Origin of the sequence: Akkermansia massiliensis (assembly GCF_023516715.1) — a bacterium.
In the GTDB taxonomy this organism is placed as follows: domain Bacteria; phylum Verrucomicrobiota; class Verrucomicrobiia; order Verrucomicrobiales; family Akkermansiaceae; genus Akkermansia; species Akkermansia massiliensis.
This window is the reverse complement of sequence record NZ_JAMGSI010000001.1, coordinates 1,716,582-1,773,541: the sequence shown is the minus strand read 5'-3', so window position 1 is coordinate 1,773,541 and position 56,960 is coordinate 1,716,582. Positions and strand designations below refer to the sequence as shown.

Sequence of the window (56,960 nt, the reverse complement as noted above, 5' to 3'; positions counted from 1 at the left end):
GATCAAAGCTCAGATTGAAGCAGCCAAGAAGGCCCAGAGCAAGTAAGTAAAAGCTCCCTTTCCTTGATTCCCTGATTTTGGAAAACGGCCCCGCAGCGGTTCATGCCGCTGCGGGGCTTTTCTTTTTTTCGCCATGAGCTGCTCGCTTAAGCGGCTTCCGTTGAGAGGGTGCCCGTCAGTTCCCGCCGGGTGCAGCCTGCCTTGAAGGCGTCTGTTCCTCTTTTACACGCGGCTGCGGAGAAGGGAGCATCGCGCCGCGCCGCTCTTTCCGCCAAGCCCGGTTATGGAAGAGAAAGGAATCCTGTGGAGCATGCATGCCTGTTTTGCGGAATAAAAAAACCGGCCCCGGCATGATGCCGGGCCGGCTGGCTGTATGCTCTCTCCGTGGGAGAAAAAGGGCGTTATTGAAGCTTGATGACGGTGTCCAGGCTGTCCCAGGCCACGCCTGCGGGCAGCGTGATTTTGTATTGGGCTCCTTCCTTTTCAAGCTTGGCGGCTTTTCCGTTTCCACTGCCGTTCACGATGACGGTCGCTTTTGTGAATTTCTCGCCGATGTCCTTGATGAAGAGAGGTTCGGAGCCTTTCAGCTCTTTTCCTTGTTGAGCAATCAGCGGGCTGACATGCAGGTAGACGGTTTTTTTGCCGCGCCGGTCCGTCTTGTAGCAGCTGCCGCCCCAGGGCTGGTCCTTGTAGGGACCTCCGCGGGTGTTGTAAATGGCTTCCCGGTAGGGGGCGATCCACTTGCCCATGGCCAGGAAGGTTTCAGCCTGTTTCGGGTCGAACGTGCCCAGCGGCGTGGGTCCGATGTTGTAAAGCAGGTTGCCGTCCTTGACGGTGTTGTTGATCAGGAATTTGATGGAGGTTTCCACGGGCTTGGCCTTCGCCTTGGAGGTGTAGGACCAGTTGCCCGTCCAGCGGGTGCCGGGGATGTCCGCCACGGTCATGCAGCTTTCCCAGGGCGTTTTGTCGTTGAACGGCCCCAGCTTGCATTCCGGCGTCAGAAAATCTCCTTTCAGGTCGTCGGGCAGCGGACCTTTGTTGCCTCCGCGGGTGCCGTTCATGCGGTTGTTGACCAGAATGTCCGGCTGGTACTGCTTGATGCGGCGCATCATGGTGCGGGGATCCCACTGGTTGAGGGAGCTGTTGCCCAGGCTGTCGAACCACAGCACGTCCACCTGCCCGTAGCGGGTGAGCAGTTCACTGATCTGGCCGAAGTAGTATTCCAGGTAGCGGTAGTGCTGGTCGGTCAGGTAGTAGGGGTTGTACCAGTCCCGCCCGGAATAGTAGAAGCCCAGCCTGAGCCCTGCCGCATGGACCGCCGCCGCGAATTGCCCCACGATATCCTTGCCGTAGGGGGTATTGGCGATGGTGAAGGTGTCGTAGTCGGAGGGGAAGTTGGAGAAGCTGTCGTGGTGCTTGGTGGTCAGCACGGCATATTTCATGCCGCTTTTTTTGGCGACGGACATCCACTTCCGGGGATCGTATTGTTTGGGATTGAAGCGGCGGTGGGCGGAGTCATATTCAAAGTCCATGATGTTTTTATGGCCGCTTGCGCTGTCCTTGGGGCGCGTCGCATTGCGTTCCCAGCTGATTTCCCGTTCCAGCAGGGAAGAGGGGTTCCAGTGGACAAAGAGGCCGAATTTGGCGTCCCGGAACCATTTTAACTGTTCGTCACTGGCCTTGAAGTCGAAGAGCCTGTTGACGGCTTCATTGATCAGGTCGCGGTCCGCGACCGGGGAAAAGACGTTTTTTTCAGGGGAAAGAACCACCAGTCCTTCCGCCATGGGCTGCATGCGGAAGTTCGGGAGGGGAGCCTTTTCCTTGTCTCCCAGCCAGAGGTTGAGTTTCAGCGCCCTGGCCACGTTCCCTATTTCGTAGGCCTTCTGGCCGCCCGCTTCCTCCATGATTTCGTCCGGCAGCTCCTTCTTGAAAACGGCCTGCACAAAGGGGTGGTTTACATAGATTTTCCCGTTTTCCCGGAAGGGCCTGATGTCTTCCGGCAGGGCTATCCGTTCGTTGGCCGCCATCGCGTAGGGGGCACCGTGGAGTTTGTCCGTGTCCACGGTGAAATAAACGGCGTCCTTGAGCTTTTCAGACAGCTCCTTCTGGAGTGCGTCCACGTTTTCCTGATAGCTTTTGCCGGGGTCAAAACGATTGTTGATGCTTTCCGCCTGCTTTTCCGTAATGACCGGGCCTATCCACGGGCTGGCAATCGCATCCTTCGTGCCGCCGCCCACGATGATCCGGAAATATTTTCCGGCGTCCTTGTCCGTCAGGGTGTAGGATTCCGCGTCCTTGCCCTGCTGCACCAGCACGGGCTTTCCGGTCCGGGAATCCGCTTTTTCCCATTGGATGACAGGGCTGGCGGGTTCGTCCTCAGGAGTGCTGTAGCGGCTCTCCAGCGTGGTTCCGACCACTTCCTCCCCGTTAATGTAGGCTCTGAGCCACGGAGCTACGGGCTCTCCCCAGGCCGGAGTGAGGAGCATCCCCCCAAATGCGGTCAGAAGACAGAAGGCATGGTTTTTGAGTTTAAACATGGGGGAAAAATTAAGGGAGGAACAGTTGGGAAAACAGGATAAAAAAGACTGTTTCAGAAAAGACCAGTGGAGGCGGTTTCCGGGATTTCCTTCCGGTAGAATCCTGTGGGGGATGGGAAGGCGGCACGTCATGCATCTGAGGCGGGGGAGGACAGGCGGCGTATTTGCCCAGGCTTCCCGGCGCGCAAGCGTCTCTTTTAGACGGTTTTTGTGAAGATATCCTGCGGCGGCCGGTTTTTCCCTCGGGAAGTGTTTCGTGCCCGTTGTTGGTTTGGTTCAGGAGAGGAACCACCTCCCTGCCGGCAAAGGAATGTCCACAAGTACGGGCCGGCCGTGAACGGAGCGGCATGATGCCCGGCAGTAGCGGAGGGAGGGATTTCCGGGAAGATTCCGTGAGCCGCGGAGCGGCGGTTGTATTTCTTGAGGTGAAGCCTTGCGCGGGGGAAGGAAACCTGACAGAATCCCGCCATGCGCCTGTTCATGATGTTCTGTGTGATGCTGCTGCTCGCCGGATGCGATACGCGTACCAGCGTGGAACGGGCGCAGGAGGAAGGAGTGCTGATCGTGGGCAATAATGCGGAACCGCAGAGTTTTGATCCGCATATTGCCACCTCCGTTTCCGATTTCAAGATTATCAATGCCGTGATGGAAGGGCTGCTGCGCGGGGATTCCAGGGATGACGCCGTTTTTCATCCAGCCGTGGCGGAGTCCTGGACGCATAATCCGGAGGCGGACAAGTGGTGTTTTTCCCTGCGGAAGGACGCCGTGTGGAGCGACGGCGTTCCGGTGACGGCCCATGATTTCGTTTATGCCTACCACCGCCTGCTTCATCCGGAGTTTGGCGGAAGGTATGCGGACATGCTTTATCCGCTGAAGAATGCGGAGGCTTACAACCGGAACAGGCGCAGCCTGCTGCTGTGCGGCCCCGGTTCCCGGCTGGCCGGGGAAGCGGGGCTGGATGGAGAGGCTCTGGCACGGGTGGATTGGGAGAGGCTGGACGGCATGGGCGCCCGGGAGCTGGAGGCGCTGCGGAAGGATATTTCCCGGATGGAGTGGCCGGACGGAATGCCGGAGGAAGGCGCGCGGAGAATCGCGGCCCGGATGCTGGAGGATGTCCGGGCCGGAAGACCGGATTTGTGGGAGGAGGCCCGTGTGGGCGTGCGCGCCGCGGACGATCATACCCTGGAGCTGGAAATGCGTTCTCCGATGCCCCAGCTTCCCCTGCTGCTGCTTCATTGCACCTGGTTTCCGGTTCCCCGCCATGCGGTGGAAGCCCACGGCGGCATGCTGGACAGGACGGGGGGCTGGACGCGGCCCGGCAAGGCTGTGGGGAATGGTCCTTTTCTGATGGCGGAGCACCGTTTCAATGATTATGTGGAGGTGCGGCGCAATCCCCGCTACCGGAACGCCTCCTCCGTCCGGCTGAACGGGGTCCGTTTTCTACCCACCGTGAACGGCTTTACGGAAACCCGCATGTTTTTCAACGGCAAGCTCCATGTCACCAATAACGTTCCCCCGGAAATGACGGCGTACGCGCGGGAGCGCGGCGGCGGTGATTTCTGCCAGGATGATTATTACGTGACTATTTTTTACCGGCTAAATACGTCGCGCGCGCCGCTGGATGACGCCCGCGTCAGGCGTGCCCTTTCCCTGGCCGTGGACCGGGAGACCCTGGTGCGTGACGTGGTGTGCGGGGGCGGCCAGCCGTGCTTCGGCTTTACGCCGGACGGCGCAGGCTACAAGACGCCGCACGGGGTGGAGTTCAATCCGGAGAAGGCGCGCGCCCTGCTGGCGCAGGCGGGTTTCCCCGGCGGAAAGGGGTTTCCGCGGCTGGAGTTGATGACCACGTCCAGGGAGGTGCAGAAGACGATGGCGGAAGCCATCCAGGGCATGTGGAAGAGGCACCTGGGCGTTCACGTGGATATCCGTTCCTGTGAATGGACGGCCTACAAGTTCGCGCAGAATTCCATGCAGTATGATTTCAGTTCCTCCTCCTGGTCCGGGGATTATCTGGACCCGTCCAGTTTTCTGGATTTGTGGAGCTCCGCCTCCGGGAACAACAACACGGGCTGGTCCCGCCCGGAGTATGAGCGCCTGCTGGCGGAGAGCCGCGCCACGGGAGACCAGGAGAAGCGCATGGCCCTGCTGGCCCGTGCGGAAGCGCTGATGCTTTCGGAGTCTCCGGTGATTCCCCTGTACTGGGCCAGGCGGTCCTATTTGAAGAGTCCGGAGGTGCGGGGATGGCATCCCCTGCTGCTGGACAACCATTTGTTTGAAGACATCAGCCTGGGCGCGCCCAGGGAGCAGGGGAAGGAGGCCGCGCCTTGACCAGGATGATTTTGAAACGCCTGGGGCAGGGGCTTCTGGTCCTGCTGGTGCTGGAGACCGTGACGTTTTTCCTGATACGCCTGCTGCCGGGCCACCCCTTCATGGGGGAGAAGAAGCTGCCGGAGCACGTCCTCCAGCAGCTCCAGACCAGCTACGGGCTGGACCAGAGCTCCCTGGTCCAGTACGGGCGCTACTGGTGGAACATGCTGGTCCATGGCGACCTGGGGCCGTCCCTGGTGAAGGAGGGCATCAGCGTGGCGGACATGATCGGCCAGTCATTCCCGGTATCCCTCCAGCTTGGCGTCATAGGCATGGTGATTTCCATTCTGGTGGGCATTCCCGCCGGGATCGTGGCGGCCCTGTACAAGAACCGGTGGATGGACTGGTGGGTGATGCTGGTTTCCATGGCCGGCATCTGTATTCCCGCCTTCGTGGTGGCTCCGCTGCTGGGTGTGGCGCTGGGCATGCATGTGCCCGGCCTGAGCGTTGCCGGATGGGATTCTCCCGGCTGCGTGGTGCTGCCTGCGCTGACGCTGGGATTGGTGAATGCCGCGTACCTAGCGCGCCTGACGCGCGGAGGCATGCTTGAGGTGCTGGGACAGGATTTCATCAGGACGGCCCGCGCCAAGGGGGCGGGCCCCTTCCGCACGGTCTGGAAGCACGCCCTGCGCGGCGGCCTGATTCCGGCCCTTTCCTATCTGGGGCCGGCCTTTGCCGCCATGATTACCGGCTCCTTTGTAGTGGAGACCTGCTTCCAGGTTCCCGGCATGGGCCAGCATTTCGTGAACGCCACCACGGACCGGGATTATTTCCTGATCCAGGGGCTTGTCCTGTTTTACGGCATCCTGATCGTCGCGGCCAACCTGGCCGTGGACCTGGTGCAGATGGCCGTCAACCCCAGATTGAGGGCGGAGTCATGAAGAACAGGGAATGGAACAGCATGGAGGAGCAGGGCTCCTCCCTGTGGAGAGACGCCTTTCTGCGGCTTTCGCGCAACCGCGCGGCCATGTTTTCCCTGCTGGCGCTGGCGCTGATTGTGGCGGCCTGTTTTCTGGGTCCGCTGCTGCCGTGGCTGCCGCACCCGAATGTGCAGGACCTGTCCCGCATTGCGGAAAGTCCTTCCTGGCAGTACTGGTTCGGCACGGACCAGCTCGGGCGGGACCTGCTGGCGCGCGTGCTGTACGGGGGCCGCATTTCCCTGCTGGTGGGCGTGGTGGCCACGGGCGTTTCCCTGGTCATCGGCGTGACGTACGGGCTGGTTTCCGGTTATGCCGGGGGCAGGCTGGACGCCCTGATGATGCGCCTGGTGGACGTGCTTTTCGCCCTGCCGTTCATCGTGCTGGTGATTATTTTCTCCCTGTCCGTGGAGGAACCCGCCCAGCAGCTGACGCAGTGGGTTTCCGGCGTCACGGGCTGGTCCGTGGAGATGGTGAGTCCCATGACCGGATTGATTCCCCTCTTCATCGCCATCGGCGCGCTGGGCTGGCTGACGCTGGCGCGCATCGTCCGCACGCAGACGCTGGAGCTGAAGGGGCAGGAGTTCGTGGAGGCGGCCCGCTCCCTGGGCATCGGGCACATGAAGATTCTGTTCCGCCACATTGCGCCGAATTTGTTCGGGTCCGTCATCGTGTACACGACGCTGGCCGTTCCCGGCATCATGCTGCTGGAGGCTGTCCTGTCCTTCCTGGGCCTGGGCGTGAAGGCTCCCAATTCTTCCTGGGGCACGCTGATCAAGGAGGGGGCGGACCGCATGGAGGTGAGCCCGGAACTGCTCCTGTTCCCGGCGCTGCTGTTTTCCGCTACCCTGCTGGCGCTGAATTTCCTGGGGGACGGGCTGCGTGACGCCCTGGACCCCAAGTCTTCCAAGGATTGACGCTTTTGAATAAAAGACAATGAAGGTTGCTTTAACGATTTCCATGCTGGTGGTCTCCAACGTTTTTATGACGTGGGCGTGGTACGGGCATTTGAAGAAGGGTTCCGCGGCGGACGACAAGCCCCTGCTGCTGATTATCCTGATGAGCTGGGGCGTGGCGTTTTTCGAGTACTGCTTCATGATTCCCGCCAACCGCCTGGGCAATGCGGGAGGCCTTAACGTGGCCCAGCTCAAGATCATGCAGGAGGTGATCACCCTGTGCGTGTTCATCCCCTTCGCCCTGTTCTACATCGGGGAGAAATGGAAGTGGGACTACCTGTGGGCTTTTTTATGCGTGCTGGGGGCCGTTTTCTTTGTCAATAGGGAGCGTTTGCTCGGGTGACAGACTTTTTTCGTTCGCATTCCTCTTTCAGGGTGGTCTTACCATTTAGAAAGATGAATATGAAAATAATACCTATTCTTGCAGCAGCAGCCGTAGCCGTCCTGGCCGCAGGCTGCCACCATCGCCATAATAATAATGATTATTACCGCCCCGGTCCGTCGCACCATTATAACCATAATGATTATAACAACGGCTGGCATCACGGGCAGAACAGGCCGGGTCCCAAGCCCCGCCCGCATTACGTGACCGCCAATCAGGCTTCCTATCCCCGCCTGTACCAGCTCATGTAGTTTTTGCGGTTCCGCAGGAACGCCGCCGCTTGCGGAAAAGGGCAGCGTAAACCATGGAGCGGCGTTGGCGGGAAGGGCGTGTGAAGGGACGCAGTTTTGGCATGCCGTTCCCTGCGTGGCACGGATACCACCTCCGGGCCGCCCGCTTCCCGGTACCGGCACGGGCTCCGGAGGGCCCTTTGCCGGGCCTGATGCTTCGCGCACAGGATATAAGCTTGAAAAGGCGCGGTGCCCCCGGCACTCTATGCGCCAGATCAATGACTATAGATGAGCAATTAGACATATTGATGGGCGGTACCGCCGTCGTGATCAGCCGTGAAGAGTTGAAGGAGCGCCTCAAGCTGGGCCGTCCCCTGCGCGTGAAGCTGGGGGTGGACCCCACCGCGCCGGATATTCACCTGGGCCATACCGTGGCTATTGAAAAACTGCGCCAGTTCCAGGAACTGGGCCACCAGGCCATTTTGCTCATCGGGGATTTCACGGCCACCATCGGGGATCCCTCCGGCCGTTCCGTCACGCGGCCCCCTCTTTCCCGTGAACAGGTGCTGGAGAATGCGGAGACGTACACCAAGCAGGCGTTCAAGATTCTGGACCGGGACAGGACGGAGATCGTCTACAACGGGGACTGGTTCCGCAAGATGACGTATGAGGAAGTGCTGAAGCTCAATTCCCGCGTGACCATGCAGCAAATGCTGGCCCGGGAGGATTTCAAGGCCCGCGTGGAGGGCGGCAAGGAGGTGCGCCTGCACGAAATGCAGTACCCGATCATGCAGGGCTGGGATTCCGTAGAAATCCGGTCGGACGTGGAACTGGGCGGCACGGACCAGCTTTTCAACATCCTGGTAGGGCGCGACCTCCAGAAGGAGGAGGGCATGCTGCCCCAGATCGCCATGACGATGCCCCTGCTGGAAGGCCTGGACGGCGTGCGCAAGATGTCCAAGTCCTACGGGAATTACGTGGGCGTGGACGAAGCGCCGGAAATGATGTTCGGCAAGATGATGAGCGCCAGCGACGAGCTGATGGACCGCTATTACCAGGTGCTGCTGGGCGAGAAGCGGGACATGGGTCTGCACCCGATGGAAGCCAAGAAGCTGCTGGCCTGGAAGATTACGGCCCGCTATCACGACTCCGCCGCCGCGGACGCCGCCCGCGCGGACTGGGAAACCCGTTTCTCCAAGAGGGACCTGGCCGCCGCGGATTTGCCGGAAGTGGAAATCGCCTCCCTGCCTGCCGGCATGAATGCGCTGGCCCTGGTGGCCTTCCTTTTTGAGAACGTTTTCCAGGTGAAGAAGTCCAACGGCGTTTTGCGCAAGGAGCATTTCACGCCCGGCGCCATCCAGTTGAACGACGCCAAGGTGACGGACCCCGCCGCCGTGCCGGAGCTGGCCCCCGGCAGCGTTCTGCGCCTGAGCAAGAAGCACGCCGTGCGCTTCAAGTAGGGAGCCGGAAACGGCATTCACCTTTCTTCCTTCCTCCATGCTGGGATTCCTTTCCAAATTGGACCGCTTTACCGTCGGCCTCATCGTCAGCGTGAGCGCGGGGATTCTGATTCCCTGTTCCGGCGTGTGGGATACGGTGTTCAGCCGCTTGAGCGATGCGGCCATCATCCTGCTCTTTTTCCTGTACGGGGCCAAGCTTTCCCGCCGCTCCGTGTGGGAGGGGCTGATGCACTGGCGCCTCCAGGGCCTGGTGGCTGCAAGCACCTTCGTGATTTTCCCCCTGCTGGGCATTCTGAGCATGCCGCTGTGGAACAGCGTGCTGGGGCCGGATTTGTGCATGGGCATGCTGTACGTGTGCATGCTGCCTTCCACGGTGCAGTCCAGCATAGCGTTCACCTCCATGGCGGGCGGGAACGTGGCCGCGGCCATCTGCTCCGCCTCCGTTTCCAGTCTGCTGGGAGTGTTCCTCACGCCTCTGCTGGTGGGGCTGGTGTGGTCCCGCGGAGGGGAGGGAGGCGTGGATTTTTCCACCTTCCTGAACATCTGCTATATTATTCTGGTGCCCTTTGTGACCGGGCAGGTTGCCCAGCGCTGGATCGGCAAATGGGTGGTCACGCACCGGAACATTACTTCCTGGACGGACCACAGCACGATCTGGCTGGTGATTTACACGGCGTTCAGCCATGCGATGATTAACGGCGTGTGGAAGAACCTGCCCTGGCTCTCCCTGGTGGAGGTGCTTGTCTTCTGCGGCATTCTGCTGGCCGCGGCCCTGTGGCTGACGGCCTTCCTTTCCCGCAAGTTGCATTTCTCCCGGGAGGACCGCATCGCGATTATTTTCTGCGGCTCCAAGAAGAGCCTGGCCACCGGCATCCCGATGATGAACGTGATTTTTGCCGGAGCGCCCATCGGGCTGCTGGTGATTCCCATCATGGTTTTCCACCAGCTCCAGCTGATGGTCTGTTCCTTCCTGGCCCGGAAGTGGGCGAAGGACGTGGGAAAGGGAGACAAGCTGTAAGGCAGCCTCCGCTTGCCGGTCAATGCCCGGCCAGGCGCAGGACTCCGTCGCACTGCATGTCCCGGCCAGGAACGACTACATGGCTGCCGTAGGAGGGGATTTTGGCCGTGACGGGCTTGTTGCGGAATTTGGACATGAACCGCTGGAAGGGCTCCATGTCCTCCGGGATGATCTTCACTTCCGTATAGGCGGGGTTGGACGGCATGTCCGTGATTTCCACCCGGAAGGAGCCTACGCCGTTGCCGTCCGGCGTGTAGAATTCCAGGGATTCCTCCGGGGTGGAGGGGTGCATGAAGAACAGGAAGAGCATGATGCCCAGGGCCGCCAGGGTGACGACGGTCAGCGGAATGTTTTTTCTGAGGGGACTGATGTGCATGCCTGCTTTTCCTTTCTTCCATAAGATTATGGGTTTTACTGGGACGTGTCAACCCCTCCGGAGGAAAGCCATGACGCGGAGCCGCTCCATGTTCTTTTGGCGGAACGGGTTCCGGCGGAGCAAGGGTGGACGGAAAAAGGATTGCGTCCGCGGGACAATGTGGTAGCTTGTGCGGACAAAGGGAGCCCTATGACCGTGCCCGTAAAGATACTGTCCGTATTGACAGGACTGAGCCTGGCCGGAAGCGTTCAGGCGCGCATCTGGACGAATGACCGGGGCGCTACCGTCGTAGCCGTGCTGGTGGCCGTCCGTGATGCGGAGGTGGACCTGAAGCTTCAGGACGGCCGGATAGTAGCCGTTCCCAAGAACGTTTTTTCCGGCGCCGACCAGGCGTATATCCTGGAATGGGTGAAGTCCGGCGGCACGCTTCCGGATACGGATGTGGGGGCGGAGAACCCTCCGGCGCAGGGTGCGTCCGGCGGACGTTACGTTCCCCTGGAGCCGAATTGGGACGCTCCGTGGCCGGAAAGGGCGGCCGCGCCCGGCTATCTGCTGGTGAAGGCCGTGCAGGAGACGGATGAGCTGAGCGTGTATGAAACGGACCATTTCGTCATTGAGTCCCCCGGAAAATTGCCGGAAACGGAACGCATGGCCCTGGCGCGGCGTTTTGAAACCATTCTGTCCGCCCTGGCGGCCGTTCCCATGAATCTGGCGGTGGCCCGCCGCCCCTCCCGCAAGTATCTGGTGAGGGTATGTTTTCAGGAAGAGGATTTCAACAAGGCGCCGGGCCTGCGGAACGGGAGGCTCAAGTTTTCCCCCACCAGTTTTACGGCCCTGCTGCTGCGGGATAAAAAGGGAAAGCCGCTGAAGCTGGACGCGGTGGATCCGCGCTTTGCCGTCACCCACTGGGTGGCGCAGTCCATGGACCTGGAACACTGGCTGGTGGACGGTTTTTCCGCGTACATGGCTTTTCTTCCCATGGAGAAGGAGGCGATGGTATTCCGGAAGCTTCCGGGAAGGCTGGCTGCCATGCTTCCCCGCGCCGTGCGCACGGGCAGGGAGCCGCTGCCTGCCCTGGCGGACCTGCTGGCGCGGGATTCCGTTCATTCCGCCGCAGGCCATGGCCTCCCTTCAAAGGGGGACGCGTCCCGGTACTGGGCCGATCTGTTATGGACGGTGTACTGGTGCCATCTGGAAGGGGACGGCAAGGCGGAACGCCTCAGGCGTTACCTGGAAGCCTGGGATGCGGAGGACGTCAACGGGGCGCACGCCGTTCTGCTGGACGGGAAGGCTCCGGAAGAGGTGGAGCGGGAAATGGCCGCAGCCTGGAAAAAACTGGGCGTGAAGCTGAAGTTTTCACCGTCCGCCCCTTCCGCTGCGGACGGGAAAAAGGCGGCGGAGAAATGACGGAAGGAGGGGTGGAAAAGCCTCCGGTTTCCGGAAAATCCGGAGCGCACCGGGTCAGATGGTGCCGTTGAGCTTTCTGCCTATCCAGAACAGGGTGAGCAGGAAGAGAAGGGCCGCGAGCGTGTACGGGCTGCACCAGAGCAGGATGCGCGTTTCCATGGGCGGCGGCACGGGCAGCTCCTTGATTTCCTTGATGAGCTGCTGTATTTCTTCCGCCTTCACCATGCGTCCGCGCGTGATGGAGGTCATTTCCTCCATCAGGGCGGTATTGACGGGCTGGCCGGTTTTTTCCAGCGTCTCGCCCATGGTGATGACCGGGAGCGTGACGGATTTGTCCGGTTCCGCGGAGGATGAAGCGGTCAGCTTCCAGGTGCCGGGGCGGTTGATTTTGACGGAGGCGGTGAAAGAACCCCAGGTGTGGTCCATGTTGTCCATCTGCACGCGGCTGGCGGTGCCTTCCGGGGCGGTGATGTCCAGGAAGACTTCCCCGTTCTGGAGAGGCGCCCCCAGTTTGTCGGAGACCATGGCGTTGACGGTCAGCGTATCCCCCAGGCGGGGGCGTTCCGGGTTGGGAATCAGGCGGATTCTTTCCCCGGCGGCCATATTGCGCTGGTAACTCATCCAGCGGGCCACCTGGCTCCAGAAGCGGTAGTGGTATTTGTCCTCCACGCCGCGCCGCCAGCGCCAGGCGGAGTCCGTCCCCATGAAGAGGACTTTTCCGTTGCCGTAGGACTGGGTGACGATGAGGGGAATGCGGCCGTAGGCGTTTTTGTCCGCCGCATGCACGGCCAGGACGGTGGTTCCGGCCTTGGGCCGTTCCACCGGGGCGTACCAGTTGAAGCCCGGCAGGTTGCGCCACACTTCCTCGTTTTCACCCTCCGTATCCGCCAGCATGGTAAGGAGGGAGCCGCGCCCCTCCGGCGTCAGGATGAGGGGGGAGGGGGCTGGCTGGGTGGTTCCCTCCGGCTTGGCGGTGAGGAACGTGACGGGCATCAGGTCTCCCAGCTCGGATTTTAGGAGTTCCATCTGCTTGCCCTGGTAGCCGGGCAGGAAGACGATGCCGCTGGCCTGGTTTTTCACCATGCCCTTGAGCAGGGCGGCCTGTTCCTCCGTCAGCCCCTTGGGGCCCAGCCCCACGTCTCCGATGAAGATGACGTCATACTGGGCCAGGTCTTCCATCCTGTCCGGGAATTTGACCAGGTAGCCGGGGCCTTCCCCCATTTCCTCCAGCCCCGGGTGAAAGAGCAGGGTATGCACGTCCACGCCCGGGTCGCGGTACAGGGCGTTCCGGATGAAGCGGTACTCCCAGCGCGGCAGCGTGTCGATCACCAGCACCTTGATGGATTCCCTCCTGCCGGCGATGCTGAAGGAGGAGGCGTTGTTGTTGTGCATCCGTTCCTGGGGCTGGACGGGGAGCTTGAGCTCCAGCGTTTCCGCCCCTTCCTTTTCTATCTTCCACAGGACGGCGTCGGACACTTCCCCCTGGGCCGGAATGGTGACCGTGCGGGTGACGGTTTTTCCGGTGTCCCTGGAGGCCAGGGTGAGCGTGGTGCGCGTTTCCTTGCCCAGCGTGCTTTTAATGGTGAAGGGGATCTGCACCGTCTCCCCGATGATGCCGTAGGTGGGGGCTTTCACGTCCTGGAGGGCCAGGTCGGGCAGGGGGTACGGACTGCCGGCGGGAATGATGAAGAGGGGAATGCCCCTGGTGCGCATGCGCTGGGCCTGCGTCAGCACGGAGGAGGAGGCGTTGTGGCCGCCGTCCGTGAACATGATGACCGCCCGCAGGTTGTCCGAGGATTGCATGGCGTCCTCCAGCGGCTTGGCCAGGTCCGTGCAGGCCATGGCGTAATCCGGGGAATCCGGCGGAGGGGGGGAGCCGAAGGCGGCGGATTCCACCACGTGCGTGTCTTTCAGGGATTCCGTGCTGTTGCCCTTGATCAGCTCCTGCGCGTAGGCCGTGCGGGTAACGACGTGCTGGGGGGTGATTTCCACGTCCTGCGTTTCCATGGAGCCGGAGCGGTCCTCCAGGATGGAGACCTTGGGCTTCTCCTGCGGGGCTGAGGTGACGACCCATTCCGGCTGGAAGAGCAGGAAGCAGATGGCCCCCAGAATCACCAGGCGCAGGAGTTCCAGCTTGAACGTCAGCGGACGGCGGTTGCGTTTGCAGGCGGTGCGGCTCATCCAGACGCCGGCCGCCATGACCAGGACGGCCAGGAGGACGCTTAAAGCGGTAGGTTGAAGGCTCAGGCTCATGGGCGGATGGTGGGGGAGGGGCGTTTGGCCGTGTGCCTGGGCAGGCACAGGAAAGCTTCCAGCAACAGGCAGGCGAGGGAAATGATGAGAAAGAGTTTCCAGGCCTCCTGCACCAGGGAGGGCGTTTCCGCCGTGCTCTGCATGGAGCTGATGGAGGCCTCCGGCAGAAGGAGGCGGAGCTTTTCATCCGTAATCTGGTCCGGATTGTCTTCCGACCAGGGGCGGTTCACGGCATAGGTCTGCGCTCCCAGGCGGTACACGCCTGCCGTGTCCGCCGGAGAGCCGGAGGGGTGGCTGCCCTGGGCGTTGTCCATGCGCACGGGGATGTCCGTGGCGGATTGCGGCAGGGCCGGGTCATTCACCCGGAGGGAGATGGAAGTGGAGAAGCGTTCCGCCCCGCGGTCCGCCATGCGCTGGAGCAGGGGGAGCAGCAGGTGGCCGTCCGCCAGGTTGGACCAGGAATATCTGGGCAGAGTCCCCAGGAACAGGGCGGAACCCGTTCCGGCCCTGACCTGGGCCAGGGCGCAGGTGCCGTCATCCCAGGAGGCCAGGGTGCGGTATTTGCCCAGCAGGGGCTTCCGGCGCACGGCGCGGAGCCGGTTGGCGGGAATGGCCGCCTGGTCGGAACCGTCCCGGAGGAAGCCGCGCTGGCGGTCCCATGTTTCCAGGCGGTAGTACTCCTCGGGCGGGGCCGTTTCCATCGCTCCCCAGGAGACGCCCAGGAACGGATGCCGCGTGCCGTGGGCCGTATCGTCCGGCAGGAAGAGGACGATTCCCCCTTCTTCAATAAAGGCCAGTAGCTTTTCTTCCATTTCCGCGCGCGGCGGCGGTCCGTACCAGGCGACCATGGACTGGGAGGCCAGAGCGGCCTGCGCCGCCCGCGTGTTGCCGGGCATCGTGGCCTTCCTGTTGGGCAGACCGGGAGGGGCGGACATCAGGGAGAGGGTTTTCCCCACTTCTCCGGAAGGGCCGCAGATCAGGATGTTGGCGAGGGGTCGGGGGGCGAAGGTGAAGAAGGAAATGTCATCCCTGGTGAAGTCGTCATGAGGCAGGGAAACGAAGCCGAAGCCGGATTCCTTCCCCTGCGGCAGCGGAATTTCCTTCCTGATGGCGGTGCTTTCCCCGGCCAGTTGCAGCGTGGCGGAGGCGGCGGCATTATCCACGGAAAGGTGTACCGGCACGTCCTCCGGCTGGTTGGGGTTGAAACCCTGGCGCAGCACCTCCAGGTCCAGCACCAGCCTGCCGTTGCTCACCTGGGCCTGCCTGACCCTGATGCCGCGGTTGCTTTCCGGCCTGTCGCGGAGGGCCATGATGCGGATGGAGGGGGGAATGGCCAGAGCGGCCAGCCGCTGGCGCACGCCGGGCCAGAGGGGGGAATCCGGCCTCCAGGAGGAGGCCTGCATGTCTGAGGCAATCCAGATTTCCGTCTTTCCGGAACCGGACTCCTCCAGATACGGGATGGCTTTTTGCAGCAGGGCCGGAATGTCTGCGCCGCCGTCCGTGGTTTTGCTGACGGTCAGGTCCGCCAGGGCTTCCGGGGCGGGAATCTGGGTGACGGTTCCGGTGGCGGAATCAAGCAGGGACAGGCGGCAGTGGCCAAGCTGCGCAAAGGTGGATTCCACCAGCGGCGGGATGGCGTCCCGCAGGGAGTTGGTTTTGTCCGGCCGTGCGTCCATGGAGGCGGAACGGTCCAGAACCAGCAGGACTTCATTCAGTCCGGAACTCCCCCAGCCGAAGAAGCTGCTGAGCAGGGGCCGCGCAAAGGCCGTCACCAGCGCCGCCACGGCCAGGACGCGCAACGCCAGAATCAGGTAGTGCAGCAGTTTTTTCGTCCCGCGGGTTTCCCTGGCGGCGCGGAGCAGGAATTCCATGGCCGCCCAATGGACGGAGCGGTGCCGCCACCTGTTGACCAGGTGAATGATGATGGGAATGGAGGCTGCAAAGAGGGCCCATAGCAGCCAGGGAGAGGTGAAGGACATGGGAGGATAGGGGTAGTTGGGGATTCAGGCCTGGTTGTCAGGTAGAGGGCGGGTCGGGCAGCAGCTGGCGGAGGATATGCAGGGTCATTTCTCCGGTTTGCTTGAAGGATTTCTCACCCAGAATGCCTATGTTGTCCTTGGACGTGTGCCACCAGTTGCCGTCCTGAAAATCGTCGATGATGTTCAGCGTATCCATGCCGAGGTCCATGAAGGGGACGTGGTCGTCCAGAATGGCGTAGCCGGAGACCCCCCATTCCTCCGGTGAATAGCCCAGTTCACGAATGGCGCGGGAATAAACCCGGTACATGGACTGGGGCGTCATGACCGGGATGCGTATCTTTTTTCCCTGCCGCCCCACCATGTCCAGGTTGATCATCCACTTGGGCAGCGGCTTCCGCATGGCGGCGGCATAGTGCTTGGAGCCGTACAGGCCGTCGTCACTGTCCATGTGTTCCGCAAAGCTCTCTTCTCCGTCAAAAAACACCAGCTCCAATTCCCCGGCGCGCGCGGGTTCCCCGGCCAGGATGCGGGCCGTTTCCAGAATGGCCGCTGCGCCGGAAGCCCCGTCATTGGCCCCGGTGAAGCCGGCAATGCCCTGCTTGGTGTCGATATGGCAGGTCAGCAGTCCCCGGACCGGAGCCTGGAAATCCGGCGCCTTGCCAAACCGGGCCCGCAGGTTGACGAACTGGATGGGGCCCTTGGACGTTTCCTGTTCAAAGGATTGCTCCTGGCAGGTCCAGCCGTGTTTGGCCAGTTCCTTCTTCAGGTAGTCCAGTTGCTGGCGGTAGCCTGGAGTGCCGGAACCCCGGTCCCCCATCTCCGTCATCCGGGCGGCGTGGAACATGGCGTTTCCTCCGTTGAAGTGGGTTGTTTCCTGGAGCCGGGCGGGAATGGTTTCCGCACCCGGAAGGGGCGTTTCCACGGGATTTCCGCACTGCATCAGCAGGGCCGTGAGCAGGATGAGTCCGATGCGGGGCGTCATGGGAAAAAGACGGAGTGGAAGGTTTACTTGGAAGCGGACCATTCATCCTGGCCCAGAAGTTCAAGAATGCGGACGAATTCGGCCTTGCTGGAAAAGGTGATCTCAATGGAGCCCCGGCTTCCCTGTCCGGAAATATTTACCGGCGTGCCGAATTGTTTGGCGAGCACGCTGGAAATCTTCTTGTACTGCGGGGAGGAGGGCTTTCTGGCGGGAGCCGCCGGTTCCGGAGGATTGAGAAGCTTCTGGATGGCTTTCTCCGTCTGGCGCACGGTGTAGCCCTTGTTGACGATGTCGCGCCCGAGCTGGATTTGCTGGTCCTGGTTCTTGAGGGACAGGAGCACCTTGGCATGTCCCACGCTGATGAAGGCGTTGCCCAGCATGTCCTGGACCGCCTGGGGAAGATCCAGAAGCCGCATGCTGTTGGCTACGGCGGCGCGGGATTTGCCTACCCGCTTGGCGATGTCCCCCTGCTTCATGCGGAATTCCGTTTTCAGGCGCATGTAGCCGGAGGCCTCTTCCAGCGGGCTGAGGTTTTCACGCTGGAGGTTTTCAATCAGCGCCAGCTCCAGCACGTCCTTGTCGGAAGCCTTCCGGATGATGGCGGGCACGGTGGACAGGCCCAGGATGCCGGAAGCGCGCCAGCGCCTTTCCCCGGCAATGAGCTCATACTTGCCGCTTTCCGTTTTCCGGACGATCAGCGGCTGGATGATGCCGTGCTCCTTGATGGAGTCCACCAGCTCCGCCAGTTGTTCCGGGGTAAAGATGGCGCGCGGCTGGAGGGAGCTGGGAATAATGGAGGCATGGGATAATTGATGCACAACGTCTCCCGCCTGGGGAGCCGCCAAGGATTCACGAGACAGATTTTGATTGATAAGGGCGTCAAAGCCTTTCCCCAGAGCCGGTTTTGCCATAGCAGGGAAGAAACTAGCATGAACCGGTTCCGTTTTCAACAGGGTATTTGTTATCCGCAGCGGAAATTCCCGCTTGTGCGGCCGGTTTCATCCTCCATGTTCCCGGACGTGTCAGGCGTGTTGCGCCCCACCCCGCGGGCAGGTCAAAGATGGCGGTGCCTTGAACGGCCCGCTGCCGCCGCGCTGGTTTCCGGCAGGCTGCGGATATCCTGTCCCGTGCAGGGCAGGGGGCGTTTCAAGGCCATGAACCAACAAATGAACGAGATGAACAGCAATGAACAATCCTGCCATGGCGCGGGCTTTCCCTGCGGAACCGCTGCGGCGCAGCGCGCACCTGAATTCCTTGAACCCCTTGCCCCCGCCCGCCGATGAAGCTCAATCTGACGGAAGAACAAAAGAAAGCCGCTCTGGAAGCGGGAAAGCAGGGCATGAAAAACGCCTATGAGAAAAGCAAGTACCGGCCCGGATTGACGTGGTGGGAACGCCTCCTGTGGGTGGTCCTGGCGGGAGCGGCCTATGCGGCGTCCTCCCTCCTTTCCGGCTGCGGGCATACCATAGACGTGACTGCGGAGCGGACGGAGATATGCAGGGATGGCGCCTGCCTGGTGCTGGAACCGGGGCGCCTGTCCTATTCCCAGGCCCAGCCGGAGACGGAGGTACAGCCTGTGATCCAGAGAATCCGGAAAGGCAAATGATTCCGTGCCGTCCGGTCCGCAACCTGCCGGGACAAGCGGTTCTGCATGAGCTGTCCCGGCGGGAATTGCGGAAGTGAATGGCCTGTGGCGAAAGGGGGATGGCATGAACGCTTTATCAGCCGCCGCCGCCTATTATCTGGCTGCGGGCAGGAGGGAAGAAGAGATGGATGAGGATGGGCGCTGCCAGGATGTCTATGTCCGTACCCCGGAGCTTGTCCTGATGGCGCGCCGGGTGGATTCCTCCGCTCCTTTCGGCAGGATTATCGATGTCCGCTGCCGGTTTGAACCGGAACGGTGCGACGCCTGGCATCTCCATTTTCTGGCGGGAGAGGTGCGGGAACTGTTGACTTATGAACGGGAAATTCTTTCCCTGCCATGGATTCTGACCCAGCATGGCAAGCGCGGGGACGGGCGGCTGATGAAGTTGTCTTCTTCCCGGTTCTGCCGCCTGCTGGCGGCGTCTGCGGTTGCCGGACCGCTCTCCTGACCCTGTTGAAGAAACGGAAGCATCCATGCGGAAAACCGCATGGATGCTTTTGTTGCATGCTGGAGGACGCCCTGATGAAAGCATTCTAGGCATTCAAAGGCGCCGGCCGTTTCCCGGTTCGCGGCATTTCTGGTGAAAGTCCTGCTAGGCCAGGGCGGCGGCGAACTCGTAGGCATTTTTACAACGGTTCCGCCAGCCATTACCGAAGGTGCTGAACTGCCTGCATGAACAATAAAACGACTCGCGTCGCTCGTAAAGGCTGTCAAGGAGTTTGCGTTCTCCGGATTCTGCAAGAACGGTTTGCAGCGTTTGCCGGGTTTGTTTTCCGGGAATGCCGTCCACGGCAATTCCGGCGCCGTGGTCGTTCAAGGCTCGCTGCAATATCTTCCCGGTGTTCTTGCTGCCGGAATTGAAATAATGGTCCCGCAGGAAGAACTCAATGCCCGGATGGGCGTCAGAACCAATCCAGGAACGGACGGCGGCGGTATTGTCCAGAATATATTGAAGACAGCCTTCCCAGGCTTCTTCCTGTTTTCCGGCGTCAAGCAAGGCTTTGAGGCGGTTGAATACGGCGGGTTCAAAGCCGTCGCAGATGCCGCAGATTTCCCACTTGCCGCCCTTGTCAGCGGCAGGAAGGCGGGAAACGCGCAGGGAGGCCGGCCCGGTGACGCGATCGTCTTCAAAGCGGAGAATGGCCGCAGCCATCTTTTTTTCTGTAGTATTCATAGGTTCCAATAATGGTGGAGGTTCGGCGGACCTGCAATGAATGCGTCTTCAAGGGGGGAATGGCTTTTTGACCTGCCGTTTTCCATCAATGAACGGTCCGCCGCTTGAGCTGCATGCACGGCTGCCGGGGATAAATGAGGCGTCTCCGGAGCGGTTTGATGCGTCCCTGTATGGGGGTGCCGTTCTTTCCCCGGCGGCGCTGGGCCCTTTATTCCTAGGCTATTCATGAACCATTGAAAACAAAAAGCATAACGCCTGAAATTCACAAAACCCGGTGAGGGATAGTGATTCCTTCCATTTCCGGAGATTGGCGGCATTAAAGACGCCGTGGAATCGTTTCCGGATATTCCCCGGACTCTGGGAGCCATTCAGGAAAGTGGCGCTCCTCTCCGAAGCATGGCACAGGGGGTTTCCGCGACTGCTTCGGTGCACCCGGAATTTATTATGCGCAAAAAGGATGATTAAGTCTTGCGTCCCGTTGGGAATGGTGCCACTGTCAAAGGACTTTACGTTAGGATACTTCGCCCCTTGGCCTCTGTGCCAGGGGGCTTTTTTATGAATGCGGCCCGTCGTGTTCCGGATACTGCGGGCAGTATGAACTCCTGGCTCCGTTTCCGGTTCAGGATGGGCGTAACCGGAAACGGCATGCCGCGCATTCCCGTTTCAGGACAAATCCGGAGGGAACGGCCTTTTCCGTTTTGACGTGCGGCCTGACGTGGGACTGGGTTCTCCCTGGCAAGAAAAAGAAAACCCCTCAAGCGGTGAACTTGAGGGGTTTATAATGGAGCCGCTTGTCAGATTTGAACTGACGACCGTCCGCTTACAAGGCGGGTGCTCTACCACTGAGCTAAAGCGGCGTGGTGAATGAGGTGGCCCATATCTACAGAAGATGGCCCATGGTGGCAAGCCGAAAATGGGGTGGCAGGCATGGCGCGCCTCATTTTAACCGCTTCAGGAGTCAAACAGGGAGCCCTGCTCCAGTGCCGGTCCGGCAGGAGGTTCCTCCGGTCCGGGAGATGTTCCGGCCTGCGGCGTCTCCGTATCCGGAACGGACGTGTTTTCCGCCTGTTCCGTGGCAGCGGAAGGGGAGGGCGTTTCTTCCTCCGTTTCCTCGTCTCCGGTTTTCGCCGGGGGCATGATGCGGGAGACGCGCTCCACCGGATGTTTGGTAATGATGTTGCCTTGGACCCCGCGGTTTTTAATCCTCAGGTCCGCGAAGTGGAAGGGCCTGACCAGGTTGCGGAGCTTCAGCACGGCCTTCAGATAGACGTTCACGCTGATCTGGGAGCTGTTTTCCTCCGTTTCATGCACGGAGAAGTGGAAGATGCGCGTTCCCTTCGCGCCGCGGGTGAGCGGGTATTCCTTGTCCCTGGTGAAACCGCCTATGCGGAAGCGCTTGGCGTACACGGGGCCGTCCCTTCCGTCCCGGTAGATCAGGTTGAACACGGGGTCATCATCCTTCTTGATGACGGAAATATAAAGGGGGTTTTTACCGGCGAAGAATTTGTCCTGAATCCGCACGATCTTGAGCACGCCCGTGCTGTCGATGACCAGCACGTCGTCCAGCGTGGAGCATTTGCAGACGGGGTTTCCCTTCTTGACGCCGTACCCGGCGAAGCCTTCTTCGTCAATATACAGCGTTTCATTGGCCACGGCCACCTGGGCGCGGTCCACGGAGCCGAAGGAGGAGATTTCCGTTTTCCTGGGATAGGCTGCGCCGTACTTCTTGCGCAGGGCTTCAAACCAGCGGATGGTGAATTTGGTGAGCTGGCTGAGATTCTTCTGCGTCTGTTCAATGTCCGCTTCAAGCTGCCGGATGTGCTGGTCCGCCTTGAACGCGTCAAACTTGGAGATGCGCTTGATTTTAATTTCCGTCAGCCGCACCAGGTCGTCCCTGGTGATGGGCGCGCGCAGCTGGGCGGCAAACGGCTGCAATTCCCGGTCAATGGTGCCGAGGACTTCCTCCCACGTCTCGGAATCTTCAATGGAGAGGTAAATGCGGTTTTCAATGAAAATCTTTTCCAGGCTTGCCTGGTGCCATGCCTCGTTCAGTTCCTTGAGGCGTATTTCCTGTTCCTGGCGCAGGATTTCCCTGGTGGAGTCCGTGTTGTAGCGCAGGATGTCGCTCACGCACATGAACCGGGGCTTTTCCTCCACGATGACGCAGGCGTTCGGGGAGATGCTGACCTCGCAGGCGGAGAAGGCGAACAGGGCTTTCCTGGTCTGCTCCGGGTCCACTCCGGCCGGGAGATGCACCAGGATGTCCACGTGCTGGGCCGTATTGTCCTCGATGCGGGCTATTTTGATCTTCCCCTTTTCCGCGGCGGAGACGATGGTATCAATCAGGATTTCCGTGGTGACCCCGAACGGAATTTCCGTGATGCGGAGAAGCTTCTTCGATTCCGTGAGGATGCGCGCCCGGATGCGGACGCGCCCTGTGCCGCGTTCCCCGTCCCGGTAGTTGGTGGCGTCCATCACGCCTCCGGTCGGGAAGTCCGGCAGAAGCTGGAAGGGCTGGCCGCGCAAGTGCGCGATGGAGGCTTCAATCAGTTCGTTGAAATTGTGGGGAAGAATTTTGCTGGAAAGGCCTACGGCAATGCCTTCCGCTCCCTGGGCGAGGAGCAGGGGGAATTTGACGGGAAGGCTGACCGGCTCCTTGTTCCTGCCGTCATAGGAAAGCTGCCATTCCGTGACCTTGGGGCTGAAGACGACCTCACGGGCGAAGGAGGTGAAGCGCGCTTCAATGTAGCGGGAGGCCGCCGCGGGATCCCCGGTCAGGATGTTGCCCCAGTTCCCCTGCGTGTCAATGAGCAGCCCTTTCTGTCCCAGCCCCACCAGCGCGTCCGCAATGGAGCGGTCGCCGTGCGGGTGGAATTTCATCGTGTCCCCCACGATGTTCGCCACTTTACTATAGCGCCCGTCGTCCAGCCGGTCCATGGCGTGCAGGATGCGGCGCTGCACGGGCTTGAACCCGTCATTGATCTTGGGTACGGCCCGTTCCAGGATGACGTACGAGGCGTAATCCAGAAAGTAGTCGGCATACATGCCTTCCACGGACTGGCTCGCGGGAGCAATGTGGGCGGGTTGAGTCACGGGCGCAAATATTAAAGGAATTGTTCCGGAGGGGCAAGTGCGATCTCCGGAAAGAAAATAACCGGCCTTCCGTTAAGGAAAGCCGGTTACCGGAAAAAGGAATGGCTAAACGCAATCAGGCCTGTTTGGCCGTAAGTCTGTTTTTGAGTTCCTCCGCTTCGGCGCGCAGGGTGTCGAGCTTGGTTGTCTGGGCTTCAAGGTCGGCGATTTCTTCCAGGACTGCTGCCAGGCGGCGCAGGTCCGCGGGCTGGGCCGCAGCGAGAGGCTGAGCTTTGGGAGCGGCTGTATTTTTGGTGCCGGGCTTGCGGCCGCGCTTGGCCTTGGTGGCCTTCATCCAGCTTGAAATGGTTACCGTGCTGATGCCGAAGCGTTCAGCGGCTTCCTTCTGGGCGCCTCTTTTGTTCTGAGTTTTCCGTTCAGCGATGAAGTCAAGAACGGATTGTTTTTCTTCAGGCGTATAGCGCCTCTTGTTTTTGGTGCTGTCGTTGGAGTTCATGATATTGACGAGTGGCTATTTGTTTAATCAAAGGTCCGTAGGGTAGCAAGCAAAAAGAGCAAGTATTTTGACATAATTTAAAAGACTGTTTAAATATAGGGGGCATATTGTTGACGTTCAGAGGTAATATGCTTATTTTATTCATGATTTTTATTATTTAAAATTTGAATTGTTTAACATTCCGTGCAAGGGCGCTTGCGGGATGTTTAAACGCTTTTTTATTTTCTGCGCCGCATGAAGTCTTTTTCCCTGAATTCCTTGTTGAATCAGGAGTTCCGGAGAATTTCGCGTCCCTTCGTCAGTCCGGATTTTGAGATTGCAGGAGCCGGAGGGATCGTGTAAAATCGCCCCAATCTTCCAGCCATTTTATCATCATGACCGACCAGCCAGAAACCCCGTCTTCTCCAGAGGCTCCCAAATTACGCCGCCGCCTGGTAACGGCAGCCCCTGCGGCAGCGCCCAAAGTAAAGTTTGCTTCCCCCGCCGCGGAAGGCGTGGAAGTTGCCAAACCGCGTTTCCTCACTCCTGAATTGCAGGCCAAGCTGGCCCAGGAACAGGAGGAAGCCGCGCGCCGTGCCGCAGAACAGGCGGAGGCGGACAGGATTGCGGCGGAAAAGGCGGCAGCCGAGCAGGAGGCCGCCCGCATCGCTGCGGAAAAAGAGGCGGCCAGAATAGCCGCCGAGGAGGAAGCCGCCAGAATCAGGGCGGAGCAGGAGGCCGCGGAAGCCGCTCGCATTGCCGCGGAGAAGGAAGCGGCCCGTGTGGCGGCGGAAGAGGAAAGGGCCCGTCTTGCTGCGGAACAGGAGGAAAAGGAAGCCGCTTCCCAACCATTGCCCGGTCCGGCGGTGGATGCCCAGATTCAGGATGCCCTTGCCAAGGTGGCGGAGGCCCAGAAAGCCCTGGCGGACGCGCAGGCCGCTGCCCTGGCGCAGGCCGCCGGCGTGGCTCCCGCTGCCGTTCAGGCGTCTGAACCGGCTGCTCCGGCGTCTGCCGCGGCTTCCACAGGCTCCATTCCCAAATTGAAAGTTTTAAAGACTTCCCCGGCTCCTGCCCCGGCGGAGGAAGCCCCTGCCGCCGCCCCGGCGGAAAGCGCCGTGCCCCGGTTGAAGGTGCTGAAATCCCCTGTGGGGACCGCGCCCGTTCCTTCCGTGGCGTCTGCCGCGGCTTCCCAGCCCGTGGCTGCCGCATCCGTTTCTCCCACCGCCAGCGTTCCTCTTGCGGGCACGGGCGGCATCCAGCCGCCTGCCGGCACGGAAACCACCCGGGAAATGGTCGCCTCCGTGGATAAATCCAAATCCCTGCTGAGGGGCGTCATTTACGGGGTATGCGCCCTGGTGCTTGCCGCTGCCGGGGTAGGAATTTATGCTTGGCATACCAACAGCAAGAAAGACCAGGTGGAAGGGGAAAACGCGCGCCTGAATGCACTGGTGGTGGAAGGCGGCAAACTGGGCCGCAGCCGCCTGTTTGATTCCAAAAATCTCAGCCGTGTTCCGGACGTGAAGGTGGTGCCCAATGCGGAGGACGCCGCCCTGCTCCTAGCCAATGTGAGGGGAGCCAAGGGAAACCGGGAAAACTGGCCCGGCGCCGCCCACCTGGTTTCCATCATGGCCCAGATGGATGACAACATCGCTCGCCAGGTGGTGGAAGACATGAAGAAAAACGTCGGCAGGTACAGCAAGGAGAAATACTCCATGATGGTGACGCTGCTGGCCAAATCTTCCAGCCCCGCCATGCGCGACATGCTGAAAGACCTGTACGCCTCCATCAGTGATAGCAAGAACAAGAAAATTCAGGACAAGCAGGCCGTGGTGCTCAAGTACATGCGCTTTGCCATGAAGCTGGACGACCTGGACGACGTCATGAAGATTCTCCAGCAGAAGGATGCTTCCCAGGATCTGGTTTCCTCCGCCTTCCGCACGGCCCGCTACCTGATTGACGAAGCCCCCCCGGCCAAGCGCATGGCACTCTCTTCCAAGCTGCTCCAGTACCAGAAGAACATGCCGGAGGAAAACGTCAAGGTCCTCTACAAGCTGCTGGCCCGCACCGGCGATCCCAAGGTGCTGGACATGATGGAAAAGAGCTACAAGGAAGACCCCAAGAAGGCGCTCGCCATCATCACCGCCTGGGGGGACTGGAACACGGATGACGCCGTTCCGTACCTGTTCAAGGCGTGGAAGGATGAATCCCTGCATGAACGCGTGCGTTCCCAGGCCCATGATTCCATTCTCCGCGTGCTCTCCGTGGACCGTGACCGGGATGACAACGCCACGCTCAAGCTGTTCGAGCCCTTGATAGCGGACGCCAAGACGAGCGAACGCCGCCAGTTCCTGGTTTCCGCCTTCAAGAGGCTCAGCAACCGCCCCTATGTGATCCGCCTGCTGGGCCGCATCAAGCAGACGGCGGAAGACCACAGGAATGTGGTGGAACCCAAGTTCCAGGCCGCAGAGGAAGCCCTGTTCAAGGCAGAGGACAAATTCAAGGCCAACCCGAACGATGCCGCCGCCAAGGCTGATTATGAAGCCAAGGAAAAAATCTATAATGAGCTGGCCAGCCAGAAAACCGGGGAAGACAAGGTAATTACGGCGGTGGACAAGGCCCTGGAAAAGGTCAGGAAGACGCCTGTGCCCACCAGGAAGGCCGCTTCCTCCGATGACAGGGAGGACGACGAATCTTCCGTCATCAAGACGATTTAAACGGCTTCATCGGCCGTATTCGGAACCGGAGGGAGGACAATCCCTCCGGTTTTTGTATGTAAGGGAATTCCCTTCGCTGCCGGAAACGAGGTTTCCTTGTTCCCGGTACACGATGGGCTCCTCCCTGGGAACAAGTGGCTCTTGCTTCTTGCCAGCGGTGGCAAAAAACGGAAGAAGGAAAGCTCTCTTCCGTTGACTGTGGAGCCAGAGCGAATCCGAAGGCCGGATGGCCTTCGCTCCCAGGAGGGGGGCCAGTAGCGTTGCCGGGAAGGGACGGACTTTCCAGGGGCGTATGGCATTTCCCCGCCATTCCGGCCTGCCGGAAATATTTCCTGCCGCCGTTTTTTCCGCATCCGGCTCTTACAGGAACAGTCCTGTCTGGTACACCAGCGTAGCTGTCAGAAACCCCAGCAGGGTCAATCCACCGAATTGCGCCAGAGCAAACCACCAGGTGCCAGCTTCCCGTTTGGCGACGGTGACGGTGCCGATGCAGGGGAGGGCGATCAGGCAGAACATCATGATGCTGATGCCCTGGAGGGGGGTGTAGCTGGCTTTAAGGCGGGCGTTCAGGGTCTGCTGGGCTGCCGGGCCGGAGTCCCCGTCCTGCACCGCATAGAGAATGCCCATCTGGGTGACGAAGATTTCCTTGGCCGCAAAAGCGCCCAGAAGAGCGGAATTGATCTTCCAGTCAAATCCGGCCACTTGCGTGACGGGTTCCATCCAGTGGCCTATTTGTCCGGCGTAGGAATGTTCCATGGCCGCTGCCGCATTCGGCGCGGTTCCTTCCTCCGGCCTGGGGTAGGTGTTCAGGAACCACAGGATGATGGAGGCCCCCAGAATGAAGGTTCCCGCCTTCCGGACGTACATGAAGGCCCGCGACCACATCAGGGCGCCCACCTTCCGCAGGGAGGGGAGGCGCAGGCGCTTCATGTGGTGGAGAGAGTCCCTCTGGGCGGTCTTGAAGAGCGTGTTTTTCAGGAGCCGGGCGCAGCACAGGGCCAGAAGGACGCCGCTGGCGTAAATCCCGAACAATACGGTGGCCTGCAGGCGGGAGGGAAACAGGGCGGAGACGAACATCATGTAAATCGGCAGGCGACCCGCGCAGCTCATCATGGGCAGGACGGCGATGGTGACCAGGCGGTCGTTGCGCGCTTCAATCCTCCGGGTGGACAGGATGGCGGGAACCGAGCAGCCGAAGCCCAGCAGGAGGGGGGCAAAGCTGCTGCCGTTCAGGCCCATGATTTTCATGATGCGGCTCATGAGGCGGGAGACCCGCATCATATATCCGCTGTTTTCCAGCAGGGTGATGGCTCCGAAGAGCAGCACCACGTTGGGAAGAAAGGCCAGCACGCCGCCTACGCCGCCCACCACGCCTTCCCCCAGCAGGGATTGCAGGCGGGGCCACGGTTCCAGCATGCGGCAGGCCCAGATGCTGAACATCTGCGTGCCTGTCTGGATGAGCCTGACCAGAGGGTCGCCGATGGCGAAGCTCAGGAAGAAAATGATGTAAACGATGCACAGGAAGATAAGGGAACCCCATATCCTGTGCATCAGGACGGCGTCCAGCCTGGTTCTCCACCTGTTGTCCTGCGCCTCTGCCTCCCGTTCCATAAATTACCGGGGAGTAACTTAGAACCTGCGAATTTGACAGGCAAGCTTAAAATCCCGGATTTGCGGGAAGGCGGCCGGGCCGTTTGGCCGGCTTTGAGCCGGTGCCTGTTCCGGATTGTTTCCCAGGGAACTGCGGAAGCCCGGCTTCTGCTAGCGACGCATGGCCGCAAGCCCCTGAATGAACAGAATGGCCGCCGTGCAGCCGAAGACCATGGAGGGCAGGCGCTGGAGCATATATAGCGGGTCCGTGGAGTCGTTCCCGTAAGAGGGGAAGATGAAAGCCATGACCAGTGCAATCAGGGCCAGGCCCCATGCCAACCAGGACACGGCGGGGACGGCAGTGCCGGAGCCAGCGGCAGTGAGCCGGGAGCGGCTTGTTTCCCTGAGGTCGCGCCCATCCGCGTCCCGTCCGGAAGAAGCCGGCTGCTTTTTCTTGACGGGGGGCAGGGATGCCGGTGTTTTTACGGCGTTTTCCGGTTTCTGCCCGGAGGGGGAAGAGGGGGCTTCCCCAAAGGGAAGCCCCGTTTTAACGTGAATCAGTACGCCGCACGCCGTGCAGTGCATGCCGGCTTTTTCATCCAGCCCGGCCGGGTAGGTATACCCGTGCCCGCACAGGGAGCATGTGGCGGATTCTCTCATGATTCAGGCTGAATGGGTGTTAGTCGTCCAGCGGAAGGAGGTCCGCCCTGTCGGCCTTGGTTTCCGGCCTTTGGCGGATTTCCTGGAGCTTGGCTTTCATCTGCTCGCAGATGTCCGGATGCTGGGCTGCTACGTTGTTGAGTTCCTTCGGGTCCTTTTCCAGGTCGAACAGGCTGCCGCCTTCCGGGGACTTGGTCATTTTCGCTCCCAGTCCGTTGATCCCGTCGCGGATGGCTACGCCGGCGGGAATGAACTTCCACTTGCCGTGGCGGATAGCCAGAGCCTTGCCGGTGCTGTTGATGACGTGGTAGTCGCGTCCCTTGGCGGATTTGCCCAGGAGGGCGGGGATCACGTTTTCAGAGTCGCGGAAGGAATTGGCCTTACCGGGTTCCAGAAGCTGTTCCAGGGAGGCGGCCAGGTCCATTTGGTTGAACAGGGCCTTGCTCGTCACTCCGGGTTTGACTACTCCGGGCCATTTGACGATGAACGGAATGCGGGAGCCACCTTCCAGAATGCTGTATTTGCCGGCGCGGAAGGGGCCTGCCGGGGAGTGGGTGGCGTTGTCCCGGACGGCAAAATCCTTGTAGCCGTCGTCCAGCACGGGGCCGTTGTCGCTGGAGAAGATCACCAGGGTGTCCTTTTCCAGTCCGGCTTTTTGTAGGGCTTCCGTGATGCGGCGGACGCAGTCGTCCAGTTCCACGGTAACGTCCCCCCGCACGCCATGCTGGCTCTTGCCCACAAAGCGTTTTTCCGGGCAGCGCGGCACGTGGATGTCATGCGTGGCGAACATCAGGAAGAACGGTTCCTTGGCCTTGGCGCTCTTCTGGATGTATTCAATGGCCTTGTTCGTGATCACATCCGCGTTTTCCTCATCCTTCCACAGGGCGCTCTTGCCGCCCTTCATGAAGCCGATGCGGCCGATGCCGTTGATGATGGCTTGGTTGTGCCCGTGGCTCCACATGAGTTTGAGCTGGTCCTTGTTGTCCTTCCCGTTCGGAAGACCGGGGAAGTTGTGCTGGTAGGACACTTCAATGGGGTCGTTCGGGTCCAGGTTGCGGACGTTGCCGTTTTCCAGAATCACGCAGGGAACGCGGTCGCCCGTGGCGGCGAAGATGAAGCTTTCATCAAAGCCGATTTCGTTAGGGCTGGGGGCGATGTGCTTGTTCCAGTCAATCTTCTTTCCCTTTTCCCCCAGGCCCAGGTGCCACTTGCCCACCATGTAGGTTTTATAGCCGTGGGATTGGAGCATCTTGGGCAGCGTGGGCTTCTTGGTGTCAATAATCAGGGCGGCGTCCCCCGGCAGAATGCCCGTGCCTTCCTTGCGCCAGGGATATTCCCCGGTGAACAGGGCATAGCGGGAGGGAGTGCAGACGGAGGTGGTGGAATAGGCGTCCGTAAAGCGGACGCCCTGCTTGGCAAGCTTGTCAATGGAAGGGGTGGGAATCCCCTTGGCTCCATAACAGCCTACGTCTCCATAGCCGAGGTCGTCAGCGTAAATCATGACGATGGCTTTGGGCGGCTTGACCTGGGGCGTGGTGGCGGCCGGGCAGGCCGCTGCCGCCGCCAGGGCAAGCATCAGGTGTAATGCGGGTTTGTTCATGTTGTCAGGTGTGTGGTGTTGCGGTTGATCAAAAGATGGTTGGAAAAATGCCGGGATTCTGCCGGGGGAAGGGCCGCGCGGTCTTGACTGGCGCTTTTAATGAGGCTCCTCCGGCGGCGGCAGGGGCTCCGTCATGGGGCGCATGCTGGCATTCTGCCAGATGTAACGCTTGTAGAGAACCTTGATGGCGGCCGTCAGCGGGACGGCCAGCAGCGCGCCGATCAGGCCGCCCAGGATAAGCGTCCAGATCAGCACGGAGAACATGACCGTGAGCGGATGAAGCTCCACGGAATCCCCCACGATTTTCGGCTGGATGACCCATCCGTCAAACTGGTTGACGGCCAGGAAGATGCCGGAAACGATCAGCACGTGCTGGAAGTCTCCCCACGTAAACCAGGCCAGCAGGACCGCGGGAATGAAGGCGGTGATGATGCCCAGGTAGGGCACGATGCCCAGCACGCAGACCGCCGCGCCGATGGTGACGGCGTACGGCAGGCCGAGCAGTTTCAGGCAGATGGCGATCAGGATGCCTTCAATGATGCTCACCAGCATCTGGCCGCGGAAGAAGGAAATCAGGTATCCGTTGATTTCCTCCATGGTGTCCACCACGTCCTTTCTGAATTTGGAGGCCTTCAGCGGCAGGATGCTGGGCCATTTCTCCCTGATCTTATCCGCTTCCAGCAGAAAATAAAAGGCGAAAATGGGCGTGATCAGGATGCTCACCATGATGCCTATGGTGCTGTAAAGGGCCCTTCCGCCGGAAGTGAGCCAGCTCATCAGCTTGTCCTGGTAAAAGGAGGAATTGATGGTCATGTACGCCCCCAGTTTTTCCCGGGCGGTCCGGGCGTTTCTCAGGTCGTGGACCTCCGCGTCCGTATAATGGCCGGTATTCAGTTCCCGCAGGCTGGTGCTGTAAACGCTGTCAATGGTGCGGGAGATGAAGGGAATTTCAATGGTGGAGTCAATCAGCTCGGAGGTCTTGTCCCAGAGCTCCATCCGGTTGTCGATCAGCTCATCCGTCTGCCGGATCAGGGGAGGGAGGATAGTGGCGCCGAAGCCCACCAGGACGGCCAGAGCCGCGAACATGACCGTGACCACGGCCCAGGGGCGGGAGAATCTGAAGTGCACCAGCCAGGAGACGATGGGTTCCAGCAGGTAGGCCACCACGGCGGCAATCAGGATGGGCAGGAGCACCGGTTCCAGAAAGCCCAAGAGTTTCACCACTTCAAAGATGACGAAGGCCGCGATGCACAGCATCACCAGGATGGCGACGCCCGTCAGGGCGTACCAGCAGGTCTTTTTCTGGAAGGGTGAGGGAATGCGGCAGTCGCCGGCGGCTTCCTGTGAATCCTGTTGCTGTGCGTCGTTCATGCCGGTGGTAGAGAGATGGCTGGATAGGGGCTGGCTCAGGCCGCGGGGGTCTTGTCCGTTTTCCCGTCAGGCGCGAGGGCGGCCTCCTCTGGAGTTTCCGTCGCGGCGGGCGCGGGCTGCTGGTCTCCCGCGGCATCCTGGGGCTGTTCCTTTTCCTCCTGCTGCTTGACGTGGTTTTCAAACTCCTGCTCCGTAATGGCCTGGGGCGTGGGGTAATAATCCCCGGCAGGGGGCGCGGCCGGAACTTCCCAGTGAATGCGCACCAGTCTGTTCCTGCGCTGGACCACAACGCTTGCCTGTGCCCCCCGCTGGGTGGTGACATATTCTACGAGGTCCGGATACGGATTCTTTCTCCCATTGATGGAAACGAGCACGTCCCCCGTTCTGAGGCCGGCGTCCCACGCGGGCGACCATTCGGCCACGTAAGCCTTCATGGGGCCGTTCCCGTTGCGGTCCTGGATGAAGGTGCCCCCCATCAGGTTGAAGGAGGAGGGCGCGGGCATCCGGTGGCTGGTGGAGCTGAAATAAAGGGCGTTCCCCGGGCCGTCCAGCCAGAACTGGCGCGCGGCCAGCGCGCCGTAGCCCAGGATGATGTCGATGTCGTCGGGAATGCCCATCACTTCCGGATTGGCGAAGCTTTCGCAGAGCAGGATGTTCTTCAATTCCAGGGGGCCGAGCTGGAAGGAGCTCACGTGCATGCATTCATGGGCGTAAAAGCCGCCCGCGGCGGGGCTGTAGCCGGAATAAACGCTGACGAACGCGTCCGGATAGGCCTGCTTGATGGCGTTCCAGCGTTTCTTGGAGATGTAGACGGCATGGGGCGCGCCCGTATCCAGAATGATGCGCCGGCCGTGCTTGTCCGCAATCTGCGGGTAGTCGGAACCGGGTATCAGGGAAAGCTTGTGCCAGCTCCGTATTTTGGAGGGCAGTTTGTTGAAAAAGCGGTGGGAGCGTTTGGGATAGTTGATGTTCCACACGTACTTCCGGATGCACTCCCAGCCCAGCAGTCCGTCATACGGCGCCTGGTCCACCATCACCACGTCCTGCTTCCGGGAAATGGGTTCTCCGTCATCCTTCAGGGAAACGGGCACATTGGCCGTGCGCATGGCGCCCCTGCCGCGCAGGCGGGCGCCGATGGATTCCACCGCGGGGGAGAAAAGCAGGGACGTCTGGACCGCTCCCGTGTCCACCCCCATCATCAATTGCGTTCCGGAGCTCCACGCCAGGGCCACGGGGGTGCCGTCCAGCGGGTTGGCCGCGTCAATGGGCGGAGAACTGCTGTCCTGGATAGGCCGGTGCGATACGCAGGAAACGCACAGCATGGTTGCCAGAAGCATGATGGAGGGACGAAACATAAAGCATTCCATTCATAACAAACGGACCAGAGGCTGGCAAGGTTTCCTTCCTGCTTATGGAGCTTTTTGGCGGCATCAGTCCGTAAAACTTGCCACGATGTATCTATCTGATAAGGTAGAAGTATGATATTCAGGACTTTGGCATATGTGTTTCTTCTGGGCTCCGTGTCATGGGCGGATATTCCGCCTGCTCCGTCTCCCGGTGTTTCCGCTCCTCCGGAGCTGCGCCTGTTCCGGGCATGCATGGAGAAAAGCGGCGGCAGTGTCATGATTTCCCCTTTTTCCCTGTATGAAGTTCTCCGTTACATGCTTCCGGGAGCGGCGGGGGAAACGGAGAAGCAGATGGCGGCCGTATTGCCCGGAGACGGAAAAATCAGGAGGGACTGGACTTTTCTGTCTGGTGATTTTTCGCGCTCGCTGCGCTGTTATTCCGCCAACCGCATTTTTGCAGACCGGTCCGTGGAGTTGAAAGACGCCTATAAAAAGGCCGTGGGGCCGGATGCCGTGGCTCAGGCGCCCTTCCGGGAAAACATGGCGGAAGCCGTGCGGCAGGTGAACGCCTGGGCGGCAACGAATACGGGAAACCGCATCAGGAATCTTCTGAATCCGCAGCGGATGAGTGACCGGACGGTGCTTGTGCTGGTGAACGCCATGTATTTGAGGGCGTTCTGGGACAGTAAATTTGAAGGGCGGGACACCGCGCCGCGGACCTTTGTCCGGGAGGACGGCTCTGCCTGCCAGGTGCCCATGATGAAGCAGCAGGTATTCACGGAGGGGAGGTCATGGCCCCGGCAGGGAGGAATGTATTATGAAAAGGACGGCGTGCGGGGGGCAAGCCTGTTCTTTACGGGAGGGAAGGGCGCGCCCGTTTTCATGGCCGTTCTTCCTCCGGAGGGGAGGAAGATGAAGCAATTCATTGACGGGATGACCGGAGAGGAATGGAACGGCATCCTGTCCTCCCTGTCCGCCCGGGATGCCGCGGAGGAAACGCGGAAGCCCGGCGGAAAGCCCCTGGAGCAATATTCCAGATACCATCTGCGGCTGCCGCGTTTCTCCCAGTCTTCCCCCACGCTTTCCCTGAAAAAGGCCCTGGAGGCGCTGGGAATGAAGGACGCGTTTACCGGCCGCGCCGATTTTTCACGGATGGGGAGCTGCGCGCCGGAGCCGTTGAAAATCCATGGCGTGTACCAGAAATGCGCGGTCAGAGTGCGGGAGGAAGGGCTGGATGCGTCCGCTTCCACTGCCGGGGAGATGGATCCATTTGCCGGCGCTCCTCCCCGCGGCAGGGGGCCGGAGATCGAATTCAACCGTCCTTTCCTGTGGCTCATTTACAGCCCGGAGGACCGGGCCGTGCTGTTCATGGGAACTTATGAAGGGCCGGAATGCGGGAAAAAGGAAGGAAAGCCGTGAAGTTTGCGCGCTCCCAAAAATCTTGATTTTCACAGGGGCCCGTATAGGGTAGGGGTGAGCCGTTATGACCACCCCTACGTTTGAAGATGCCGTGAGCCGCATTGTGCGGAAGGATCCCCGTTTTGCGGAACGGGCGTATTCCTTTCTGAAAGATGCGCTGGATTTCACCATGCAGCGCATTGAAGAGCAGGAAAACGGCTCCCAGCGGCATGTCAGCGGGCAGGAATTGCTGGAAGGCTTCCGGGATTACGCCCTCGCCCAGTTCGGCCCCATGGCCTCCACCGTATTAAAGGAATGGGGGCTGAGAAACGGGAAAAATGTGGGAGAGATGGTTTTCCTGCTGATTGAGGAGGATGTGTTTTCCAAGCAGCCGGAGGATTCCCTGGACGATTTCAAGGGGTTCATGAGTTTCCGCAAGGCCTTTGAAGAGCCTTACGAATTCCAGGAGCAGCCCAGTTGACCCCCCGTACCGCCATGAGCAAGGAACCCGATGTACGCTGGCCCGCTGAATGGGAACCGCAGGACGCCGTCTGGCTCTCCTGGCCCCACCGCAGGGATTTGTGGCAGGGCGGCCTGGATGAATTGCAGCAGACCTACGGGCGCGTAGCCGCCGCCATTGCCCCGCATGCCCGCGTGTGCGTGAATGCCGCGGAACCCCTTCATCCGGGCATCAGGCAGGCGATGCAGGCCGCCGGGGTGCGGGAGGACCAGTACCGCCTGTTCAACCATCCGGCCAACGATGTCTGGTGCCGGGACCACGGCCCCGTCTTCGTGCAGGACATGGAGGACGGCTCCCTGATGCTGGCGGACTGGCAATTTAACGCCTGGGGCGGCAAATTTGCTCCGTGGGACCTGGACAACGGCATTCCCTCCCTGATCGGCGCTTCCCTGGGGCTTCCCGTGCGCAGCTCCTCCATGGTTCTGGAAGGGGGCGCGATTGAAGGCAACGGGGACGGCCTGCTGGTGACGACGGAATCCGTGCTGCTGAATCCCAACCGCAACCCGGAATGGAGCCGTGCCATGATTGAGGAGGAATTGCGGCGCATGCTGGGCGCCAGGTCCATTTTCTGGCTCGGTTCCGGCATTGAGGGGGATGATACGGACGGGCACATTGACGACATGGTGCGCTTTGTGTGCCGGGATGCCGTGGTCTCCATCGTGGAGACGGACTCATCCTCCCCCCATTACCGCGCCCTGGCGGAAAATAATGAACGCCTGCAGGATTTGAGGGGCGTGGACGGTTCCGGCGTGGAGGTGATTCCCCTCCCGATGCCGGACCCCCTCCATGCGGAGGACTGGCGGCTGGACCAGCTCCCGGCCAGTTACGCCAATTTCCTCATCGTGAATGAAGCCGTCATCGTTCCCGTGTTCAACCAGCCCCGGAATGACGACCGCGCCCTGGGCATTCTGCGGGAATGCTTCAGCGGAAAACAGGTAGTCGGCGTGGACGCCCGCAAGCTGGTGCTGGAAGGCGGAGCCATCCACTGCATCACGCAGCAGCAGCCTGGGCCGAGGAAGGAGGCCCCATGAACGGAGGGGAAGGCGTAACGGTGGATGTGATTCTGCCGATGGAGAAGGCCGGCGACGACCGCGCGCGCCGCGCCGCCGTGGCGGAAAAGCTGGGCATTTCCCCCTCCCGCATCAGGGAATTGCGGCTGGTGAAGGAATCCATTGACTCCCGGCAGAAAAACATTTTGTTCCAGCTTCGTCTGCTGGCGGGGGTGGACGGCCCGCTGCCTCCGGAAGAACCTCTTTCCCGGGACTATCCTCCCGTCAGGCCCGGCGCCCCGGTGGCGCTGATTGTGGGATTCGGACCTGCCGGAATGTTCGCCGCGCTCCGCTGCCTGGAGCTGGGGATGAAGCCCGTAGTTCTGGAACGGGGGAAGGCCGTCTCCTCCCGCCGGTTTGACCTGGCCCCCATCCTGCGGCAGGGCACCGTGATGGAGGATTCCAATTACTGCTTTGGGGAAGGCGGCGCGGGAACGTTCTCGGACGGCAAGCTGTTTACGCGCGCGACCAAGCGCGGCCCCGTGCGGGATGTTTATGAAATTTTCGTGGCCCACGGCGCGCCGCGGGAAATCCTGACGGACGCCCATCCGCACATCGGCTCCAACCTGCTGCCCAACGTCGTGAAAGCCATCCGGGAATCCATCCTGAGCGCGGGCGGGGAAATCCATTTCAACGCGCGGGTGGAGCATTTGCTCCGTTCCGCGGACGGCCGCCGCATACGCGGCGCGGTCTGTGCGGATGGCCGGGAATTTGCGGCGGACGCCGTTCTGCTGGCTACCGGGCACAGCGCGCGGGACGTGTACCGCATGATGCTGGCGGAGGGGCTGGCCCTGGAACAGAAGCCCTTTGCCGTGGGCGTGCGCATTGAACATCCCCAGGCGTTCGTGGATGCCCGCCAGTACCATCTGCGCCCGGACCGGAAACGCCCGGAACAGCTTCCGGCGGCGCGCTATTCCGTGACGACCACCATTCGGGACCGCGGCGTCCACTCCTTCTGCATGTGCCCCGGAGGCTTCATTGTTCCCGCCGCTACGGAAAATGACGAGGTGGTGGTCAACGGCATGTCCCTGGCCCGGCGGGATTCCCCGTTTGCCAACGCCGGCTTTGTGGTCAGCGTGCATCCGGAAGATACGGAATCCTTCTGCAGGGAGCACGGCGTGCTGGCGGGCGTGGCGTACCAGAAGGCGCTGGAGACCGCTTCCAGCCGCGCTGGCGGAGGCATGCAGAAGGCCCCGGCCCAGAAAGTGGAGGATTTCCTGAACGGGTGCGTTTCCTCCTCCCTGCTTCCCACCAGCTACCACCCCGGCATTACATCCCACCCCCTGCATGAACTGCTTCCGGGGGAAATCGTCTGGCGCATGCGGGAAGGGCTGCGGCAGTTTGACCATAAATGGCGCGGTTTTGCCGGGGCCTCCGCCCAGCTCATCGGCTGCGAGACGCGCACCAGTTCCCCCGTGCGCATTCCGCGGGACCCCGCCACGCTGGAGCATCCCGGGCTGGAAGGGCTGTATCCCTGCGGGGAAGGGGCCGGGTATGCCGGCGGCATTGTTTCCGCCGCCCTGGACGGCCGCCGCTGCGCGGAGGCCATGGCGCGGCAGATGTCCCGTTGAGGGATGCGGCGCTCCGTGAATCCCTTTTCAAGCTTTGCCGTGCAAATTCCGGCATTCCCGCCGTTGGCCTTGTAAAAACAGCCTTTAGTTCCGGAAATGATTGGGGCGTGCAAGACGGTAGGGAAGCGGCTGGAGGAACGGTATTGCCGGAATGCATGTTTGTGGTATGGTGTCTTCATGGGTAAGATGGTTCGTTTTCTGATCGTTTTAAGTTTATCGGGAATGGCGGCCGCCCAGGATATTGCTCCTCCCGCCGTGCCGGACTTGAACCGGGATACGGAGGAAGGAAGGGTGCGGGAAAGGAATCGTAAAGAAATTCGGAGCTTTCTTGCCCAGTTGTGCCTTGTCCGGAACCTTCCTTCCTTTGAAGTAATAATCAGAGGCGGCAACGGACTGGCTACGGAATTTTATCAGGTAATCCTGGAGGAATTCCCGGAAAATGCCCTGAAACGCTGTCCTGCGGATTTTCAGGAACTGGTCGTTGTAAAAAAGAGCAAGATACAGGAATTCCTGGACGGGCTTGAAAAGAATATTGTCTGGCCTTACGTGGCGGATGAAGAAGTGGCCGCCTTGCTGTTCAAGTACGGCTTGAAGGATGAAGAGGAACGGATTGCACGCTGGGTAACTTCCAGGCTGGGTTTCAGGAAAAGTGACACCCCCGCGTTTAAAGCCCGGCGCATCCGTGAACTGAAAGAGGAGATGGAGGCCGGGAAAGTCGTGGTTCCCGAAAATATTGGCGAGGCTGAGGAAATGGAGGACGGGGAGGTGATGGAAGATGTTTGAGAAGAAAGCCGTTATCTTCCGTTTTACCTCCTGCCCGGTGGCGGAATCTGCCCCTGGTGGAGCGAACGTGCGGAAAGCCGTGGAAGGGATGGATTGCTTTCCGCGGCTCCCATTCCGCAACGTGGAGGTTTTAAGTTTTCCCGGTGAAGACGTCCCGGAAACGTAAAATATTAAAGGAACAAGGGATTACCGCAGATTTCGAACGATCGGGAAGCCCCGCTGTCCAAAAGTGAACCATGAGAATGCCCCTGAACTTTTTATTGCTGTGCCCCGTGCTGTTTGCGCTGTCCGGTGCCGCCCAGGATGTCGGGGCGCCCGGAATGCCGAATGTGGATTTGGAAACGCCTTCCGGGCAGAAGCTGGCGGCGGAGAAGGCGACTATCCGCAAATTCTTCGTGCTGCTTTATTTAGCCGTTCTCCTGCCGGTCGTGGAAAACCAGGGCGAGGTATTCAGGGAAAAGGACCTTTATCCCCTGATACTGGCGGCTTTTCCTGAACAGGAATTGAAGGAATGCCCGCAAAAGCTCCAAAAGCTGATGAATGCCAGGGTTCAGGCTCTGAAAGAGGCGGCGGACGGAAAAAGGGATTTGCAGTCCGAGCCGTTTAATCCGGAAGACCCGGAGGTTCTGGCCTTTCTGGCGGAATACGGCATGGAGGACATGTGCCGCCAGGCCTTGAACTGGATGGAGCGGGAAGTCAACGCCCGCGGCAACATGGACCAGGACTCGTTTGCCCAAGCGTTCAAGCAATTTCGCGATCATGTCCGTTCAGGGCGCCTCGTCATGCCGGAGACGGTGGAGGAATAAGTCCGGTAGTTGTTCCGCTCCGGCGTTTTTCCGGAAGAAAGGGCAAGCCTGTTGCGGCGGATGCCCGGAATCCACGGCATCCGGCGTATGGGCGGCTGTGCGGGAAGGTCCATGAATGGGAAAAGAAGCGGCCCCGGCACGGAATGGCGGAAAACTTATTGCCCGCGGACGGTCCCGTGGTATGCTGTGAATATGGCTGGCATGAGTCGCTTTTTATTGATTGTTTTATTATTATGCGGGGCGTTCCCTCTTTTCTCCCGTGCTCAGGATATTGCTTCACCGGGAATGCCTGTCGTTGATTTGGATTCCGAGACCGGGAAAAAAATTCAGGAGGAGCGTGCCGCCATATGCGGTTTTATGGTTGTACTGGTTTTGAATCAGATGATTTTAATGCTGGAAGAGGATCCTGCGGAGAAAATGGATCTGCAAAAGAGAATAAAACATTTTTGGGAGTTCATTCCCATGAACGCGCTTGCCCGGTGTCCGGAAGATTTCAGATGCGCAGTACGGCAATGGAAGGATACGTGTGAGAAAAAGATGGAGGAGTCTGGAGCCGTTCCCGGAGACTTGGAGATGGGTGCGTGGGAAGACGTACGCCTGCTGATGGAAAAATACATGGTGCAGGAGGCGATACAGCCGGTGATGGGTTGGATGATGAAGAAGGCGGGTATTTCTGCCCTGGAGATGGAGGATGGCGCCGGCAAAAAGGAAATGCTCAAACGTCTTAAAGGAATCAAGGAAAAGCTGGAATCCGGAGAAGTGGTTATTCCTGCGGAAATCATGCAGAAGCAGGAGGGATAGAAGCTGGGCGGCGAGAGGAGGAAGAGCAGTTTTTACCGGGCAGCCCCCCTCGTTGCCTTCAGGGCGTTTGCTGTGGTTGCTGCGGACCTGCCTGTCTGGTTTTCCGCAGTAGCGGACAGGGAGAATAATGTTGACCGCATGTGAAGGGCTCCTGTAACGTGGTTTCATGTTAAGTCTGTTCCGGCGGGTGGTGGTTTCTGCATTCCTGACGGCGTTCCCCGCCATGTCCCAGGATGTGGCGGCGCCTTCCATGGCGAACGTGGATTTGGAGACGGAGGAAGGGAAGGCCCTGGAACGGTATCAGCAAGCCATTGACCGGGTGGAAATGCTGGGATGCGTTCTGGGAACGATGATAAGGCTGGAGATGAAAGGCCGGGAGACACGGGAAATCGTGGCCGCCATGATTGTTCGCATGAACTCTGCGCCGCCTCCCCGGATGCTGGAGTTGTGCCCGCCTGATTACCGGAAAACCTTTGAGGCGTGCAGGGAAGAATCCGCCAGACTGCTGGACAGGATGAAGACGGAAAAAATGGATGATGAACAATTCGACAAGGTTTTTAAGTAATATTGCAACCGATGCAATGAAATGAATGCTCCCATGATGGAAAAATACCGTTTGAGGGAACGCAGTTCTCTTTTTTTCCGGATGCTGGAAAGCAAGGTGATAGGATTGAACAGGGAGGAGCGCATGAAGGCGCTTCAACGAATGAAGGACGACCTGATTGCCGGAAAGCTGAAAATTCCAGGGGAAAATGAAGGAATGGAAGAAGAAACCGGATTGATAAGATGATGCTGAATGTAGTTTTCTGTGCAGTTCTGGCATGGGCATGCTGGCTGGGAATGGTGCGGGGGCAGGATGTTGCTTTTACGCAGGAACCGTCCGTGCGGGAGGCGCAGAGTGCGGAGGAAAAACTGTTCAGGGACCGGGACGCCATTATCCGGCTCATGATGTGGAGCATGCTGTATCTGGAGAAAAGGGCGCCGCTGCTGGACCGGATGCCGATGGAGGGCGTGCACCGCGCTTTTTTGGAATCGTACATAGCCGTTCCCGTCAGACTGGTGGAGGAATGTCCCCCGGATTACCGCAAGGTGTTTTGGCTGGTGGATGCCATGAGCAAGGCCTTTCTTCAGCGTATGGAAAAAGAGAAGCTGGCGGGAAAGGAATTGATCCGGGAGTACGGCGTTTATGTTAAGGCATGCAATGAATTGCTGCTTCCCGTCGTTTCCCGGTATCCGCTTTCCGAAAGGTTTCAGCAGGTGGACCGGGAGCTCAGAAGGCAGATGAAAGCGGCCACAGACCGGGAAGCGCTCATCACGGCCCTGATGGAGCAGATGGAGGATGTGGAACGCAGTCTTCCTCCTCCGGAAAAAGAAGGGGCTGTCTCTCCGGAGAAAAAGTGTGGGGAGAAGGAGGAATAAGGATGGACTTTATCCCCGGCAGATGCTCTTATCAACTAATGATCAAGCTGATTTTAGCCGCAGGCTTGGCGGGCTGCTGCCTGGGAATGGCGCAGGGGCAGGATGTGGCGTCACCCTCCATGCCGAATGTGGACAGGTACCGGCAGACGCCGGAATTTGCCCGGGAACGTGCCGCCGTTGCCAGGTACATGTTTTTCTGGACCTTGTGCGGGCGGATTGCCATCCTGGAATCTGATATTAAGGGAAATGTTAATGCGGGGCTGCTTTGCAAGCGGCTGCTGAATCTGCTTCCTGAAAATATTTCAGCCGGGTGTCCGGAGATGTTCCGGAAAGAATGGATGGAGCATGTGGAAAAAATAAAAGCCGCGTTGAATGAAAATCCCGAATGGATGGAGACGCCGCAAGGGAAAAAGGAATGTGCTGCGATAGAGGCTGTGATGAAACGCCTGGATGAGCGGTATGGAATAGAACGAGCGATTTATTTGTCCAATGAATGGCTTGATAAGCGGTTGGAGACCGGGAAAAGGAATGATGCCCCTGAAATATTCCTGAAGGATTTGCTCCGGTTGAAGAAGGATTTGGAGTCCGGGAAACTGGCTGTTCCTGTGGAGTTTATATCCCAAGAGAGGAAGGAAGGATGAGAAGGCTGGGCTTGTTGCTGTTTCCGGTGCGGGAAAGAAAAAAGGTTTTCACCGCTGAAAAGGCGATGAAATTATTCAAATGGTTTTCCCTGGCGGGTATGGCATGGGGATGCGGTTGTGGCGTATTGAGCGGACAGGACGTTGTGGAACCGCTCATGCCGAATGTGGATTTGGAAGTGCAGCAGTTCAGGAAAGCCCGCGCGGCTATCCTCAAGTACCGTGTCATGCTTGAATTGTGCTGTGAAATTATTTCCCTGGAACGGGGAACTCCGTCCGGTGACAGGAGTAAAAGCATGTTTGACCTCATGCCGGAACGGTTTGAGGCGGAATGTCCGCCTGATTTCCGGGAGTCGTATATTGACGTCCTGAAGATGGTGGATGAATACTGGAAGGGAGATTTTTCCCGGAAAGACATATCCGTTGTGCAGAATCTCATGGCCAGTCTGGACGAGGCCAGGGAACGGTTTGACCATCAATATGATTTGGGCCGCTCCATGAATGCGTTGATTGACTGGCTGGACCGTGGGACGATGAAGAGGGAGGGGGAAAGCGCCCCTGACCTTTTGAAGCGCCTTTACCAGTGGAAAAAGGACCTTGAGTCAGGCAAGGCGGTTATTCCGGAGGATGCGGGAGACCCTTCCGGAAGCTCCGGGCAGTGGAGACGCGGAACAGGGGAAGAGGCGGTTTCACAGGCAGACCATGAAAGAGATGGGTGAAATGGGGGAAAAGGCGTGTGCCCGGTGAGGCCGTTCCGGAGTTTTTGCGCCTCCGTCCGGGCATCCTTCACGCCCGCGGCCCCCGCCGTTTTTTTTGAAGGTTAAGTCTTGCCAGGGCAGGGGGCTTGGGGCCATAATCTGCAAGTTTCACAACCGCACACACAGCCATGAAAGTCATCGTCATCTACGGCAGCCCGAATGATAAGCCCTTTATGGAACCCGCCCGCGAGTATTTTGCGCAGGAGAATGTTCCGTATGAAGAAACCGTCCTGTCCGCCCACCGCGACCTCCCGGAGCTGGTCAAGTTCCTGGGTGAGCTGGAAGCCAGCGGGGAAAAGGCCGTCATTCTGGCTGTGGCCGGGCTGTCCGCCGCCCTTCCCGGCGTGGTGGTGATGAGCTGCTCCCTTCCGGTCATCGGCGTGCCCGTTCCCGGAGGCCCCCTGAACGGCATTGACGCCCTGCTGGCGATCGCCCAGTGCCCGGGCGGAGTGCCCTGCACCACGGTGGGCCTGCACAAGAAGACCCCCGTCAATGCCGCCATGGCCGCCCACCGCATCCTGAAGCTGGCCGGCCTGTAACGTTCACTCCTTTCCCATCAGATGACTCCTCCTCCGTCACAGGAAATCGTGTTGGACGGCCCGGGGATTTCCCGTGCGCTGGAGCGCATGGCCCACGGCATCGTGGCCCGCTTTCCCGGGGAACCGCTCGCCATCGTCGGCCTGCTCAGCCAGGGGGACGTCATCGCCCGGAGGCTGGTGGACAAGGTGAAGGAGCTGGGCGTGGAAGCCCAGTACGGCGCCATTGACATTTCCCTGTACCGGGATGACATTTTCAAGCTGGAGGCCCGCCCCTCCCTCCGTTCCTCCAACCTGCCGTTTTCCACGGATGACATGAGGGTGGTGCTGGTGGACGACGTCCTCTACACGGGCCGCACCGTGCGCGCGGCCCTGAACGCCCTCTTCGACTACGGCCGCCCGGCCCGCATTGAACTGGCGTGCCTGATTGACCGCGGAGGGCGGGAAGTGCCCATCCAGCCGGATTACACGGGCCATGTGCTGGACCACGCCGGAGCCAAGGTCATCGTGAGCATGAAGGAGGCCGACGGCGAGGACCGCGTAATCATCTCCTCCCACTAGACACTTTTCAATCCATTACCCGTTTTCCATGAATCCCCGCAAGGACCTTCTCAACATCTCCTCGTTGACTGACGAGGAAATTCATACGCTGCTGGATTCGGCCGGTCCGATGAAGGAGCTCTTCACCAAAAGCGTCAAAAAGGTGCCTGCCCTGAAAGGGAAGTCCGTTTTGACGCTTTTTTATGAGCCCAGCACCCGCACCCGCTCCTCCTTTGAGGTGGCGGCGGAACGCCTGTCCGCGGACGTGACCAACTTCACGGTGTCCACCTCTTCCGTGGTGAAGGGGGAATCCGTGCAGGACACGATCGCCACGCTCCAGGCCATGAAGGTGGATTACGTGATCGTGCGCCATTACAACAGCGGCCTGCCGAATGTGATTGCGCGCCATACCTGCGCCAGCGTGATCAACGCCGGGGACGGGGCCCATGCCCATCCCTCCCAGGCGCTGCTGGACTCCTTCACCATCCGGGAGGTGTTTCCGGAGGTAAGGGGCAAGCGCGTGCTCATCGTGGGGGACATCCTGCATTCCCGCGTGGCCCGCTCCACTTCCCTGCTGATGAAGAGGCTGGGGATGGAAGTGGCCTACCTGGGGCCGGGCTCCCTGGTGCCGCGCACGGAGCACTCCGGCATCCCGCGCTTTTCCGATTTCAACGAGGCGTTCGCCTGGAAGCCGGACGTGATTTACCTGCTGCGCGTGCAGAAGGAGCGGCAGGACGCCCCCTTCTTCCCCAGCGCCCGGGAATACAACAAGATTTACGGCGTCACGGAAGAACGCCTGAAGCGCATTTCAGATGAAGGCCTGTATATCATGCACCCCGGCCCAGTCAACCGCGGCGTGGAAATCTGCGACCTGGCGATGGATTATGAGCGCTGCCTGATCAACCGGCAGGTGGAAAACGGCATCGCCTGCCGCATGTCCATCCTTTACCATCTCACCCCGCAAACCCAGCACTGATTGCTCATGAAAACTTCCGTACTTATTCGCAATGCCCGGACGGCGGACGGTTCCGCTCCGGTGGATCTTCTGGTTTCCGGAGGGGTAATCGCCGCAAAGGCCCCCGCCGGGACGCTCCCGGAGGATGCCGCAGAAAAGGTGCTAGACGCCTCCGGAAAGCTGGTTCTGCCCGGCCTGTTTGACCTTCACGCCCACCTGTGCCAGCCCGGACGGGAAGACAAGGAGCGCGTGGCCACGGCTACCGCGGCGGCCCTGCATGGCGGCGTGACCGGCCTGATGGCCATGCCGGATACCGATCCCGTGATGGACAATGCCGCCCAGATCACCACGTTCATGGAAATATGCCGCACGGACGCGCTGGTGGAGGTCATCCCCTCCGGCTGCCTGACCAAGGGGGACGGCGGGGAAGAGCAGGCCTCCTATGACTCCCTGCGCGCCAAGGGCGTGCGCTTCATCACGGACGGGGACCGCACGCCGGACAACATGCTGCTGCTGTACCGCGCCATGCAGTACGCCAGCAACCTGAACCTCACCTTCGCCCTGCGGGGGGACGTGCCGTCCCTGACGGCCAAGGCCACCATGCACCCGGGCACCACCTCCTACCGCCTGGGGCTGACGGGCTCTCCCTCCTGCGCGGAGGAAATAGGCATGGAAACCATCATCCGCCTTTCCGTGGAGACGGGCAACTCCCTGCACGTCCAGACCGTTTCCACCGCCGGCAGCGTGGACATCCTGCGCCGCTGCAAACCGGTGACCGCCGGGCTGAGCGCGGAAACGGCGCTCCACCACCTTCTCTTCACGCATGAAGACGTGGGCCGCTACGATACCAACTACAAGACGCTCCCGCCCCTGCGCGGGCAGTCGGACGTGGACGCCCTGATCGCCGCGGTGAATGACGGCACCATTGACTGCATCGTCTCCGACCACACGCCCTGCACGCCGTTCTCCAAGCTTCAGGACTTCGTCGTCGCGCCGCAGGGCATGATTGCGCTGGATACGTTCCTGCCCGCCATTTACCAGTATCTAGTGGAACCCGGGAAAATGTCCTGGCAGACGGTGGCGCGCGCCTGCAGTGACGCTCCCCGCAGGCTCATGGGGCTGGCTCCCGTTTCTTTGGAAGAAGGCGCTCCGGCCAATCTGGTGGTGTTTGACCCGGAGGGTGAAACGCCCGTCACGGATGAAACGCTCCGCAGCCGCGCCCGGAACACCCCTTTCCTGGGCAAAACCCTGAAAGGGAAGGTGGAAGCCGTAGTGCTCGGAGAACAGCTCCACTGCTTCTGACGAAAGCGTAACGCAGAAAGACCGGAGACTGTTAATTATTAACTATTAGCTATTAACTGCCGCTTGCATCCTGTCGCCCGCGTCAGCACGTGTTATCCGGACAAGTTCGGCGTACCGCGCCAGAGCGGGCTGGTTCCGGGTGCGCGTGCGCGGCTGGTATTTGAGCCGCCGTTCCGTCATCCGGATGCCGTCCGCGGCCTGGAAGGGTTTTCCCACCTGTGGCTGATCTGGGTATTCAGTGAAAGCGTAAACGAGGGATGGAGCCCTACGGTCCGGCCTCCGCGGCTGGGGGGCAACGTGCGCATGGGCGTGTTCGCCACGCGCGCGCCGTTCCGTCCCAACCCCATCGGCCTGTCCGCCGTCAGGCTGGAAAAGGTGGAACTGCACCCGCAGGATGGCCCGGTGCTGCACCTTTCCGGCGTGGATCTGGTGGACGGCACGCCCATTCTGGACATCAAGCCATATGTTCCGCTGGCGGACTGCATTCCGGAGGCTTCGGAAGGATTTACGGCTGTTCCCTATGAACGGCTGGACGTGGAAATCCCCGCCGCTCTTGGCTGCACCATGACCCCGGAGGAACGGAAAGCGCTGGCGGATACGCTGGCCTTGGATCCGCGCCCGCAGTACCAGGACGATCCGGAACGGGTTTACGGCCTCCTGTTTTCCGGCTGGGAGGTGAAATTCAGGGTGGAAGGCAGCCGGCTGCTGGTGCTGGCCCTTCATGAAATCAAAGCTGGGTGAAGTACGGCGCGGGAGGCATGATGCGAGCAGCATGCCATCGCTGGAAGGGGGAAATCGTATGGAAAACTGCTTCTTCTCCCGTGTCTGATGCGCTTTTTCTTTTGCCTGCAACTCCTCTCCCTTGATGCCGGAGTGGCTGGCCCCGGAGGACTCAGGAGGCTGCGCCAGGAGGAAGTGGAAGATGCAAGGTACCGGAAAACTTTCCTTCTGCCGCGTTCTATGGGCTCCCGCCCTCTGTTTCAGGGGTCTTTTTCAAGGCAGGGCCGGGGCTTGCTTTACATGACCGGGGGGAGTAACCTTCCGCCCGGACTCCGGAGGTAGCGACGGGGTGTTTAAGGGGATGAACAGTGACCGTCAGATAGTTGAAGCGTTTGAAAGGAACTTCCGTGACTACGGGGAACTGGGCGCCTCCGTTTCCGTCTGGAAGGACGGAAAGGAAATCGTTTCCCTTCATTCCGGGTTTGCCGTAGCGGATGAAACGCGCCCGTGGACGGAACACTCGCTGGTGCCCGTTTACTCCGCTACTAAGGGAGCCTCTTCCGCCGCCCTGCTGCTGGCCCTGCACCGGCAGGGAGCCTCACCGCAGATGAGCATGGGGGAACTGTGGCCGGAATTCCCGCTGCCTTACGCATCCATCGCGCAGATGATGTCCCACCAGTGCGGCCTGGCAGCCTTTTCCCGGACGGCCAGCGTGTTTGACCATGAGGACTGCGTGCGCGCCCTGGAGGAAACCGTTCCGGCGTGGCAGCCCCCGGAGCACGGCTACCATCCGCATACCTACGGCGTGATGCTGGATGAACTCATGCTGCGCCTGACCGGGGAACGCCTTTGGCGTTACTGGGAGGAATACATCCGTACGCCGCTGGACCTGGACTTTTACATCCGCCTGCCGGAATCCGAATTCAGCCGGGTGGCGACCTTGTACCCCGGCAAGATGGACATGTCCAACATGGGCACGCCGTTTTATCAGGAATACATGAAGAAGGGAACGCCCGTGAACCGCGCGTTCAACACCCTGACAGGCCTGAACAGCGTGCGCCAGATGAACACGCCGGAAGCGTGGACGTCCGGAGCCCCGGCATTCGGTGGCGTGGCCTCCGCCCGCGGCATGGCGCAATTCTACCAGGCCTGCCTGGGGCTGGATGAACTACGGATATTCCCTTCCGCCGTGCGCGGCTGGATGCAGGACATTGTCATTGACGGCCCGGACCTGACCCTGAAAACGCCCACTGCCTTTTCCTGCGGCTTCATGCACGATCCCGCGGATCCCGTCACGGGCCGCAAGCTGCGCCGCCTGTTCGGTTCCGGCGGCTTCGGGCACGCCGGGGCGGGCGGCTCCCACGCCTTTGCGGACCCGGTCTGCGGCCTCTCCTTCGGCTACGCGATGAACCGCATGGACCTGAACGTGCTGCCCGGCGTGAAGACCCGGAACCTTATCAGCGCAGTGATGAAGGAAATGGAGGAGAGGCCGGGGGCCTGACCTTTCTCCCGGAAAGAACCGGAGGACAGAGGAAGAAAAACCGTTCTTCCTGAGTAGGAGGGAGATTTTCCGTATGCGCCGTCTCTTTCAAGTACGGTTGTTTTCGGAAGCCTGCGCCGCTCCCTCTCCAATGGTCTCATTGGGTATCCAGCCTTCCTCCCGGTCGCTTGTTCTCCGGACCCACGTCCACCCGTTCAGCGTCCTGATCTTGAGGATATCTTCCCCCGGGTCTACGTCCAATTCCCTGGCGCTGTAATCTTCCAGCACCGTTCCCCGCGTTCCGTCTCCCGGAAAGTCAATCAATTGAACGGGAACCCAGCCTCCTGTCCCTTTACTGTTTTCCGCCCATATCCAGTCCTTCCAGTTTTCCTCCGGAGCTCTTTCCCCCAGCGTAACGCTTTCCCCCTTTTTCAATTTGATGGGATGTTCATATTCCGTCCTGTGTGAAGCTATCGTTTTAAAGGTTTTCATTATTATATATGTGTGATGATCTTTTTCCGTATGGTAATAGAGTCCTATTCGCGCCTCAGTGGCTGTTACATGATTTGACGGGAGCTTGTGTTCCTGATGCGGCGGATATCAGGTTAATCTTCATTTGCTTTCACCCATGCCAGTTTCCATTCCCGGCCCATTCCGTCTTTGGCCCTTAGGGTGAGTGTTAGTTTCAAAGGGGATAATGATTTTTTGCCGATTTCCATGAAAAGAGAATTCTCTTCCGTTTTGGTGGTGACGGAGTCGGATGTCCAGAGAATGGATAAGACAGACGTATTTTTTATTTCCGGAGGAAGATGAGCGGTTTCATTGGGATTGATAAAATGCGTCTCCGTCTCGGCATATTCCCTATTTTCAGCGGATTGTCTGGATTGGGTTCTTTCAATAATAAGAGTTCCTACTTCAGCAGATAGAGAGTCCTGCGTTTCCTGGTTTTTGAAATAGAGATGGGGAAACTGGGAAGAAATATCCGGAACGAAATCGTCATCTCTATGGTCGGCACACTCGCTTTTTTCTTCCGTTCCAGCCTTTTGAGAATCGAGGCGGATGCTCTTTTCATGCCAGATAATGCTCCCCTCCACGAGTGAGACGGCAGCGAGGAGAACAATAGTGATATTTGTAAGACGGTTATTCATGCTTCTTTCAAACAGGGGTGGGATGATGAAAATTCCAATGCTGGTCATTGTTTTCCGGCAGCATGTCTTGATGCATTCCGGTATGTAAAAGCGCATCTCGCTGCCCATCCGCAAGGGATAGTGCAGTGAGATGCGGTAATGACGTTCAGGAAGTCCATCTGGCCGTTGATGTACAGGGTGCGGGAGAGAAGGAAAGCCTCTCTGTTGGCGTTGTTTTCCTTGTGCAGGTATTGCATCTAGGAGGTGTAGTTGCCGTAGGCAATCAGAGCGTCTTCCACCTTCTCCATTAAGGTGAGGAAGTATTTTGTTGAGTCCCTTTTGCTGTCCAGTAGAACGTTTTTATTATAATTCTTGTCAATGCCGCTTCCTTTTCCATAGCAGCTAGATAGAAAACATTAAGCGGATGAAGTCCCTTGATTTGCTTTTAATTCCCAGATTCGCTCCAAGGGAATAGACAAGATTTTTCGATTGAACAATTTTAAGCTGGATTTTTCTTTCCGCAGTAGAAAATAACCTATTTTTATCTCTTGAAGAAGCCCGTTTCCAATTTCATTCTTTGACTTCCGCTTTTACCAGCTTTCCCTGTCTATTGATAGAAAATTCCTGAGAACTCCATTTTATGGATGTAACTTTCAATCTTTTACCAATCAAATCCTTCCAATTTAGAGGATTGAAGAATTTTCGATCGTGCGCGTCAGCCGTATACTTCTGAAATCCGTCACTTCGAATGTACAAACGTTCTCCCGGCAACAGAATTTTCCTGTCTTCTTTTTTTGTTTCCCTGCCAGCTTCCCCGATGATTTTTTCATGATTCTCCATTACTTCCACCAACCGAAAATTCATGTCAACGTTCAAAGGTCCCGTATACCCGGTTAAAGGAACCTGTAAGGGGTGATCCGTCTCATTCTTTAAAACGACTGACAAATAAAATTGAGGGGTCCGCGACGATTCATCAGCTACGATGCCGGTACATTCTAAGATTCCCTCATGGCCGGTTGTATCCCCATAACTTTTTATTTCCAAAATTTTGGGGATTACAAATATTCCCGTCAGCCATGATATAGTGCCCAGCATGTTGTCGTCATGTTCAACGTTGCAATAGCTTTTGATCATGTACGAACCACTTGCAAGAAGTGAAGAAGGTACGGCAAAGAAGATCATCATTTTTGTCTTAGGAGCAATTTCTTCACGCAAACTTATTCCGCAACGCCCTAATTTTTGCTCTGGATAGACTCTTACCCACTGTTTTCCTTCTTTCCGAAAAAGTTCGAACGTCTCAAAAGATACATCGGAAATGGCAATATTTGATGAAGACACGTTCTCCAGAAAAAAACCGAGGTACACTTCCCCTTCAACCTTCCTTGGAATCAAGCGTTCACTCCATACAGAAGAGGGCAAACTCTCAAAACAACCAGCAAATGACGTTTGTACCCATTGTAGACTTATTGAGGTTCGGTCATTTCTTATTTCATTCTGAACTGTCCATGCCCCGGCATGAATAGGAAAAAAGAGCATTAAACAGATGATTTCCAGTATGAATTTATTTTTCATCATTTTTCTTATCTTGGTAAAAGAGCACCCTCAACTTGATCCTTCACTATATTTGCAATCTCATCAGAAATTTCTGGATAATTCACTCGTTTCCAAGTATGAGGAGCATTTGGACCATTGTCATAAGTTTCTTTTGTGTTTGCTATTGCCGTATTGTACTGCTTATCCAGAACAGAAATAGTACGCTTAGTTGCATTCTCTTTGCAACTTCCATAGGTAAAAAAATAAATAATGCCATTACTCAATTCTTCAACAATTGCAGTTTTCAATTCCTCCCCGGCTAACCAAGCTTTAAAATCTTTCACATGATCCATCTCCTTACTGTAAACCCAGTCATATGGAGCATAAACACTGGAATTCGTAGCGCCAACAGATTTGTAAACATAGTCACTTGAAATTTTAAAAACCATGCCATTCTCCGCAACAATATTATAATACGTCAAATCTTCCGGCTGATTAATCACAATAATCACACTGGCTTGGAGAGAAACACTTTTTACTTCACACGGGCTTGCTTTGGCAGCTTTTGCCTTACCACATATAACAGAGATTGATGCCCGGTTTATTTTTACTTGAGTATTTGCAAAAACGTTGGGATCAGTAGCTTGAATTTTAAATATGGAATCTTCTCCCACTCCTTCTGGAATGAATCCAGCAGGCGTTTCTATAACATTTACTTCATCTGTTCCAGTGACATTAATATCATCCTTTGTTAGAAGAAGTCCCAGGAAATCCCATTCCCAATGATTGCTGACAAATCCATAAAGATTACGTCCTGCCTGTTCCCGTATGGGATCCCTGTTGATCCACCTACCGTCGAGCGGATTAAGATGGCGATAGTTGTAGTAGACAAGCCCTAATTCATCGTCTGTGAACTCGCAGGAAAAACGGAACTTGTTGGATTGTGCCATGTCTCCGTCCGCTGTAAGCAGGGCGCCGAAAGGAGCATACTCGTAGCGGGCTCTTCGCGTTCGTTGGCCGTCGAAAATGGAAGTCACGTTTTTTCGAGCATCGTGCATGAAATAAAAATTCTCTTCCGTTGTCACTCCCCTTTTCCATCTGGTCGTCATCAGGACGCGTGTAGCCGTACGCACCGTCGGATCCCATACATGGGTTCTCGTCAGCATGGCTTCCGAGTGCATCAGATCCAGCTCAGCTATTTGTAAATAGCCTCGGTATAAATAGTAGGAATGAGAAGAGGTAACTGCATTGATAGTGATTTTTTTCTCAAAGCGGCGGCCCTGGTAGTCGTAGCCGCAGGTGATGGTTGTTCTGCCATCCTGGCTGGCGAAGACGACGGGGCGGTCGTTGGCGTCGTAGGACACTTCCCATATGCCCGTTGAGGTCCTGATGCGGGTCTGGTTGCCGTCGGCATCGTAGACGGGGTTAAAATCTTCTTCTCCCCCGGCAATATCCGTGTACTGGTTGAGCCGGTTGGATTCATAAGCTACTTCTTCCTCCAGTTCCCGGGCTGTTTTGCGGTTGCCGATGTTGTCATAGCAGTACGCAAAGCTTCCTCCCCGGCTGATGCGGTCTTCCAGCAGTTCACTGCGGCTGTTATAGGTAAAATCTCTTATCGTCTCAGGAGTGGTAGCATCCCACGAGTCCCGCAGCTGGACGGGACGCATCAGCGCGTCGTACTGATATTTATGCCCAACAACTGTTTCCTCATTTCCCTCCATCTTATAACCGATAGCGGTTACGAGGTTGAGTGTGGGATGGTAGGTGTTTTGGCGGACCATGCCGTTGGGGTAGGTGAGATGGTTGAGGAAGCCGCTGGTTGGATCGTACTGCCAGGTAAAGGGAGAAGCGATGCCTTCCAGATTCATCCCAATCATGCCGCCTTTGGAATCGTAGTCAAGATGGGAGTGCTGCACGGTGCGTGTGCCGAGCATCAGGCGGTATCCGTTGGAACGCCCCTGGGCATCGTATTCTTCTTGAAGAGAACTTTCCACCTGTCCAAAGGAAGTGTCCTGAATCATCCTGCCGTAGCTGTCATAGGAAAATTCCCTGAGACCCGAAGCGTCATAGACGGAGATTATCTGCCCTAGATGGTTGGATGAAAAGATCCAGGGAGAAGTTCCATCGCTGTAGGAAACCGAGATGAGTTCTCCTGTAAAGGGAGCATACTTATACGTTGTGACAAGCCCCCTGGCTTTGACAAGTGTCTCCTGACGGTTGAGCTCGTCATAGGTTCTGGAAACACAGGAACCGTCGGCATAAGTCTTTTTCAATTCCAGCCCCGTGGCCTCGTCATAGAGCCAGGTGGTGGTGTCTCCGTCGGTTCGGCCGGAAGGATCGGAAGTGATGTCGCCTTCGTTTGCACGGAAGGTAGTCAGGGCCACTATGCGGTCGGCTTCGTCGTAGGCGAAGCAGGCCGGCTGAATGGCGGTGCCATATTCGGCTGTCTTTCTGCCGCGGATGTCATAGGAATAGCAGGTCGTTCCCACCAGGGCATCGGTGATACAGGCGGGATTGTCACAGCAGGGCAGGTAGTTGTTGGTGGTCACGTTGCCTGCAGAATCGGTGACTTTGACAGTACGTCCCGCAAGGTCGGTTTCCGTGGTGGTGACATTGCCTCTGGCGTCCGTGTGCTTGAGAACCATGCCCGTGGAGGCGTAGGAACGGGTTTGTGAAGAACGGATTCCAGCGTGATCGGTCTGGCTGGTCTCAAAACCGTCCACGACCAGTGATTCAGCTGTGATCTCCGAAGTGGGAATGCGGCTGAACCAAGTGCGCCTGGTTGGAGAGGTGTACTCCGTCCACTGGATGTTCTGCTGGCCGTAGACGTCCGTGGTGATGGATTTGTTTTCCAGTACAGCGCTGAGTCTGGAAACCATGTTTTCCGTGGTCTGGGTGAGGGGGAATCCGTCGGCGTTGCAGGTGGTGGAAGTCTGCACCTGGTAGACGCCGTCTTCCCGAACCCGGTAACAGGAGGAACTTTCCGATATCCTGTTTCTGGTGGTGTCATTGGGATGAAGTTCATCCAGAAGAACGGTCTGCTTCACGGCTTGCCCCAGTTCGTTGTAATCCGTGAGGGTAGGAGCAAGATCCTCCGTTTGAGAGCGGACCGATTGTCCTTTGTCGTTGTAGAAGTTCCTGGTGACGATAAAGCCGCCCCTGGTATTGGGATGTTCCTGCCGGACGGTTTGACCAAAGCCATTTTTCAGAATCCGCGACAGCACAACTCCCTTGGACAAGGTCGTGGTCAGGATGCCTTCTTCGCTCAACTCCAGCTTGGTCTCCACTTCTCTTTGCCCCGTTCCTCCCTGCCAGAGTATGGTTCCATCATAGTACTTTTTGGTAATCAGCGTAGCGCCTGCCGGGGTGGTGGTGGTAGTGGTGAGTCCGTCTTCGCCGTACCCGGTTCGGGTGGTGCGTCCCAGCATGTCCGTGGAAGAAATCACCCGCCCCAGATCGTCGTACTCCGTGCTTTCCGTCGCCGTCATGGGACCCACGTCACGCCGCGTGGCGATCGTCCTTCCCGCCGCATCCTTCGTGTAGGAGATAATCGTTTCGGGCGTGGTTTCCGTCGCAGCCCGAATAGTCTCCACCAGCTGCTTGGCCGAGTTGTAGCCGTAGCCGGTGGTGATGCCGTCTTCGTCGGTTTCCCTCAACGGGCCGCAGCACATCCACTCCGTCGTGCTGGTCCTGCCGTTGCCCTTGGTCGTCTTGATGAGCCTCTGCTCGTCGTCGTATTCGTAGTCCTCCGAGGCAATCAGCGACCAGTCCTCTCCGGTGTGAACGTATTGTTCTCTCCTGGTGGTGGCGCCGTTTTCAGCGATGTATTCCACGTTTCGTGTGCTTTGTCCCGGAACGATGCTTCCGTTGGCCTGCACGGTCTCCGTCACCTGGTGAATGGCTCCGTATTCCGCGGCGGCTTCGTAAGTATAAACGGTTTGCACCCCGTCAATACTCTGGCTCATCTTTTGCCTGCCCCGGGCGTAGGGATATTCGGCTCCTTCCCCATAAGTCTCTTCTACACTCGTATGAACCTGGTCGCTTCCCAGCGCGGTTTCCGTGACCGTGGTGCGGTTCACCTGCGGGCTGTCTTCATAGGTGTAAGTGCGTTTGAGAAGCGCCGTTTCCGTCCCGTCCTCGGCAATGATTACTTCAGTTTCCGTGGCGGGTCTGAAGTCGTTAAAGCGCAAGTCGGCGTAAGTCGTGCGTGTTCCCTTTTCACCGCCTCCGGCCCAGGGAGAGGCCTGCAGCACTACTCGTCCCTGCTCGTCGTACTCGTAGCGCGTATAGCCGCCATTGGGCTTGAGTTCCAGGGACATCCGGAACTGGTCGTTGTAGGTATAGAGGGTGGTCCGGGCCAGAGGGGTCTTGTATCCCTCCGTCCGGCTGATGGTCAGCCAGCCGCCGTCGGTATACTTCTTCACTGTCCGGGTACAGGAGGCGGGCGCTTCCTCGTTGATGCCCTGGATGGTTTCAATGCGCTCCCACTTGGAGTCGGTCAATGCATTGCGTTCAATGGTGCGAACGATGCGCTCCTCTCCCTCCCCCTTGACGATGGTCACCTTGTTGCCTTCTTCGCGGCGTTCGATGAAATGCGGCTCCTGACCGGCGCGCCGGTTGGTGATATGGGTGACCTTGACTCCGTTTTCAAGCGAGGTTTCATAGACGGCCGTTTTGTAGGGCTCTCCGGTAACGGTGAATCCGCCTTCCCCGTCTGGGATGGTCTTGCCGGGAGCATACCACTCCAGGGTGAGCCTGTCGCCTTCGGGAATGCTTCTCATCAACCCCTGGGCGCGGGAATAAACGCTGGCAAGGGAGCCGTTTTGATGGTAAGTGACCTGGACCTTGCTGAAGTACTCCTCGGCAGAGATCACATGGCCCGAAGAGCTGGTGACCGACACGACCTCTCCGGTGGCTGCCGAGAAGCGCAGGACCATGCCGCCGGGAAGAACCATGTCCATGAAGGCGGGAGTACCCTGGAGGTTGGGAGTAAGATCTTCGTTGAGAAGCCTCACACGGTAGTTGACCTTCCTGGAAGAGCCGATGGGAGAAGCATCGCTGCTTCCCTCGTTAGCTTTGAAATAGAGATGGCTTCCGGAGGGGCGCTTGACGGTGACGCGGCGCTCGTCAGCCGAGAAGGAAGCGCTCCAGGCCATGGGGTGGTTGTAGCGCATGGAAAAGCCGCTGGAAGCCGGGGCATTAGTGGTGGCAGAGCGTGCCGTCCTGATGAACTTGGCGGGAGCCGGAGGCGTGGGTCCTGCCGGGGAGGAAGGGTTGATGCAGGCGTTGCCCTGGCAATCCTGCTCTCCCTCGGGATCCCCCGGAGTGGGCTGTGTCTGGACACAGTGTTCGTCCCCTTCCTCATTGCACTCACATTCACAGGGGCAGGGTTCCTCTTCCTGGTCCGGCTCGCTGGAAGAAGAGGAAAGGGAACTTGAACTGCTGCTGGAAGATGAGCTTGAGCTCGAAGAACTTGATGACGAAGAGCTGCTGCTGGAAGACGAGCTGGAAGAAGACGATGAACTCGAACTGCTCGAGGAGGAGCTGGAAGACGGAGCGCTGCTGGATGTATCCTGCTCCTGGGGCGGCAAGGAAATGCTGTGGAAACTGGAAGACGACCAGCTGCTGGAAGAAGATGCCGAGGAAGAACTCGAACTGCTGGAAGACGACGCACTGGAAGAAGAATGCGGCGCGCTGCTGGAGGACTCCGGTGGCTCGGGAGCCGAAGAACTCTGCAGGGAGCTGGAAGACGAACTGTTGGAGGAGGAAGAGCTCGAACTGCTGGAAGAAGAACTCGAGCTGCTGCTGGGCTTGGGATCAAACTCAAACGAATCTCCTCCCCCTGCCGAACTGCTCGACGAATCTCCTTCTTCCACCTCCTGGTACAGGTTGACCAGAGTCAGGACGGTTTCTCCTTCCTTGCCGGCAGGCGTGTTTTCCGCCAGCAGGTAATAGTCCAGGTCGGGCTCTCCTTCCTTGTCGCTTACCAGGGCAATGCAGAACTCCTGTTGGTCCTCCGCGGCAGGCTGGTGTTGGTGGACGATATGGCACCAGTAGTATCCCTGTTCAAACTGGATCTGGCGGCGGAGAGGCGTGGAAGAGCCCGGCTCCGTGGAGAGTTCCATATCCTTGGCGGGAATGGAAAGGGAGATGGAAGAGTGGGCGTGGAGGTGGAGAAAACAGGTGGCGGGAGCCATGACCTTGAGGTACCCGAACCATTCGTGACGGGTGGGGGAGGAAGCAGTTCGTTTGGGGATAAGGACAGGAGCGGAGAGGCCGTTGACCAGGAAGTCGCCCTGGGGCTGCCCGTTGGGGTACATGGGAATGAAGGGATAGACGGTGTCCATGGCGCCGATGTTGAAAGTGTTGTTCATGGTATTAAATTAAGAATTATGAAATAGTTGCGACTACCATGAATCAAAAACCAGCAAAGTAAACACGCCGGAGACGTCAAAAATATTACCGTCTTTTCCTGAGATAGTAATCACACTC

Annotated in this window: 49 protein-coding genes and 1 tRNA gene (1 of these 50 only partly in view); 30 read left to right on the top strand and 20 right to left on the bottom strand. The window is 58.9% G+C overall.

The genetic code is table 11. The annotated features are described in order from the left end of the window. Positions 1-46 carry the final stretch of a thioredoxin family protein gene (locus M8N44_RS07595; protein WP_102721055.1) on the top strand. Its footprint begins 920 nt before the window's first position, so 46 of the gene's 966 nt are visible here — the last part of the coding sequence; its start codon lies beyond the left edge, outside the window; its stop codon occupies positions 44-46. 355 nt (positions 47-401) lie between these two features. Here M8N44_RS07595 and M8N44_RS07590 read toward each other — a convergent pair whose 3' ends face one another. After that, on the bottom strand, positions 402-2,537 hold the full coding sequence (locus tag M8N44_RS07590; protein WP_180975280.1) for an alpha-L-fucosidase: 2,136 nt from the start codon (positions 2,535-2,537) through the stop codon (positions 402-404). Positions 2,538-3,005: 468 nt separating this feature from the next. Here M8N44_RS07590 and M8N44_RS07585 point away from each other — a divergent pair, with 468 nt between their 5' ends. The 7 genes from M8N44_RS07585 to M8N44_RS07555 all read left to right on the top strand — a co-directional run bounded on the left by M8N44_RS07585 (position 3,006) and on the right by M8N44_RS07555 (position 9,867). Next, on the top strand, positions 3,006-4,865 hold the full coding sequence (locus tag M8N44_RS07585) for a peptide ABC transporter substrate-binding protein (protein ID WP_102729145.1): 1,860 nt from the start codon (positions 3,006-3,008) through the stop codon (positions 4,863-4,865). 5 nt (positions 4,866-4,870) lie between these two features. Continuing rightward, a complete protein-coding gene (locus M8N44_RS07580) occupies positions 4,871-5,785 on the top strand; it encodes an ABC transporter permease (RefSeq protein ID WP_102729144.1) in 915 nt (304 codons plus the stop codon). Next, complete coding sequence (locus M8N44_RS07575) at positions 5,782-6,738, top strand: ABC transporter permease (protein WP_249853074.1); 957 nt, start codon at positions 5,782-5,784, stop codon at positions 6,736-6,738. Before M8N44_RS07580 ends, M8N44_RS07575 begins: the two co-directional genes overlap by 4 nt. A gap of 19 nt (positions 6,739-6,757) precedes the next feature. Then, entirely contained in the window at positions 6,758-7,120 is a 363-nt protein-coding gene (locus tag M8N44_RS07570; RefSeq protein WP_102721059.1) for a DMT family protein, read from the top strand. A gap of 59 nt (positions 7,121-7,179) precedes the next feature. Beyond that, entirely contained in the window at positions 7,180-7,410 is a 231-nt protein-coding gene (locus tag M8N44_RS07565) for a hypothetical protein (protein WP_146017944.1), read from the top strand. A 257-nt stretch (positions 7,411-7,667) separates the two neighbouring features. Further along, positions 7,668-8,849: a tyrosine--tRNA ligase gene (gene tyrS, locus M8N44_RS07560; RefSeq protein WP_102721061.1), complete on the top strand. Its 1,182-nt coding sequence runs from the start codon at positions 7,668-7,670 to the stop codon at positions 8,847-8,849. Positions 8,850-8,886: 37 nt separating this feature from the next. Beyond that, positions 8,887-9,867: a bile acid:sodium symporter family protein gene (locus M8N44_RS07555; protein ID WP_102729143.1), complete on the top strand. Its 981-nt coding sequence runs from the start codon at positions 8,887-8,889 to the stop codon at positions 9,865-9,867. A 19-nt stretch (positions 9,868-9,886) separates the two neighbouring features. On the opposite strand, the gene M8N44_RS07550 is transcribed toward M8N44_RS07555, so the two are convergent. Next, on the bottom strand, positions 9,887-10,243 hold the full coding sequence (locus M8N44_RS07550) for a hypothetical protein (RefSeq protein WP_022397495.1): 357 nt from the start codon (positions 10,241-10,243) through the stop codon (positions 9,887-9,889). A gap of 45 nt (positions 10,244-10,288) precedes the next feature. On the opposite strand from M8N44_RS07550, the gene M8N44_RS07545 reads away from it, so the two are divergent. Then, positions 10,289-11,650 carry a hypothetical protein gene (locus tag M8N44_RS07545; protein WP_102749529.1) on the top strand — a complete coding sequence of 454 codons (1,362 nt, stop codon included), beginning with the start codon at positions 10,289-10,291 and terminating at the stop codon, positions 11,648-11,650. Between the two features lie 54 nt (positions 11,651-11,704). Here the strand turns inward: M8N44_RS07545 and M8N44_RS07540 are convergent, their stop codons facing one another. Genes M8N44_RS07540 through M8N44_RS07525 form a run of 4 tightly spaced genes read right to left on the bottom strand, consistent with a single transcriptional unit; the run spans position 11,705 to position 17,775 of the window. Further along, positions 11,705-13,903, bottom strand: coding sequence for a hypothetical protein (locus M8N44_RS07540; protein WP_102729141.1), 2,199 nt, complete (start codon positions 13,901-13,903; stop codon positions 11,705-11,707). Further along, positions 13,900-15,882 carry a vWA domain-containing protein gene (locus tag M8N44_RS07535; protein ID WP_102729140.1) on the bottom strand — a complete coding sequence of 661 codons (1,983 nt, stop codon included), beginning with the start codon at positions 15,880-15,882 and terminating at the stop codon, positions 13,900-13,902. The genes M8N44_RS07540 and M8N44_RS07535 overlap by 4 nt, the downstream gene beginning before the upstream one ends. Before the next feature lie 37 nt (positions 15,883-15,919). Continuing rightward, complete coding sequence (locus tag M8N44_RS07530) at positions 15,920-16,864, bottom strand: M28 family metallopeptidase (protein ID WP_022397491.1); 945 nt, start codon at positions 16,862-16,864, stop codon at positions 15,920-15,922. A 23-nt stretch (positions 16,865-16,887) separates the two neighbouring features. Next, positions 16,888-17,775, bottom strand: coding sequence for a ParB/RepB/Spo0J family partition protein (locus tag M8N44_RS07525; protein WP_102721066.1), 888 nt, complete (start codon positions 17,773-17,775; stop codon positions 16,888-16,890). 368 nt (positions 17,776-18,143) lie between these two features. Here M8N44_RS07525 and M8N44_RS07520 point away from each other — a divergent pair, with 368 nt between their 5' ends. Both M8N44_RS07520 and M8N44_RS07515 read left to right on the top strand, forming a co-directional pair. Next, positions 18,144-18,470, top strand: a complete 327-nt coding sequence (locus M8N44_RS07520) for a hypothetical protein (protein ID WP_022397489.1) — start codon at positions 18,144-18,146, stop codon at positions 18,468-18,470. Between the two features lie 103 nt (positions 18,471-18,573). Continuing rightward, positions 18,574-18,957: a hypothetical protein gene (locus M8N44_RS07515; protein WP_022397488.1), complete on the top strand. Its 384-nt coding sequence runs from the start codon at positions 18,574-18,576 to the stop codon at positions 18,955-18,957. Positions 18,958-19,101: 144 nt separating this feature from the next. Here M8N44_RS07515 and M8N44_RS07510 read toward each other — a convergent pair whose 3' ends face one another. From M8N44_RS07510 to M8N44_RS07495, 4 genes are all read right to left on the bottom strand, one after another. After that, a complete protein-coding gene (locus tag M8N44_RS07510; protein ID WP_249853073.1) occupies positions 19,102-19,683 on the bottom strand; it encodes a putative peptidoglycan-binding domain-containing protein in 582 nt (193 codons plus the stop codon). A 782-nt stretch (positions 19,684-20,465) separates the two neighbouring features. Next, a tRNA-Thr gene (locus tag M8N44_RS07505) sits at positions 20,466-20,540 on the bottom strand. 94 nt (positions 20,541-20,634) lie between these two features. After that, a complete protein-coding gene (locus tag M8N44_RS07500; RefSeq protein WP_249853072.1) occupies positions 20,635-22,776 on the bottom strand; it encodes a DNA gyrase/topoisomerase IV subunit A in 2,142 nt (713 codons plus the stop codon). 115 nt (positions 22,777-22,891) lie between these two features. After that, positions 22,892-23,272: a hypothetical protein gene (locus M8N44_RS07495; protein WP_022397485.1), complete on the bottom strand. Its 381-nt coding sequence runs from the start codon at positions 23,270-23,272 to the stop codon at positions 22,892-22,894. A gap of 374 nt (positions 23,273-23,646) precedes the next feature. Between M8N44_RS07495 and M8N44_RS07490 the strand changes: the two genes are divergently transcribed. Continuing rightward, positions 23,647-25,965 carry a hypothetical protein gene (locus M8N44_RS07490; RefSeq protein ID WP_102729136.1) on the top strand — a complete coding sequence of 773 codons (2,319 nt, stop codon included), beginning with the start codon at positions 23,647-23,649 and terminating at the stop codon, positions 25,963-25,965. Positions 25,966-26,325: 360 nt separating this feature from the next. Here the strand turns inward: M8N44_RS07490 and M8N44_RS07485 are convergent, their stop codons facing one another. The 5 genes from M8N44_RS07485 to M8N44_RS07465 form a co-directional block, all read right to left on the bottom strand. After that, complete coding sequence (locus tag M8N44_RS07485; protein WP_022397483.1) at positions 26,326-27,576, bottom strand: ferrous iron transporter B; 1,251 nt, start codon at positions 27,574-27,576, stop codon at positions 26,326-26,328. Positions 27,577-27,726: 150 nt separating this feature from the next. Next, positions 27,727-28,215 (bottom strand): hypothetical protein, encoded by a 489-nt coding sequence (locus M8N44_RS07480; RefSeq protein WP_102729135.1) that lies wholly within the window; start codon positions 28,213-28,215, stop codon positions 27,727-27,729. A 19-nt stretch (positions 28,216-28,234) separates the two neighbouring features. After that, on the bottom strand, positions 28,235-29,815 hold the full coding sequence (locus tag M8N44_RS07475; protein WP_102729134.1) for a sulfatase family protein: 1,581 nt from the start codon (positions 29,813-29,815) through the stop codon (positions 28,235-28,237). Between the two features lie 96 nt (positions 29,816-29,911). Next, positions 29,912-31,186: an AI-2E family transporter gene (locus M8N44_RS07470; protein ID WP_022397480.1), complete on the bottom strand. Its 1,275-nt coding sequence runs from the start codon at positions 31,184-31,186 to the stop codon at positions 29,912-29,914. Positions 31,187-31,221: 35 nt separating this feature from the next. Further along, entirely contained in the window at positions 31,222-32,541 is a 1,320-nt protein-coding gene (locus tag M8N44_RS07465; protein WP_146024333.1) for a PDZ domain-containing protein, read from the bottom strand. A gap of 123 nt (positions 32,542-32,664) precedes the next feature. Here M8N44_RS07465 and M8N44_RS07460 point away from each other — a divergent pair, with 123 nt between their 5' ends. The 10 genes from M8N44_RS07460 to M8N44_RS07415 all read left to right on the top strand — a co-directional run bounded on the left by M8N44_RS07460 (position 32,665) and on the right by M8N44_RS07415 (position 40,879). Next, entirely contained in the window at positions 32,665-33,951 is a 1,287-nt protein-coding gene (locus tag M8N44_RS07460) for a serpin family protein (protein WP_102729133.1), read from the top strand. 64 nt (positions 33,952-34,015) lie between these two features. Beyond that, positions 34,016-34,411, top strand: coding sequence for a Minf_1886 family protein (locus tag M8N44_RS07455; RefSeq protein WP_022397477.1), 396 nt, complete (start codon positions 34,016-34,018; stop codon positions 34,409-34,411). Between the two features lie 14 nt (positions 34,412-34,425). After that, positions 34,426-35,481, top strand: a complete 1,056-nt coding sequence (locus M8N44_RS07450) for an agmatine deiminase family protein (RefSeq protein ID WP_102729155.1) — start codon at positions 34,426-34,428, stop codon at positions 35,479-35,481. Further along, positions 35,478-37,070: an NAD(P)/FAD-dependent oxidoreductase gene (locus tag M8N44_RS07445; protein WP_102729132.1), complete on the top strand. Its 1,593-nt coding sequence runs from the start codon at positions 35,478-35,480 to the stop codon at positions 37,068-37,070. The genes M8N44_RS07450 and M8N44_RS07445 overlap by 4 nt, the downstream gene beginning before the upstream one ends. Positions 37,071-37,256: 186 nt before the next feature. Further along, positions 37,257-37,853, top strand: a complete 597-nt coding sequence (locus M8N44_RS07440) for a hypothetical protein (RefSeq protein WP_146020092.1) — start codon at positions 37,257-37,259, stop codon at positions 37,851-37,853. Between the two features lie 242 nt (positions 37,854-38,095). Then, positions 38,096-38,659 (top strand): hypothetical protein, encoded by a 564-nt coding sequence (locus M8N44_RS07435; RefSeq protein WP_102729131.1) that lies wholly within the window; start codon positions 38,096-38,098, stop codon positions 38,657-38,659. Between the two features lie 201 nt (positions 38,660-38,860). Further along, positions 38,861-39,460, top strand: coding sequence for a hypothetical protein (locus tag M8N44_RS07430; RefSeq protein WP_146020091.1), 600 nt, complete (start codon positions 38,861-38,863; stop codon positions 39,458-39,460). Positions 39,461-39,626: 166 nt separating this feature from the next. Then, on the top strand, positions 39,627-40,025 hold the full coding sequence (locus M8N44_RS07425; RefSeq protein ID WP_102729129.1) for a hypothetical protein: 399 nt from the start codon (positions 39,627-39,629) through the stop codon (positions 40,023-40,025). Positions 40,026-40,058: 33 nt separating this feature from the next. After that, positions 40,059-40,250, top strand: coding sequence for a hypothetical protein (locus M8N44_RS07420; RefSeq protein WP_146021207.1), 192 nt, complete (start codon positions 40,059-40,061; stop codon positions 40,248-40,250). Next, positions 40,247-40,879 carry a hypothetical protein gene (locus M8N44_RS07415; protein WP_022397470.1) on the top strand — a complete coding sequence of 211 codons (633 nt, stop codon included), beginning with the start codon at positions 40,247-40,249 and terminating at the stop codon, positions 40,877-40,879. Before M8N44_RS07420 ends, M8N44_RS07415 begins: the two co-directional genes overlap by 4 nt. Positions 40,880-40,910: 31 nt before the next feature. Here M8N44_RS07415 and M8N44_RS07410 read toward each other — a convergent pair whose 3' ends face one another. Beyond that, entirely contained in the window at positions 40,911-41,102 is a 192-nt protein-coding gene (locus M8N44_RS07410) for a hypothetical protein (RefSeq protein ID WP_215709487.1), read from the bottom strand. A gap of 115 nt (positions 41,103-41,217) precedes the next feature. Between M8N44_RS07410 and M8N44_RS07405 the strand changes: the two genes are divergently transcribed. From M8N44_RS07405 to M8N44_RS07370, 8 genes are all read left to right on the top strand, one after another. Then, the gene (locus tag M8N44_RS07405) at positions 41,218-41,520 is read left to right on the top strand and encodes a hypothetical protein (protein WP_215709488.1); all 303 of its coding nucleotides are present in this window, start codon (positions 41,218-41,220) and stop codon (positions 41,518-41,520) included. Between the two features lie 65 nt (positions 41,521-41,585). Next, entirely contained in the window at positions 41,586-42,236 is a 651-nt protein-coding gene (locus tag M8N44_RS07400) for a hypothetical protein (protein WP_146018228.1), read from the top strand. Positions 42,237-42,403: 167 nt separating this feature from the next. Beyond that, the gene (locus M8N44_RS07395; RefSeq protein WP_022397467.1) at positions 42,404-42,814 is read left to right on the top strand and encodes an AIR carboxylase family protein; all 411 of its coding nucleotides are present in this window, start codon (positions 42,404-42,406) and stop codon (positions 42,812-42,814) included. Between the two features lie 21 nt (positions 42,815-42,835). After that, a complete protein-coding gene (gene pyrR, locus M8N44_RS07390) occupies positions 42,836-43,372 on the top strand; it encodes a bifunctional pyr operon transcriptional regulator/uracil phosphoribosyltransferase PyrR (RefSeq protein WP_102721084.1) in 537 nt (178 codons plus the stop codon). 28 nt (positions 43,373-43,400) lie between these two features. Then, positions 43,401-44,327, top strand: a complete 927-nt coding sequence (locus M8N44_RS07385; RefSeq protein ID WP_022397465.1) for an aspartate carbamoyltransferase catalytic subunit — start codon at positions 43,401-43,403, stop codon at positions 44,325-44,327. A gap of 6 nt (positions 44,328-44,333) precedes the next feature. Continuing rightward, positions 44,334-45,608 (top strand): dihydroorotase, encoded by a 1,275-nt coding sequence (locus M8N44_RS07380; RefSeq protein WP_146021205.1) that lies wholly within the window; start codon positions 44,334-44,336, stop codon positions 45,606-45,608. 63 nt (positions 45,609-45,671) lie between these two features. Then, complete coding sequence (tsaA, locus tag M8N44_RS07375; RefSeq protein WP_102729125.1) at positions 45,672-46,349, top strand: tRNA (N6-threonylcarbamoyladenosine(37)-N6)-methyltransferase TrmO; 678 nt, start codon at positions 45,672-45,674, stop codon at positions 46,347-46,349. A gap of 340 nt (positions 46,350-46,689) precedes the next feature. Beyond that, positions 46,690-47,829 carry a serine hydrolase domain-containing protein gene (locus M8N44_RS07370; RefSeq protein ID WP_102729123.1) on the top strand — a complete coding sequence of 380 codons (1,140 nt, stop codon included), beginning with the start codon at positions 46,690-46,692 and terminating at the stop codon, positions 47,827-47,829. Between the two features lie 87 nt (positions 47,830-47,916). On the opposite strand, the gene M8N44_RS07365 is transcribed toward M8N44_RS07370, so the two are convergent. From M8N44_RS07365 to M8N44_RS07350, 4 genes are all read right to left on the bottom strand, one after another. Beyond that, positions 47,917-48,300, bottom strand: coding sequence for an SH3 domain-containing protein (locus tag M8N44_RS07365; RefSeq protein ID WP_102721088.1), 384 nt, complete (start codon positions 48,298-48,300; stop codon positions 47,917-47,919). A gap of 113 nt (positions 48,301-48,413) precedes the next feature. Continuing rightward, on the bottom strand, positions 48,414-49,004 hold the full coding sequence (locus M8N44_RS07360; RefSeq protein WP_102729122.1) for a hypothetical protein: 591 nt from the start codon (positions 49,002-49,004) through the stop codon (positions 48,414-48,416). Positions 49,005-49,505: 501 nt separating this feature from the next. Next, on the bottom strand, positions 49,506-50,510 hold the full coding sequence (locus M8N44_RS07355; protein WP_102733189.1) for a hypothetical protein: 1,005 nt from the start codon (positions 50,508-50,510) through the stop codon (positions 49,506-49,508). A 5-nt stretch (positions 50,511-50,515) separates the two neighbouring features. Then, positions 50,516-56,842 carry an RHS repeat-associated core domain-containing protein gene (locus tag M8N44_RS07350; RefSeq protein ID WP_249853070.1) on the bottom strand — a complete coding sequence of 2,109 codons (6,327 nt, stop codon included), beginning with the start codon at positions 56,840-56,842 and terminating at the stop codon, positions 50,516-50,518. Positions 56,843-56,960 lie beyond the last annotated feature (118 nt).

Coding starts and splice junctions, on each gene's coding strand:
- M8N44_RS07590 (WP_180975280.1), bottom strand. CDS start 2,537: ATGTTTAAACTCAAAAACCATGCCTTCTGTCTTCTGACCGCATTTGGG.
- M8N44_RS07585 (WP_102729145.1), top strand. CDS start 3,006: ATGCGCCTGTTCATGATGTTCTGTGTGATGCTGCTGCTCGCCGGATGC.
- M8N44_RS07580 (WP_102729144.1), top strand. CDS start 4,871: ATGATTTTGAAACGCCTGGGGCAGGGGCTTCTGGTCCTGCTGGTGCTG.
- M8N44_RS07575 (WP_249853074.1), top strand. CDS start 5,782: ATGAAGAACAGGGAATGGAACAGCATGGAGGAGCAGGGCTCCTCCCTG.
- M8N44_RS07570 (WP_102721059.1), top strand. CDS start 6,758: ATGAAGGTTGCTTTAACGATTTCCATGCTGGTGGTCTCCAACGTTTTT.
- M8N44_RS07565 (WP_146017944.1), top strand. CDS start 7,180: ATGAAAATAATACCTATTCTTGCAGCAGCAGCCGTAGCCGTCCTGGCC.
- tyrS (WP_102721061.1), top strand. CDS start 7,668: ATGACTATAGATGAGCAATTAGACATATTGATGGGCGGTACCGCCGTC.
- M8N44_RS07555 (WP_102729143.1), top strand. CDS start 8,887: ATGCTGGGATTCCTTTCCAAATTGGACCGCTTTACCGTCGGCCTCATC.
- M8N44_RS07550 (WP_022397495.1), bottom strand. CDS start 10,243: ATGCACATCAGTCCCCTCAGAAAAAACATTCCGCTGACCGTCGTCACC.
- M8N44_RS07540 (WP_102729141.1), bottom strand. CDS start 13,903: ATGAGCCTGAGCCTTCAACCTACCGCTTTAAGCGTCCTCCTGGCCGTC.
- M8N44_RS07535 (WP_102729140.1), bottom strand. CDS start 15,882: ATGTCCTTCACCTCTCCCTGGCTGCTATGGGCCCTCTTTGCAGCCTCC.
- M8N44_RS07530 (WP_022397491.1), bottom strand. CDS start 16,864: ATGACGCCCCGCATCGGACTCATCCTGCTCACGGCCCTGCTGATGCAG.
- M8N44_RS07525 (WP_102721066.1), bottom strand. CDS start 17,775: ATGGCAAAACCGGCTCTGGGGAAAGGCTTTGACGCCCTTATCAATCAA.
- M8N44_RS07520 (WP_022397489.1), top strand. CDS start 18,144: ATGAAGCTCAATCTGACGGAAGAACAAAAGAAAGCCGCTCTGGAAGCG.
- M8N44_RS07515 (WP_022397488.1), top strand. CDS start 18,574: ATGAACGCTTTATCAGCCGCCGCCGCCTATTATCTGGCTGCGGGCAGG.
- M8N44_RS07510 (WP_249853073.1), bottom strand. CDS start 19,683: ATGAATACTACAGAAAAAAAGATGGCTGCGGCCATTCTCCGCTTTGAA.
- M8N44_RS07495 (WP_022397485.1), bottom strand. CDS start 23,272: ATGAACTCCAACGACAGCACCAAAAACAAGAGGCGCTATACGCCTGAA.
- M8N44_RS07490 (WP_102729136.1), top strand. CDS start 23,647: ATGACCGACCAGCCAGAAACCCCGTCTTCTCCAGAGGCTCCCAAATTA.
- M8N44_RS07485 (WP_022397483.1), bottom strand. CDS start 27,576: ATGGAACGGGAGGCAGAGGCGCAGGACAACAGGTGGAGAACCAGGCTG.
- M8N44_RS07480 (WP_102729135.1), bottom strand. CDS start 28,215: ATGAGAGAATCCGCCACATGCTCCCTGTGCGGGCACGGGTATACCTAC.
- M8N44_RS07475 (WP_102729134.1), bottom strand. CDS start 29,815: ATGAACAAACCCGCATTACACCTGATGCTTGCCCTGGCGGCGGCAGCG.
- M8N44_RS07470 (WP_022397480.1), bottom strand. CDS start 31,186: ATGAACGACGCACAGCAACAGGATTCACAGGAAGCCGCCGGCGACTGC.
- M8N44_RS07465 (WP_146024333.1), bottom strand. CDS start 32,541: ATGTTTCGTCCCTCCATCATGCTTCTGGCAACCATGCTGTGCGTTTCC.
- M8N44_RS07460 (WP_102729133.1), top strand. CDS start 32,665: ATGATATTCAGGACTTTGGCATATGTGTTTCTTCTGGGCTCCGTGTCA.
- M8N44_RS07455 (WP_022397477.1), top strand. CDS start 34,016: ATGACCACCCCTACGTTTGAAGATGCCGTGAGCCGCATTGTGCGGAAG.
- M8N44_RS07450 (WP_102729155.1), top strand. CDS start 34,426: ATGAGCAAGGAACCCGATGTACGCTGGCCCGCTGAATGGGAACCGCAG.
- M8N44_RS07445 (WP_102729132.1), top strand. CDS start 35,478: ATGAACGGAGGGGAAGGCGTAACGGTGGATGTGATTCTGCCGATGGAG.
- M8N44_RS07440 (WP_146020092.1), top strand. CDS start 37,257: ATGGTTCGTTTTCTGATCGTTTTAAGTTTATCGGGAATGGCGGCCGCC.
- M8N44_RS07435 (WP_102729131.1), top strand. CDS start 38,096: ATGCCCCTGAACTTTTTATTGCTGTGCCCCGTGCTGTTTGCGCTGTCC.
- M8N44_RS07430 (WP_146020091.1), top strand. CDS start 38,861: ATGAGTCGCTTTTTATTGATTGTTTTATTATTATGCGGGGCGTTCCCT.
- M8N44_RS07425 (WP_102729129.1), top strand. CDS start 39,627: ATGTTAAGTCTGTTCCGGCGGGTGGTGGTTTCTGCATTCCTGACGGCG.
- M8N44_RS07420 (WP_146021207.1), top strand. CDS start 40,059: ATGATGGAAAAATACCGTTTGAGGGAACGCAGTTCTCTTTTTTTCCGG.
- M8N44_RS07415 (WP_022397470.1), top strand. CDS start 40,247: ATGATGCTGAATGTAGTTTTCTGTGCAGTTCTGGCATGGGCATGCTGG.
- M8N44_RS07410 (WP_215709487.1), bottom strand. CDS start 41,102: ATGGCAATCCGCCCGCACAAGGTCCAGAAAAACATGTACCTGGCAACG.
- M8N44_RS07405 (WP_215709488.1), top strand. CDS start 41,218: ATGGAGCATGTGGAAAAAATAAAAGCCGCGTTGAATGAAAATCCCGAA.
- M8N44_RS07400 (WP_146018228.1), top strand. CDS start 41,586: ATGAAATTATTCAAATGGTTTTCCCTGGCGGGTATGGCATGGGGATGC.
- M8N44_RS07395 (WP_022397467.1), top strand. CDS start 42,404: ATGAAAGTCATCGTCATCTACGGCAGCCCGAATGATAAGCCCTTTATG.
- pyrR (WP_102721084.1), top strand. CDS start 42,836: ATGACTCCTCCTCCGTCACAGGAAATCGTGTTGGACGGCCCGGGGATT.
- M8N44_RS07385 (WP_022397465.1), top strand. CDS start 43,401: ATGAATCCCCGCAAGGACCTTCTCAACATCTCCTCGTTGACTGACGAG.
- M8N44_RS07380 (WP_146021205.1), top strand. CDS start 44,334: ATGAAAACTTCCGTACTTATTCGCAATGCCCGGACGGCGGACGGTTCC.
- M8N44_RS07370 (WP_102729123.1), top strand. CDS start 46,690: ATGAACAGTGACCGTCAGATAGTTGAAGCGTTTGAAAGGAACTTCCGT.
- M8N44_RS07365 (WP_102721088.1), bottom strand. CDS start 48,300: ATGAAAACCTTTAAAACGATAGCTTCACACAGGACGGAATATGAACAT.
- M8N44_RS07360 (WP_102729122.1), bottom strand. CDS start 49,004: ATGACCAGCATTGGAATTTTCATCATCCCACCCCTGTTTGAAAGAAGC.
- M8N44_RS07355 (WP_102733189.1), bottom strand. CDS start 50,510: ATGATGAAAAATAAATTCATACTGGAAATCATCTGTTTAATGCTCTTT.
- M8N44_RS07350 (WP_249853070.1), bottom strand. CDS start 56,842: ATGAACAACACTTTCAACATCGGCGCCATGGACACCGTCTATCCCTTC.